Annotated in this window: 52 protein-coding genes and 1 tRNA gene (1 of these 53 running past the window's edge); 27 read left to right on the top strand and 26 right to left on the bottom strand. The window is 55.3% G+C overall.

The features are described 5' to 3' along the window. The 5 genes from IJT02_05145 to IJT02_05125 form a co-directional block, all read left to right on the top strand. Window positions 1-1,015, top strand: the 3' portion of a protein-coding gene (locus tag IJT02_05145; GenBank protein MBQ7544313.1) for an exonuclease SbcCD subunit D C-terminal domain-containing protein. 206 nt of this gene lie to the left of the window's left edge; the window shows 1,015 of its 1,221 coding nt (coding positions 207-1,221); its start codon lies beyond the left edge, outside the window; the stop codon is at window positions 1,013-1,015. Then, window positions 1,012-3,423, top strand: a complete 2,412-nt coding sequence (locus IJT02_05140) for an AAA family ATPase (GenBank protein ID MBQ7544312.1) — start codon at window positions 1,012-1,014, stop codon at window positions 3,421-3,423. Before IJT02_05145 ends, IJT02_05140 begins: the two co-directional genes overlap by 4 nt. Continuing rightward, window positions 3,420-4,265 (top strand): SDR family oxidoreductase, encoded by an 846-nt coding sequence (locus tag IJT02_05135; GenBank protein ID MBQ7544311.1) that lies wholly within the window; start codon window positions 3,420-3,422, stop codon window positions 4,263-4,265. The genes IJT02_05140 and IJT02_05135 overlap by 4 nt, the downstream gene beginning before the upstream one ends. Window positions 4,266-4,366: 101 nt before the next feature. Next, window positions 4,367-5,293 carry a DUF362 domain-containing protein gene (locus IJT02_05130; protein ID MBQ7544310.1) on the top strand — a complete coding sequence of 309 codons (927 nt, stop codon included), beginning with the start codon at window positions 4,367-4,369 and terminating at the stop codon, window positions 5,291-5,293. After that, on the top strand, window positions 5,286-6,203 hold the full coding sequence (locus IJT02_05125; protein ID MBQ7544309.1) for a permease: 918 nt from the start codon (window positions 5,286-5,288) through the stop codon (window positions 6,201-6,203). The genes IJT02_05130 and IJT02_05125 overlap by 8 nt, the downstream gene beginning before the upstream one ends. A gap of 20 nt (window positions 6,204-6,223) precedes the next feature. Here IJT02_05125 and IJT02_05120 read toward each other — a convergent pair whose 3' ends face one another. The 17 genes from IJT02_05120 to IJT02_05040 form a co-directional block, all read right to left on the bottom strand. Beyond that, window positions 6,224-7,711, bottom strand: coding sequence for an ATP-binding protein (locus tag IJT02_05120; GenBank protein ID MBQ7544308.1), 1,488 nt, complete (start codon window positions 7,709-7,711; stop codon window positions 6,224-6,226). Then, on the bottom strand, window positions 7,708-12,759 hold the full coding sequence (locus IJT02_05115; protein ID MBQ7544307.1) for an AAA family ATPase: 5,052 nt from the start codon (window positions 12,757-12,759) through the stop codon (window positions 7,708-7,710). The genes IJT02_05120 and IJT02_05115 overlap by 4 nt, the downstream gene beginning before the upstream one ends. Before the next feature lie 15 nt (window positions 12,760-12,774). Then, window positions 12,775-16,344, bottom strand: a complete 3,570-nt coding sequence (locus IJT02_05110) for a phosphoribosylformylglycinamidine synthase (GenBank protein ID MBQ7544306.1) — start codon at window positions 16,342-16,344, stop codon at window positions 12,775-12,777. A gap of 43 nt (window positions 16,345-16,387) precedes the next feature. Continuing rightward, entirely contained in the window at window positions 16,388-17,158 is a 771-nt protein-coding gene (locus IJT02_05105) for a tryptophan synthase subunit alpha (protein MBQ7544305.1), read from the bottom strand. Next, window positions 17,151-18,341 (bottom strand): tryptophan synthase subunit beta, encoded by a 1,191-nt coding sequence (gene trpB / locus IJT02_05100; GenBank protein MBQ7544304.1) that lies wholly within the window; start codon window positions 18,339-18,341, stop codon window positions 17,151-17,153. Before trpB ends, IJT02_05105 begins: the two co-directional genes overlap by 8 nt. Further along, on the bottom strand, window positions 18,338-18,919 hold the full coding sequence (locus IJT02_05095) for a phosphoribosylanthranilate isomerase (GenBank protein MBQ7544303.1): 582 nt from the start codon (window positions 18,917-18,919) through the stop codon (window positions 18,338-18,340). The genes trpB and IJT02_05095 overlap by 4 nt, the downstream gene beginning before the upstream one ends. Continuing rightward, window positions 18,916-19,698 carry an indole-3-glycerol phosphate synthase TrpC gene (trpC, locus tag IJT02_05090; GenBank protein ID MBQ7544302.1) on the bottom strand — a complete coding sequence of 261 codons (783 nt, stop codon included), beginning with the start codon at window positions 19,696-19,698 and terminating at the stop codon, window positions 18,916-18,918. Before trpC ends, IJT02_05095 begins: the two co-directional genes overlap by 4 nt. Beyond that, the gene (gene trpD / locus IJT02_05085) at window positions 19,695-20,714 is read right to left on the bottom strand and encodes an anthranilate phosphoribosyltransferase (GenBank protein ID MBQ7544301.1); all 1,020 of its coding nucleotides are present in this window, start codon (window positions 20,712-20,714) and stop codon (window positions 19,695-19,697) included. The genes trpC and trpD overlap by 4 nt, the downstream gene beginning before the upstream one ends. A 70-nt stretch (window positions 20,715-20,784) precedes the next feature. Then, window positions 20,785-22,041, bottom strand: a complete 1,257-nt coding sequence (purD, locus tag IJT02_05080) for a phosphoribosylamine--glycine ligase (protein ID MBQ7544300.1) — start codon at window positions 22,039-22,041, stop codon at window positions 20,785-20,787. 15 nt (window positions 22,042-22,056) lie between these two features. After that, the gene (locus tag IJT02_05075) at window positions 22,057-22,692 is read right to left on the bottom strand and encodes an SEL1-like repeat protein (protein ID MBQ7544299.1); all 636 of its coding nucleotides are present in this window, start codon (window positions 22,690-22,692) and stop codon (window positions 22,057-22,059) included. Window positions 22,693-22,707: 15 nt separating this feature from the next. Further along, complete coding sequence (locus IJT02_05070; GenBank protein MBQ7544298.1) at window positions 22,708-23,556, bottom strand: alpha-1,2-fucosyltransferase; 849 nt, start codon at window positions 23,554-23,556, stop codon at window positions 22,708-22,710. Beyond that, window positions 23,553-24,677: a phosphoribosylaminoimidazolecarboxamide formyltransferase gene (locus IJT02_05065; GenBank protein ID MBQ7544297.1), complete on the bottom strand. Its 1,125-nt coding sequence runs from the start codon at window positions 24,675-24,677 to the stop codon at window positions 23,553-23,555. Before IJT02_05065 ends, IJT02_05070 begins: the two co-directional genes overlap by 4 nt. Window positions 24,678-24,679: 2 nt before the next feature. Further along, the gene (gene purN, locus IJT02_05060; protein ID MBQ7544296.1) at window positions 24,680-25,888 is read right to left on the bottom strand and encodes a phosphoribosylglycinamide formyltransferase; all 1,209 of its coding nucleotides are present in this window, start codon (window positions 25,886-25,888) and stop codon (window positions 24,680-24,682) included. Then, window positions 25,882-26,868, bottom strand: a complete 987-nt coding sequence (locus IJT02_05055) for a phosphoribosylformylglycinamidine cyclo-ligase (GenBank protein ID MBQ7544295.1) — start codon at window positions 26,866-26,868, stop codon at window positions 25,882-25,884. Before IJT02_05055 ends, purN begins: the two co-directional genes overlap by 7 nt. Beyond that, the gene (gene purE, locus IJT02_05050) at window positions 26,840-27,331 is read right to left on the bottom strand and encodes a 5-(carboxyamino)imidazole ribonucleotide mutase (protein MBQ7544294.1); all 492 of its coding nucleotides are present in this window, start codon (window positions 27,329-27,331) and stop codon (window positions 26,840-26,842) included. The genes IJT02_05055 and purE overlap by 29 nt, the downstream gene beginning before the upstream one ends. 2 nt (window positions 27,332-27,333) lie before the next feature. Next, a complete protein-coding gene (csrA, locus tag IJT02_05045; GenBank protein ID MBQ7544293.1) occupies window positions 27,334-27,612 on the bottom strand; it encodes a carbon storage regulator CsrA in 279 nt (92 codons plus the stop codon). Further along, entirely contained in the window at window positions 27,612-28,091 is a 480-nt protein-coding gene (locus IJT02_05040; GenBank protein MBQ7544292.1) for a flagellar assembly protein FliW, read from the bottom strand. The genes csrA and IJT02_05040 overlap by 1 nt, the downstream gene beginning before the upstream one ends. A gap of 128 nt (window positions 28,092-28,219) precedes the next feature. Between IJT02_05040 and IJT02_05035 the strand changes: the two genes are divergently transcribed. The 5 genes from IJT02_05035 to IJT02_05015 are packed head-to-tail and all read left to right on the top strand — an operon-like array spanning window position 28,220 to window position 33,865. Next, a complete protein-coding gene (locus IJT02_05035; protein MBQ7544291.1) occupies window positions 28,220-29,611 on the top strand; it encodes a hypothetical protein in 1,392 nt (463 codons plus the stop codon). A 6-nt stretch (window positions 29,612-29,617) separates the two neighbouring features. Then, the gene (locus tag IJT02_05030; GenBank protein ID MBQ7544290.1) at window positions 29,618-30,274 is read left to right on the top strand and encodes a lactate utilization protein; all 657 of its coding nucleotides are present in this window, start codon (window positions 29,618-29,620) and stop codon (window positions 30,272-30,274) included. Between the two features lie 23 nt (window positions 30,275-30,297). After that, on the top strand, window positions 30,298-31,287 hold the full coding sequence (locus IJT02_05025; GenBank protein MBQ7544289.1) for an asparaginase: 990 nt from the start codon (window positions 30,298-30,300) through the stop codon (window positions 31,285-31,287). After that, window positions 31,287-32,606, top strand: a complete 1,320-nt coding sequence (der, locus tag IJT02_05020) for a ribosome biogenesis GTPase Der (GenBank protein ID MBQ7544288.1) — start codon at window positions 31,287-31,289, stop codon at window positions 32,604-32,606. Before IJT02_05025 ends, der begins: the two co-directional genes overlap by 1 nt. Beyond that, the gene (locus tag IJT02_05015; protein MBQ7544287.1) at window positions 32,606-33,865 is read left to right on the top strand and encodes a nodulation protein NfeD; all 1,260 of its coding nucleotides are present in this window, start codon (window positions 32,606-32,608) and stop codon (window positions 33,863-33,865) included. Before der ends, IJT02_05015 begins: the two co-directional genes overlap by 1 nt. Before the next feature lie 177 nt (window positions 33,866-34,042). Here IJT02_05015 and IJT02_05010 read toward each other — a convergent pair whose 3' ends face one another. Further along, the gene (locus IJT02_05010; GenBank protein ID MBQ7544286.1) at window positions 34,043-35,113 is read right to left on the bottom strand and encodes a DUF362 domain-containing protein; all 1,071 of its coding nucleotides are present in this window, start codon (window positions 35,111-35,113) and stop codon (window positions 34,043-34,045) included. Window positions 35,114-35,177: 64 nt separating this feature from the next. Between IJT02_05010 and hflK the strand changes: the two genes are divergently transcribed. Genes hflK through IJT02_04995 form a run of 3 tightly spaced genes read left to right on the top strand, consistent with a single transcriptional unit; the run spans window position 35,178 to window position 37,774 of the window. Next, the gene (hflK, locus tag IJT02_05005; protein ID MBQ7544285.1) at window positions 35,178-36,077 is read left to right on the top strand and encodes an FtsH protease activity modulator HflK; all 900 of its coding nucleotides are present in this window, start codon (window positions 35,178-35,180) and stop codon (window positions 36,075-36,077) included. 12 nt (window positions 36,078-36,089) lie between these two features. Further along, window positions 36,090-36,965 (top strand): protease modulator HflC, encoded by an 876-nt coding sequence (locus IJT02_05000; GenBank protein MBQ7544284.1) that lies wholly within the window; start codon window positions 36,090-36,092, stop codon window positions 36,963-36,965. Between the two features lie 14 nt (window positions 36,966-36,979). After that, window positions 36,980-37,774, top strand: a complete 795-nt coding sequence (locus tag IJT02_04995; GenBank protein ID MBQ7544283.1) for a transporter substrate-binding domain-containing protein — start codon at window positions 36,980-36,982, stop codon at window positions 37,772-37,774. 56 nt (window positions 37,775-37,830) lie between these two features. Here IJT02_04995 and IJT02_04990 read toward each other — a convergent pair. From IJT02_04990 to IJT02_04965, 6 genes are all read right to left on the bottom strand, one after another. Next, window positions 37,831-37,909 (bottom strand) — tRNA-Pro (locus IJT02_04990). Further along, on the bottom strand, window positions 37,900-39,192 hold the full coding sequence (locus tag IJT02_04985; protein MBQ7544282.1) for a dicarboxylate/amino acid:cation symporter: 1,293 nt from the start codon (window positions 39,190-39,192) through the stop codon (window positions 37,900-37,902). Before IJT02_04985 ends, IJT02_04990 begins: the two co-directional genes overlap by 10 nt. A gap of 1 nt (window position 39,193) precedes the next feature. After that, window positions 39,194-40,432: a dicarboxylate/amino acid:cation symporter gene (locus tag IJT02_04980; protein ID MBQ7544281.1), complete on the bottom strand. Its 1,239-nt coding sequence runs from the start codon at window positions 40,430-40,432 to the stop codon at window positions 39,194-39,196. Window positions 40,433-40,472: 40 nt separating this feature from the next. After that, entirely contained in the window at window positions 40,473-41,972 is a 1,500-nt protein-coding gene (locus tag IJT02_04975) for a tripartite tricarboxylate transporter permease (protein ID MBQ7544280.1), read from the bottom strand. Next, on the bottom strand, window positions 41,969-42,421 hold the full coding sequence (locus tag IJT02_04970) for a tripartite tricarboxylate transporter TctB family protein (GenBank protein MBQ7544279.1): 453 nt from the start codon (window positions 42,419-42,421) through the stop codon (window positions 41,969-41,971). The genes IJT02_04975 and IJT02_04970 overlap by 4 nt, the downstream gene beginning before the upstream one ends. Before the next feature lie 4 nt (window positions 42,422-42,425). Next, on the bottom strand, window positions 42,426-43,364 hold the full coding sequence (locus IJT02_04965) for a tripartite tricarboxylate transporter substrate binding protein (GenBank protein ID MBQ7544278.1): 939 nt from the start codon (window positions 43,362-43,364) through the stop codon (window positions 42,426-42,428). Window positions 43,365-43,429: 65 nt separating this feature from the next. Here IJT02_04965 and IJT02_04960 point away from each other — a divergent pair, with 65 nt between their 5' ends. Beyond that, a complete protein-coding gene (locus tag IJT02_04960) occupies window positions 43,430-44,473 on the top strand; it encodes a threonine synthase (GenBank protein ID MBQ7544277.1) in 1,044 nt (347 codons plus the stop codon). Continuing rightward, window positions 44,464-45,381: a homoserine kinase gene (locus IJT02_04955; protein MBQ7544276.1), complete on the top strand. Its 918-nt coding sequence runs from the start codon at window positions 44,464-44,466 to the stop codon at window positions 45,379-45,381. Before IJT02_04960 ends, IJT02_04955 begins: the two co-directional genes overlap by 10 nt. 34 nt (window positions 45,382-45,415) lie before the next feature. Here the strand turns inward: IJT02_04955 and IJT02_04950 are convergent, their stop codons facing one another. After that, the gene (locus IJT02_04950) at window positions 45,416-45,949 is read right to left on the bottom strand and encodes a hypothetical protein (GenBank protein ID MBQ7544275.1); all 534 of its coding nucleotides are present in this window, start codon (window positions 45,947-45,949) and stop codon (window positions 45,416-45,418) included. Window positions 45,950-45,953: 4 nt separating this feature from the next. After that, entirely contained in the window at window positions 45,954-46,304 is a 351-nt protein-coding gene (locus IJT02_04945; GenBank protein MBQ7544274.1) for a hypothetical protein, read from the bottom strand. 28 nt (window positions 46,305-46,332) lie between these two features. Between IJT02_04945 and IJT02_04940 the strand changes: the two genes are divergently transcribed. From IJT02_04940 to IJT02_04885, 12 genes are all read left to right on the top strand, one after another. Beyond that, a complete protein-coding gene (locus tag IJT02_04940; GenBank protein ID MBQ7544273.1) occupies window positions 46,333-46,833 on the top strand; it encodes a bifunctional precorrin-2 dehydrogenase/sirohydrochlorin ferrochelatase in 501 nt (166 codons plus the stop codon). 183 nt (window positions 46,834-47,016) lie between these two features. Continuing rightward, complete coding sequence (locus IJT02_04935; GenBank protein ID MBQ7544272.1) at window positions 47,017-48,591, top strand: peptidoglycan DD-metalloendopeptidase family protein; 1,575 nt, start codon at window positions 47,017-47,019, stop codon at window positions 48,589-48,591. A gap of 1 nt (window position 48,592) precedes the next feature. After that, complete coding sequence (locus tag IJT02_04930; GenBank protein MBQ7544271.1) at window positions 48,593-50,209, top strand: CTP synthase; 1,617 nt, start codon at window positions 48,593-48,595, stop codon at window positions 50,207-50,209. An 8-nt stretch (window positions 50,210-50,217) separates the two neighbouring features. Continuing rightward, window positions 50,218-51,390 (top strand): hypothetical protein, encoded by a 1,173-nt coding sequence (locus tag IJT02_04925; protein ID MBQ7544270.1) that lies wholly within the window; start codon window positions 50,218-50,220, stop codon window positions 51,388-51,390. Next, complete coding sequence (locus IJT02_04920) at window positions 51,380-52,483, top strand: hypothetical protein (protein MBQ7544269.1); 1,104 nt, start codon at window positions 51,380-51,382, stop codon at window positions 52,481-52,483. The genes IJT02_04925 and IJT02_04920 overlap by 11 nt, the downstream gene beginning before the upstream one ends. Before the next feature lie 23 nt (window positions 52,484-52,506). Then, window positions 52,507-52,767 carry a hypothetical protein gene (locus tag IJT02_04915; GenBank protein ID MBQ7544268.1) on the top strand — a complete coding sequence of 87 codons (261 nt, stop codon included), beginning with the start codon at window positions 52,507-52,509 and terminating at the stop codon, window positions 52,765-52,767. A gap of 9 nt (window positions 52,768-52,776) precedes the next feature. Continuing rightward, window positions 52,777-53,031, top strand: a complete 255-nt coding sequence (locus IJT02_04910; GenBank protein MBQ7544267.1) for a type II toxin-antitoxin system RelE/ParE family toxin — start codon at window positions 52,777-52,779, stop codon at window positions 53,029-53,031. 9 nt (window positions 53,032-53,040) lie between these two features. Continuing rightward, a complete protein-coding gene (locus IJT02_04905; GenBank protein ID MBQ7544266.1) occupies window positions 53,041-53,598 on the top strand; it encodes a hypothetical protein in 558 nt (185 codons plus the stop codon). Continuing rightward, window positions 53,574-55,298 carry a hypothetical protein gene (locus IJT02_04900; protein ID MBQ7544265.1) on the top strand — a complete coding sequence of 575 codons (1,725 nt, stop codon included), beginning with the start codon at window positions 53,574-53,576 and terminating at the stop codon, window positions 55,296-55,298. The genes IJT02_04905 and IJT02_04900 overlap by 25 nt, the downstream gene beginning before the upstream one ends. A gap of 5 nt (window positions 55,299-55,303) precedes the next feature. Further along, window positions 55,304-56,125 carry an aminotransferase class IV family protein gene (locus IJT02_04895; protein MBQ7544264.1) on the top strand — a complete coding sequence of 274 codons (822 nt, stop codon included), beginning with the start codon at window positions 55,304-55,306 and terminating at the stop codon, window positions 56,123-56,125. Window positions 56,126-56,211: 86 nt separating this feature from the next. Next, window positions 56,212-57,147, top strand: coding sequence for a bifunctional enoyl-CoA hydratase/phosphate acetyltransferase (locus tag IJT02_04890; protein MBQ7544263.1), 936 nt, complete (start codon window positions 56,212-56,214; stop codon window positions 57,145-57,147). A 71-nt stretch (window positions 57,148-57,218) separates the two neighbouring features. Next, a partial coding sequence (locus IJT02_04885; protein MBQ7544262.1) for an ankyrin repeat domain-containing protein occupies window positions 57,219-57,671 on the top strand: 453 nt, incomplete at its 3' end.

Raw genomic sequence — 57,671 nt, 5'->3', positions numbered from 1 at the left:
CACGGCCGCAAAATCCTCCTGCCGGCACATCGTGATAATTTCCGGCAACCATGACTCACCTGCATTTCTCGACGCTCCAGCAAAGATACTTGCACTGAATGACATTCACGTGATAGGACAGGCCAGAGAGAACCCGGCCGACGAAGTAATCACCCTATGCGGCAGCGACAGACAGCCTGAACTTGTTGTGTGTGCTGTGCCGTATCTGAGAGACCGTGATGTCAGAACAGCGCGGAGCACAGAAAACTTCAGCGAGATAGAGCGCGCACTCAGAGCCGGTATAATGTCGCATTACGCGGAGGTCTTCGGGGCGGCGAAAGATTACGGAGTGCCGGTTGTGGCGATGGGACATATGTTTCTGGAAAAGGGAGTAACCATGCAGGACGGCGGAGAACGTTCGCTGTATGTCGGTACGGCAGTTAAGCTCGGCACTGACATTTTCCCTGAATGGGTGAGCTATACCGCGCTGGGACACCTTCACTCTCCGCAGGCTGTGGGGAGGAAGAACATACGCTACAGCGGATCGCCGATCCCTATGACGTTCGGCGAGGCAGAGGGTGCTAAGTCGGTGAGCATTGTTGAGCTCGAGGGGGAAAACCTCGCGGAGGTGAGGGAAATTCCCGTCCCTGTGTTCCAGATGCTCAAGCATGTAGAGGGGAAGACGATGCACGAGCTCGCGGCCAAGATTGACGCTTTGGGCAGCATGAATAAATCTGTGTGGCTTGATGTGAGTTACACAGGCACGGAAGCAGCCTCAAACCTTCAGGAGCGCGTTATGGACTGTGCCGGACGTTATACGTTGCTTGAAGTTCTCGGTGTTCACGACGAGGCAAAGCTGCCGGAACACACAGGAGGCGGTGAGTTCAGCGGCAGGAGGCTTGATGACATTGAGCCGGAAAAAATGTTCGAGCTCCTGATGGACAGCAAGGTAATTGCGCCGGACGAGAGAGAGGAGTTCAGGATAATGTACAGGGAGATACTGCTCATGGCCGAAGCGGAGGTGTCAAGCAAGTGAAGATACTATCCATAGCCCTTAAGAACCTCAACTCTCTGCGCGGGGAATGGCGCATAGACCTGCGGGATAAGGCTTACTGCATGAACGGACTGTTTGCTGTTACCGGCCGGACCGGCGCGGGCAAGACAACTATCTTTGATGCGGTATGCCTCGCGTTGTACGGCAAAACTCCCAGACTGGGCAGCATCAGCGCAAGCACCAACGAAATAATGTCCAGAGGGACAGGCGACTGTTTTGCTCATGTAACGTTCAGTGCGGCCGAAGGAGTCTTTACGTGCAAGTGGGGACAGCACAGAAGCGGCTTCAAGAGCAGCGGCAATCTCCAGACTCCCGAACATACGCTCGAGCACTACGAACCCGGCAAGGCGGAAGGAATCCCCATCACGTCGGGTCATGATGACACAGTCAAGAAAGTTGCGGAGATTACGGGAATGGACTTCATGAGGTTCACGAGGGCGATGATGCTCGAACAGGGGAACTTTGACGTGTTCCTTACGTCGGACAAGAACGGACGCGCAAAAGTTCTCGAGCTGATAACCGGCACGGAAATCTACAGCACAATATCTCGTCTGGTCTATGACCGCAGCAAGGACGAAGCTCAGGCACTCAGGGACAAGAACACCGAGCTTGAGGCAGTGAGGTCAACTTTCGGGGAGAAGCCGGAGGAAATTCTTGTCCCGGAGCTTGAGGCGAAATCAGCATTGCTTGAACGCATAAAAGCTGAGCACAGGAAGACAGAGTCAGAGAGAGACCTTCTGCGGGAGATAGGACGCATGACTACAGACCTTGAGAGATGCCGCGCTGAGTGCGGAAGGCTTCAGGACAGCGTTTCGCAGAATGAAGAGACACTCTCGCGCCTGATGGACTCTGTGCCTGCTGTTGAGGAGGAACTGTCGCGCCTAAAGGGAGGTATCACCGACAGTGCTGATGTTGTGCTCGCAGGGATTCGTGATGCAGTGAGCAGGTACGAGCAGGCAGAACGCGACAAGCTCATCAGCGAAGAAACAGTGAAGCGTGCCGATGATGCCTTACAGAAGGCGCGAGCAGCAACAGCGCATAAAGTAGCAGAGGGCAAGAGGGCACGGGCAATCTTTGACGAGGCAGAACGCCGCCTCAAAGAAGCCTATGACGCAATAGAAGGCATGAGGGCACGAACCAGAGCGGCCGTTCTCGCGGAGACGCAGGCCTTGCTGAAGGACGGCGAACCTTGCCCCGTGTGCGGGTCTGTGGTACATCCCGGCCTCATTCACGGAACAGAAGCCCGCGCAGAAGCTGAGGCACTCTTCAGGCAGACGCAGAAGCTCGAAGAGGACTACAAGAGGCTGGAAGCAGAACGCAGGACAGCAGCAGACGTTCTTGAAGCAGCAAAGAACAGCTGGACAACAGCGTACGGCATAGAGCAGGCGGCAGCACAAGCCCTGACATCATGCAGCGAAGACCTTGCGGCCAAGACGAAGACAGTTTCTGATTCACGGGAAGCCGTCTGCGAAGCAATCCGTCCGCTAGGGATAAGGGGCGCGTCCAGCACAAGAGAGATTATCGGACGGGCGCAAGAGTGGGCAGCCAGTGTTCTCAGGCTCGAGGATCAGCTTCAAGCCTCACGCAGCAGCATAAGCACTCTTCAGGCACTGACAGCCTCAACGAAAGCCAGCCTCGACGGCAAGAACGCAGAGGCAGCGAGAATCACGGCGGAACTTGAGAGCCTCAAAGCCTCTCTGCCGTTGACGGGCACGATTGACGAGACGGAGGCGTTGTTCAGGAAGCAGGAGGAGGAAATCATCACTCTCAGCGGGGAGATTTCGGCACTGTCGCAGAAGCTGGACACTCTGAGAAGACAGAAGGCCAGAGCTGAGGAGCTTTCACGCGAGTGCGAGGCGCAGAAGGTCCGTTCGGAACGCTGGGCGGCATTGAGCGGGCACATAGGCTCTGCCAACGGAGACAAGTTCCGCATCTATGCACAGAAGATAACTCTTGACCTCGTCATCAACAACGCCAATGAATACCTGCGCAGGATGAACGGCCGCTATTCACTGAGGCCAACGCCTGACAACGATAAACTTGAACTTAGCGTGATAGACCGCGAGCAGGCAGGTGAGATTCGCCCGACAGAGAATCTTTCCGGCGGTGAACGCTTCATCGTGAGCCTCGCGCTTGCGCTGGGACTGTCGCAGATTTCCGGGAGCAAGGCACGGGTGGATTCGCTGTTCTTGGACGAGGGGTTCGGTTCTCTGGACGAAGACACACTGAACACAGCACTTGACGCGCTGGCTGAGGTTCGGCGCGAAGGACGGATGATAGGGATAATCTCGCACGTTGCGGCATTGCGGGAGAGGATAGCCGCACAGATAAACGTTATCCCGAAGAACGAAGGAGTAAGTATTCTGGAAGGGCCGGGTGTATCAAGATGAGCATAACAAGAATGATTAAGAGGGCAATCACTCTCTTTAAGGAGGAGAAGCTGATACCGATAGTGAAACCCGTTAGCAGGAGTTCTCTGCTCGAGGGCAGGACGGCTCTCATTACGGGCGGGAGCGGAGGAATCGGGATGGCGATAGCTGAAGCGTTCATGAACAGCGGCGCAGGCGTGATTATTGCCGGTACGAACGAGGAGAAGCTGTCGAAGTGCCTGCGTAAATTACGTAATGGGGGGGGGGGCTCTTGTAAGTCGATTGTGATTAACATGCTGGATGTAAAGTCGATGCAGGCCAAGTTCGCTGAAGCAGTGAGCCTAGCCGAAGGGAACAGGATCGACATTCTCGTCAACTCTGCTGGAGTGTACAACCCCTCGCTGAATGACTTTCTTGAACTCACGGAAGAAGGCTACGACAGCACCATGAACATCAACCTTAAGGGAGTATATTTCATGTGCCAGGCCGCCGCGAAGTATATGATAGAGAACGGCATACGCGGGCACATCCTGAACATATCATCGCAGGCGGAGCTCGAACCCGCCTTCTCTCCGTACAGGCTGTCGAAGTGGGGGGTACGGGCAATAACCTCCGGGCTAGCGAAAGTTCTCCTCCCTCATGGAATAATCGTCAACGCGATAGCTCCCGGGCCTTGTGCGACAGACATGCAGAACTGGCAGGAAGGTGAGAGCATCTATTCTTGGGACAACCCGGCGAAGAGACTTGTGATGCCGGAAGAGGTGGCTGAATACGCGCTGCTTATGGCGAGCGACATGGGCAATATGGTTGTGGGGAGCACGCTTTACATTTCCGGCGGCAGGGGAGTTATTGAGGTGCGGTAGCCAAAGCCGACAAGGAAGATTCAGTGCGATTTACCTATTGAGCTAAAGCACAGTTCATGAGTTATTTTCCGGCCATCCATTTCACGGAAGGAGAAATTCTCATGAAGAAATTTTCGTTAGCGTTCTTGCTGGTGCTCGCACTGGCGGGCTCATCCTTCGCCGCTCCTGCAGTGTACTTCACTAAGGACATCTCGCCCGCCGGACTGATGGCGATCTACGAGCATCTAGGCCGCACACCCGAAGGCAAAGTCGCCGTCAAGCTCAGCACCGGAGAGGCCGGAAATACTCACTACCTCTCACCGGCACTCATCGGCGAGCTCGTCAAGCGCGTCAACGGCACAATCGTCGAGTGCAACACCGCCTACGGTGGCTCAAGGTCAGCTACAGCCCTTCACCGCCAGGTCATCGAGGATCACGGCTTCAACGCGATCGCAAACGTCGACATCATGGACGAAGAAGGTGAAGTGTCCCTGCCGGTAACAGGCGGAAAGCACCTGAAAGAAGACGTTGTAGGCTCGCACTTCAAGAACTATGACTTTGTGCTGGTTCTGACGCACTTCAAGGGGCACGCAATGGGCGGCTTCGGCGGCGCGCTGAAGAACATCTCCATCGGTATTGCTTCACCGCGCGGCAAAGTCATCATTCACACGGCGGGCACTAAGGACAGCGGCTCTATATGGTACGACAAGCAGGATGACTTCCTCGAGTCAATGGCCGAAGCGGCAAAGGCAGTGTCCGACTCTCTCGGCGGCGGAAAGCGCATCATGTACATCAGCGTCATGAATCACCTGTCCGTTGACTGCGACTGCGACGGAAACCCCTCAGCCCCAGACATGCACGACATCGGAATACTCGGCTCGCTTGACCCGGTCGCTCTTGATCAGGCATGTGTAGATTTGGTGTACAAAGCCCCCGACGGCTCATCCCTCATCAAGCGCATGGAATCACGTCATGGCATTCACACAGTCGAGCACGCCGCAGAAATCGGGCTCGGAAGCAGAGAGTATGACTTTGTGAGCGTTGACTAGCATTCTTCGCAGAGAGTTTATTTATCTCTGGTACTACTTCACCGTTCAGCTTGAGCAGATTTACGCTTACTGGCTGGCGGGAATGGCTATAGGCTCGTTCATCTCAGTCTTCGGCAAGGAGAAGATTCACTCACTCTTCGCGTCGATGAACGGGAAGAAGCTGAGCCTGTTCGGGATTGTTCCGGCGTGCGTGCTGGGGATTGCGTCGCCGCTGTGCATGTACGGAACGATTCCGATAGCCGCATCTTTCAGGGAAAAGGGAATGCGTGAGGACTGGTTAGCGTCGTTCATGATGGCATCAGTCCTCCTCAATCCCCAGCTCATCATCTACAGCACTGCACTTGGCCGGACTGCGTTGATTGTGCGCGTTGCGTCGTGCTTCGTCTGCGGAATAGCGGCCGGTCTTGCCGTTCACCTCTACAACAGAATCACGCACAGAGACTTCTTCACGTTCTCCGGCTTCTGGGAGACGCATAACCGCGACACAGACCCCAACATCTTCATCCGCTACATCAAGAACTTCGGGCGGAATGTCCGTGCTACTGGAGGCTATTTCCTGCTCGGAATAGTGCTGACTGCGCTGTTCATGCGTTATGTTCCGGCAGAGAGCTTTGCCCGTCTGTTCGGACGGAGAAACGGCTTCGGGGTCTTGATGGCGGCGACAATCGGCGTGCCCCTGTACGCTTGCGGAGGCGGGACAATACCCCTGCTGATTCAGTGGCTGGCTGACGGCATGAGCATGGCAAGCGCGTCTGCGTTCATGATTACCGGCCCGGCAACGAAGATAACGAACTTAGGCGCGCTGAAGATCGTTCTTGCTGGCTGGAAGTTTGCAGGGTATCTGGCGTTCGTGATTGCGTACTCGCTGCTGAACGGCCTCGCCGTAGAGATTATGCTCCCGGTCTCCTGAAAAGCCGGGAGCTGTCCTGCTTACAGGCACTCCATGATCTCAATGCATATCGCGTTGACCCTCGCGATGTCCTCGTCCGTCAGGTAGTCCGGGTGAGCGTGGGCTACAGGATTACGCGCGCGGGCAAGCTCAAGGAAGCGGGGTCTCCAGTATCCCTCGTAATCTTTGCCCTTGAAGTACTCCGAGAAAATTCCCGGCCAGTACTGGCTGATAATATTCGCAAGCCCCTCGATCGGCAGCACATCCAGAAGGTCAGACTCCACGCCGTACTTCTTCCTGTTGTTGTCCCGGTCGCTGATGTACTGATCTATTTTTGTGGCGGGAATAAGTTTCTTCGCTATCAGGACATCGTCGAGGTTGTGCCTGTCCACGCCGAAATGTTCAGTCAGCTTCTCGCGGACAAGCCTCACTAGGGCAGCCTGTGCTTCGGAGAGCTGAGGCCATATCGGGACATTCAGCTTCTGACACCTGAGGTAATTCAGGAACTCGGGAGAAATTATCGTCCAGAAGCCTTTTGCTTCGTGGAAAATATACCCCATATACTCCGACAGCGTCTGTATCTCCGCAGGAGTTATCTTGTAGCGAGGTCCGACCGCCGCCTGAATCACCAGAGCCGCGCTTTTGTCATCGCACAGGCACTTGAACACTCTGCTGAAGATTCTCAGTATCCCGTCCCTCTCCTGCTCAATCACTTTCTCGACATCCGGCACAGTTCCTTGTTCTCTCATGTCCACGATTCTGTCGCCTATGAGGCTCAGGAGCGCAGGAAAACGCCCCGCTGTCTGGTAGATTCTCTGTCTCGCCTCGACAGTCAGAGGCACGACGTATTCCTCAAGGAGAGTATAGTAATCCTCCATTTCTGCGTCAGAGAACTCGTGCACTCCTATTTCATCGAAGATTGCCCAGAGCGTGGAATTGCCGTAAGCGTTCGTCTCTATACGTTTGATCTGCAGGCGCGAGGTTATCAGGAAGCGTATGCTGAACCTTTCTCCGCTACCGGCCTCCCTGAAGAACTCGTAGTAATGCCTGGCACCGCCGAAGAGCTTTACGGCCGCGTCAAACTCGTCAACAAATATTATTGTCCTCACGCCGAGCTTCTTCAGGCACTTCAGGAACGTTTCAGTGTGTGCCTTGACCTCGCCGTAGGGCAGTGAAGATGCCGACGCAAAGATATCACGCTCCCTGTCGAGAATATGGTGGATGATGCCGCTTTCAGAAGCCATGTCATAAAGCTCGAGCACGCATCCCTTCCAGTACTCCTCGAACGACTCATAAAGCCCAAGGCTGGTCTTGAGAAGCAGTGTGTGCCTGCCGTCAAAGTCCTTCCTCTTCGCGATTCTGTTCAGTGCCTCGCAGGCCGATGATGTTTTTCCCGAGCCCGGCAAACCAACAAGCGATACATTCTTTCCGTCGTCGTACAGATACTTTGCGATCCTGTCGATAAGCTCCGTGCGTCCTATTATCTGCGAGCCGGAAGCCAGCGTCCCAGTTGCGAAAACTCTGCTCAAAGCGATACGCCTCCCTGATAATAATGCTTCAGCCATTCCTCCAAAAGTCCAACGTAAATGCGGTATCTGCCGTCCTTGAAGCACAGAACCTCCCTGTCCACGAGAGCCTGCAGCATCTCGTCGGTCTTCTTCGCGTCCCAGTCCTCCAGCAGGCCGGAGAAGTCCGACACCGATGCCTCATGATCCCCTCCCGCCGACGACGCAACAGCCGCAAGAAGCCTCAAGTTCTCCCTGTCGTGGGCTTCGAGGTGGTCAAGGTCGTTCCCGCCCAGCGAGTCATTGTACATGGGCTGGAAGTGCTGGCGCGATATTCTGCCCGTCCTGAAAGCCTCGTCAGCTACCTTGTCGACAATCTGGGGGCTCACTGAGGAGAGTAGGTTCGCGTTGAGGTAATCTACCATGCAGGAACACAGTATCATGAGCAGGTACGCGCTTCCGTACGTCAGCCGGAAAAGTCTCTCGACTGCTTCGTCGTCAATCTTTACGCCAGCATGTACCTTCTCGAGCGGCTTGCGGATCAGACGCTCCGAATGTTCCGGCTTGAGGTAGCGCACAGGGTAGAGTTCTGTCGCCGCAAGAGCATTGGCGCAAGGGCTCATCTGCTTTAGCTGTGTCATGCTGTCTTGGCCGACTATCACGAGTATCACTTTGTACACTTCGCACATTGCCTTCCAGAAATCCAGCGAAGCGGCATCTACCTTGCCTTCCTTGATGTAGCTGTAATAGTACGTGAACTCGTCAAGGAATATCACGATACTGCAGCCCGGCCTCTCTTCCTCCAAGAAGCTGGTAAACTCCTTCATGAAGGCGTTGAAGACATCAGAGTAATTCTCGTCGTACAGGATGTTGTCAGGGAAAGTTATTCCGCGCCTGCAGGCAGCATCGTACAGCTCATCGTCGTAGTCGAGATCGTCCTGTATCCCGCGCACTATCTGGTGCATCATGCCCCTGTTGAAGCCGCCTTCCCAGCCGTATGACCCGACACTGCCCAGATCCACAGAGAGCGTACGGCCAGCAAACTCCTCCTCTATGCGCCTGCGTATCTGATAAAGCAGCGTAGTTTTGCCGCTGCGCTTCTGCCCGTAAAGAGCTATTGACCTGCCGCGCGTCAGCTTGCCGTCGGAGCACAGCCTGTTCATTATGCCGGCAATGTCATCATCACGCCCGAACACCATGTCAGGGTCATCAACCCCGTGCCCGTTGCTGTAATGCGAGAACGGGTTGGGTATCTCCGTGAAGTTCTCCCTGTAATTCAGCGTCAAAGGCGGCAGGGAAGGCCTGTATTCGCCCTGAGCCGCCTGCACGGGGAGACCGTCCTCCGATGAAGGCATCATGCTGTAGTACTGGTACAAAATCCTGAGCTGAAACTCTATGCTCGTGTCCTCGTAGTTCTCGGGGAGCTCGATGCTCAGTATACACTCGGATCTTGCCCCGCCGGAAATAACGGAATCGATGTCAGTTTTGCGGCACACTACCCCAACAGGAAGGCCGGTAACTTCCGCGCGGACATTCATTGCCTTCTGTCGGGCAAGGCTGTTCTTGACCTCAATGACTGCCGTAACTCTACGATCCTGCCTTATGCACTCGGCGACAAGGCACGACAGCTCCGGCGGAATTGCGTACTGCTGCGACTTCTCGGAGACTGCACGGCGCAGAATGTTATTCAGGACGGGCAAGAAGCACTCGTAGCTGCATCTCGTGGGCTGCTGTACTATCTGGCTTATGCTGCTTCCCGCCGCATTTATGACCTGATCCAGCACGTAGATACGGCTGTCGAAATCATCGAGCTCAACATACCTCTTGAGCTGGGCAAGTATGTTCCGCAGGGCGGAAGCGTAGGCCTTGTCCTTGCCGTAAATGTACCTGTGCCCGTCGATACAGCTTTCCGTCTTGCTGATGGATGAGGACTGCATTATGTCGCCCGTACCAGCTGAGGCAATAGCTTTGGCGAAGTTCTGCTGCCTGTCCTTGAAGAGAGCAAGTTCGCTGGTGAAACGTTCAAGGACTTCCTCGTAAGTAGAGTTAGCGTCGAGACCCAGCTTCCTCAAGAGTTCGCCGGAATATTCAGGGTAAGGGTGGTACAGCAGGATGCTCAGCACCTGGTCAGTGATGGAGCTTCCCCCTGAAGCCGCTACGGAAAGCAGCCCTCCGAAAAATTCATCGAAGTCAACGCTGTCCTTAAGGCTGCTTCTCGAGAGCGCGCGCAGATCCTCAGCTGTCCACTTGTCCCTTTTGCGATCCCAGACGAGCCCGCTGTCGAAGTACGAGCATATGAATATCCGCATCCAGTCTTCAGCTTTCTCGCTGCCGGGACGCTTGAGCATAAGAAGACAGTAATACCGTGCACTGTCGTAATGTTTCTGTTCGAGCTGATGATAGAGCATGTGCTCAAGACCCTTGTAGGCGTTGGCGGTAATAATCTCCTCGCTGAGTTCGGGATAACTGCTCGTCTCTCTAGAATCTGCGCAGGCAAGAAACTTGTACACATACCGCGCAATGGCAAAACATCTCTCGGCTTTGGCTGGGTTTGCGTCGTCAGGTTTGCTCCCTGCGACAAGCGAACGGTACTCCGTCCTGACATCGATCAAGTTTCCGCGCGAATCGTAGTGCCCTTTCTTGTAGCCCGCCTCAGTAACAAACTCTGTGTGAAGTTTCTCGTCAATCGAGATGTAGCGTATCTTGTCCTGAAGGAACGCTGGAAGGAGCGTGAAACTATTGACGGCGGCTTCCTCGTCCGGCTTCTGCGTACCAAGAATGGCCATGAGGTCGGTGTCAGCCCTGAAGGTCGGTATCCGCCGGAGTTCGCGGGCAAGGGAAGCAGCTTCTTCGTTCCGGCCAAGTGCACGGAGCGAGAGTGCCTTGATCTTCTTCAAGCTGGCCTGCAGATTCTGGTAGCCGCTGTTCGGTGTGAGGCTCAAGCCTTCGTCGCATGCAGCAAGTGCCGCCTGAAAATCGCTGTTCCTGTATTGCAGGCGGGCTTTCTTGATGATGAAGGCAAGTTTTGTGTCCAGCTTGTCATCACCGTAAGCAGCAGCAGATTCGTCATATAGCCGCAGAAGTTCCCCGTAGCCTTCGCCGCTCGCTTCGTAGTACTGAATCCAGAAACTGCGCCTCCGTTCGTCGGGAAAAATATCGCCGTACCTCTCGAGGAAGTCCCGTGCCTTGCCGAACAAACTTCGTTCCCTGTAGAGCCCGAGCAGTTCTCCGGCGGCAAGTTCCCGGCTGTCTCCCCTGCTGACTGCCTTGATGTAGAGCTGTTCGGCTTCATCGAAATTCTTGCGGTCAGCTGCTTCCTTCGCGGCAAGGTAGTAATCCTCAGGCGGCGGCGGCGGCGGAACAAACACAGGTCCTGCGGCGGGCGGGGATTTCTTTGCGGTTTCAGGGTCGTAGGGGTCAAGTGCTATGTGTCTGACGTGTACGACTCTGTCTATCCTCATGCCTTCCTTTGCTGACCTGTCGGCGGCATCGTGAGGTGAATCTTCCACGAGCTTGCGTGCTTTATCCAAGACACCGGCGCGCTCCCAATTGCTCAGCTTCTCGTCGGGGAAACCAGCGGCGGCAGAAACGATGTCCTCAGCCTGAACCTGCCCGTTCTTGACGAATGTCCTGACAAACTTCACGGGATGCCCGCCCACTTTTGGGTCATAGACCAGAAAAACATACAGGAGAGGATCAGCGACACCAGAAACCTCGAAGCCGTACTTGCTGCCGTCCGACGAAGAAATTATCCTGCCGGCCATCTTCACTTTGTCGAAAGACTCTATCTTTCCGTCCTCCTCCATGCCGTCGGGAACAGGCTTAGCTTCAGGGAGCGGGCATGAGGCCTTCACGTCATAGGCGGAGATTCTGCCGTCATCCTTTATGCCGAGACGGAACGTTACCTTGAGGCCTGCGACTTCCTGAGTGTTCAGAAGGAGGATTCTGCGAAGCTCAGTGTCGCTCGTCTGGTAGAGGTGAAAGAAGATGTCGTCCCTGTTCAGTGTCTCGGAAAACTCGATGCACCTGCCTGCCGCAGGGCTGTGAATGTGCCCGTAAATACTGTCCCGGTTAAACCAGACTATTTCGCCCTCAAACACTGTGTCTTGGCCGACGGCCTCTTCCTTTGCGTCAAGTTTCTCCTCTGCGCCGGAATGTGCGCTGACATGCGGTTCTGCGGGGGTTGGCTCTGTTTTGCGGACAGCTTCCGGCAGAGCATCGAGCCAGGTTTTAAGGGAGGTGATATTTCTTTCGGACAACAGCTCCTTCTTGTCCTGCCAGCCGGAAAAATTCAGCACTTTCCACGAAATTGCCGCAATGTGAGTGAAACACTCCCTGCGGTAGTCCGCGTCTATCTCTGCGTGAGCGTTCGCTATCACACTCTCGAAGAGGCTCTGCAACACCGGCACTAGATGTTTAGCGTCAAGCCCGGCAACAAACGCAAAGATTCGCGGTGTCATCGACTGATAGGCGGCCTCACGCACCGCATTTTCCGCGACTTTCAGGGAAGGATAGACAGCCATTGCCGTGCCGAAATCCATCACCTCCATGCAGACATCCGCGCTCTCTTCCTTCTTGCCTGCAAGGTACAGCATGAACGCCCAGAACTTTCCGGCGAAAGCATCTGCCCTGTCTTCCTCCCACAAAAGCTGTGCATCACGGATTATCTCTGCCATGCGCTTTGAGTTAGGAGCGTCTTCGTGGTTTCTCACGGCGGACTTGTACTTGTTCATGAGCTTATCCGTCTCGGACTGCGCACCGAATGTCTTGGGCCGGGCTTTTTTGAAGTAAGCGTCTGAGAATACTTCTTCTTCAGGAAGAGCCTTCATCCTGCCGAAACATTCTTCCAGTTCGCCGAGAAACACAGCCGAAGTCTCTTCTGGGACAGAAGGCGCGGCATCACCATCAACGAGCTTTACTCTTGCTACCATCTCGAAGATTACTGCCTCGCCGCCAACTATGATTGAGTCGCCCTTGCCGAGCTCAAGAACTCCCTGTATCTTCTCGTAATCAGGTTTGAGGTAGACTACTACGCTTCTTCCTGCATACATCTCGATAACTTGTCGTTCCATACAACAACACCTCCTTTACTGCTTCATGAAGTATCTGCACGCTCCCTCGAAGAATCTCAGGTCATACTTGCCCGGAACATTCTTGTACAGCCCAGAGCCGACACGTTCTGCGTGCCCCATCCTCCCGAGTATACGCCCGTCCGGCGAAGTCAGGCACTCAACAGCGTAACTCGACCCCGACGGGTTGTCGCACGTCCTCATTGACGGCCTGCCCTCAAGGTCAACGTACTGCCCGGCAATCTGCCCGTTCCTCATGAGTTCCGTGAAAAGCTCCTCACTGCACACAAAGCGTCCCTCGCCGTGAGAGATGGGCATTGAGTACACCTCGCCGACGCTGTACCTGCTCATCCACACGGAACTGTTCGAGACAACGCGTGAACGTATTATGCGGGACTGATGCCGTCCGATTGCGTTGAAGGTGAGGGTTGAGGGGAGTTCTTCGGGTTCGCAGATTCGTCCGTAAGGCAGGAGGCCGGTCTTGACGAGTGCCTGAAATCCGTTGCAGATTCCGCAGACCAACCCGCCCCTGTCGTTGAGGAGGGCTTCAAGGCTCTCGCGCACAACCGGGCTGCGAAGGAATATCGCGATGAACTTGCCGCTTCCGTCGGGTTCGTCGCCGCTCGAGAAACCGCCGGGCAGAACTAAGGCTTGTGCGTTGTTCAGGGCTGTAGCGAAACGTGATGCTGATTCCTTCATCAGCTCGGGAGTGAGGGACTTCACCACGAAAATTTCTGCACGTCCTCCGCACCGTTCGATTGCGCGGGCTGTCTCGTACTCGCAGTTAGTCCCGTTGAACACGGGCACGAGGAACACCGGCGACGGCACAGGAGGAAGCTGATACGTTGCGCGTTCACCGGCGGGCTTAACCTCAACGGCAGGAATATTCGCGTGAACTTCAGCTTCAACCGGGAAGATTCCCGAGAACGGAGCATCGTAGATTTTTTCACACTCCGAGAGGTTGAAGCTCCCGCCCTCAGCCACAACCCGGCCAAGTTCAGGGAGTCCTTCAGCGTCAGAGAGCTCGAGGATGAATCTTCCCCTGCGTTCGTCGTCAGGGACATCACCCGTGAACTCGAAGCCCAGACCGTTGCCGATGCACATCCTGAACACCTGAGCCTTGACCCCGCCTGCTGTGGGCGTGGCACACGCAAGCACCTTCCCTTCAGCGTTCAGCCTCTCAACTGTCGCAAATATCTTCATGAGTGAAGCAGGTAAGGGAAGGCCTCTGCTGTCGTATTCCGGCGAAAGCAGCACAACGCGCGAGCCTGACTGCTTGAACTCGGGAGATAGTATGCTGTGCTCCTTACACACCGACACCGCGAAAGATACCAGTGTCGGAGGAACATCGAGGTTCTTGCCCTCGTTCGTCATGAATGAACCGCTCATTGAGTCTTTTCCGCCGACCGCCGCAACTCCGAAGTCCAACTGTGCCTTCAGTGCTCCGAGCAGTGCCGCGAACGGAAGCCCCCACCTCTGCGGGTCATTCTCCGGCTTGCCGAAATACTCCTGAAGCGTCAGCCAGCACTGAGAGAGATTGCCGCCCCCTGCGATGATCTTGCACAGTGATTCTGTTACGGCGAGATACGCTCCGTCGAACGGCGAGGCCTCCGAGATGTACGGGTCGAACCCCCACGACATCAGCGAGCATGTGTCAGTCTCACCATTCATCAGCGGAATCTTGGCCGCCATGACCTGAGCGGGAGTCTTCTGGTACTTTCCGCCGAAAGGCATCAAGACCGTGTGAGCTCCGACGGTGGAGTCGAAACGTTCCGCGAGGCCGCGATGCGAGCACACGTTAAGAGAGGACAGGGAGAAGGGGTTAGCAGTTAAGGGGGATGGAGCAGGAACGGTTACTGATGTGCTTCTTGGTGCTCCGTTGCTGCTGATGAACTCGCGCGAGATGTTCACGATCTCTTTTCCGCGCCAGGTCATTCGCATTCTCCCTGAGTCGTTCACGCGGGCAATAACCGTCGCCTGTACGTCCTCACTGCCTGCGAGCTCCTTGATGCGTCCGGCATCCCCAGCCTCAACCACAACTGCCATCCGTTCCTGAGACTCGCTCACCGCAATTTCCGTCCCGTCAAGCCCCGCGTACTTCAGCGGCACAGCGTCAAGGTCAATATCCAGCCCGTCAGCAAGTTCACCGACTGCAACGCTAACCCCTCCTGCTCCGAAGTCGTTGCACTTCTTGATGAGCCGCGAAAATTCGGGGTTACGGAACAGCCTCTGCAGTTTGCGTTCTTCGGGAGCGTTGCCTTTCTGGACTTCTGCGCCGCAAGTGTCGAGAGATTTCGATGTGTGCGAGACGCTCGAGCCCGTTGCCCCTCCTATGCCGTCCCTGCCCGTCCGTCCTCCGAGCAAAAGCACAACGTCTCCGGCCTTCGGAGTTTCGCGCCGGACGTTTGCTTCTGGGACTGCCGCAATGACCGCGCCTATCTCCATTCTCTTGGCCGTGTAACCGGGATGATATATTTCATCAACAAGCCCCGTAGGAAGCCCTATCTGGTTGCCGTAAGAGCTGTAGCCCGCCGCCGCCTTCGTGATGATTGTTCGCTGTGGAAGTTTTCCGGGAATTGCGGGCTGTGAAGGGTCAGAAGCTCCAGTGATACGCATTGCCTGATAGACGTACGCTCGCCCCGACAGCGGATCTCTTATCGCTCCGCCGATGCACGTTGCCGCCCCTCCGAAAGGCTCAATCTCCGTCGGGTGGTTGTGAGTCTCGTTCTTGAACAGCAATAACCATTTCTCGCCGTTAACGTCAATCCGTACCGTGCAGGCGTTGTTCTCTTCAGAGATTACGAGGTCTGCGGGGGCGAGGTATCTTGCGCCTATAGTGGCAATGTCCATTAACGTTATGGGCTTGCCGGAACGGCTGAGCTCCTCACGGATTGAGAGGTACTGCTCAAAGGCTGTCTTCACGCGCTCATCATCAATCTTCGCGCCGTCAATGTGCGTCGAAAACGTCGTGTGCCTGCAATGGTCAGACCAGTATGTATCGAGCACCTTGATTTCCGTCCGCGTAGGCTGCCTGCCTAGTGCTGCAAAGTATCTCTTGATGCACTCCAGGTCTTCCTGGCTCATCGCTAAATTTTTCAGCGACGAATAATCCTCGACGGTCTTCACGTCATCAGGCCGCGAATATTCCATCTCAAGCGAATCGTACTCCTCAAGCTGTGCCTCTCTGGCTTCGACGGGATTGATGAAGAATTTGCGCAGTGCCTCAGTGTCGAGAGATTTTCCCCAGCACAGGTAGACTTTCGCCGTGCGTATGACCGGCCGGAAACCCAGAAGGAGCATAGCGCATTGTTCTGCGGCATCGGCGCGCTGGTCGTACTGTCCGGGCAGATATTCCACCGCGAGAACGTAGTCCGCACCGTCCGGCAATGTTTCGGCGAGGATGTCAGTGAATGGTTCGGCGAAAACTGAATACCTGCACTCGCTGAGCTGTCCGTCTGTGAGGCCTTCAACGTCGTAGCGGCTGTAGATTCTTATGTCCTCAAGGCCGGATGCCCGGAGCTCCTGAAGAAGTGATTGTGATTCGGGGTTGTGTGTGTCTTTGCGTGTTGTGTAAAGTCTGTGAACCAAGTTATTAACCTCCGCAACTATGATTTACGGAGGCTATTATAATTCACCGTATGGCTTCCTTCATTGAATGCACGTATTCTCCGACAAAGGACGGAGCATCTTTCCCGTACTTGGCCAAGAGCTTGATGATTGCAGAGCCGACTATCACGCCGTCAGCAATCTCTGACATTCTGCGTGCCTGTTCTGGTGTTGAGATGCCGAAGCCGATTGCGCACGGAACGTCTGAGTTCCTCCTAACTGCTCCGACTATCGATGCGAGGTCAGTAGTTATCTCGGTGCGCGTTCCCGTAACCCCAAGACTTGAGACAACGTACAGGAATCCTTCAGCCTCGCGCGCAATCATGGCTATTCTGTCCTCTGACGTAGGAGCAACCATCGAGATCAGCGCGACGTTGTGCGAACGGCAGACGGGAGCAAACTCCTCCTTCTCCTCGAACGGAACATCAGGCAGTATCAGCCCGTTAATTCCTACTTCCTCGCACCGGCCAAGAAATTTATCTGTGCCGTACGAGAACACAACGTTTGCATAAGTCATGAACACCAGCGGCACATCAACATCTTTGCGCAGTTCCTTGACCATCGCAAAAACTTTGTCCGTAGTTATTCCGCCCTTCAGCGCACGGAGGTTCGCACCCTGAATCACCGGGCCTTCTGCCGTCGGGTCAGAGAATGGTATACCTAGCTCCACGATGTCCGCGCCCCTTTTCACTGCCTCACGCACAACAGCAAGCGTTGTTTCCGTGTCGGGGTCTCCGCAGGTGATGAACGGGATAAACGCTTTTCCGTGTGTGAATGCTTCACGAATGCTAGTCATTGATGTTCTGCCCCCTGTATCGTGCGATTGCCGCGCAGTCCTTGTCGCCCCTGCCCGAGATAGTTATTACTATGATGCTGTCCCGGCTCATTGACGGGGCAATCTTCATTGCGTGTGATACCGCGTGAGCCGACTCAATCGCGGGAATTATTCCTTCTGTGCGCGAAAGGTACTCGAACGCGTTTACTGCCTCTTCATCCGTAACAGGCACGTACTCAGCGCGTCCCGTGTCGTGAAGGTGGGCGTGTTCTGGCCCTATGCCGGGATAGTCCAGCCCCGCAGAGATTGAGTACACCGGCGCAATCTGCCCGTTCTCGTCCTGACAGAAATAGCTCTTCATGCCGTGAAAGATTCCGAGCCGTCCACTCGCAATTGTTGCCGCAGTCTCGAAGGTGTCAACTCCTCTTCCTGCCGCCTCACAGCCGATTAGCCGAACAGATTTATCACCTATGAAGTGCCAGAAGCTTCCCATAGCGTTAGAGCCTCCGCCTACGCAGGCGATTACCGCATCAGGCAACTTCCCTTCACGTGCAAGAATCTGTGCGCGTATCTCGCGGGAGATTACGGCCTGAAAATCTCTTACGATCGTCGGGAAAGGATGTGGGCCCATAACCGAGCCCAAGCAGTAATGAGTGTCGTCAATCCTCGATGTCCACTCCCTGAACGCTTCGGAGACTGCATCCTTGAGAGTACCTGTTCCCGTCTTAACTGGGACAACCTCAGCACCAAGAAGGCGCATCTTGTAGACGTTGAGTGCCTGCCGTTCTGTGTCCTCAATTCCCATGAACACAACGCACTGCATACCCATCAGCGCGGCGGCTGTTGCTGTAGCGACTCCGTGCTGGCCAGCTCCCGTCTCGGCAATAAGTCTAGTCTTGCCCATCTTCTTGGCCAAGAGTGCCTGACCCAAAACGTTATTGATTTTGTGCGCGCCTGTGTGGTTGAGGTCTTCGCGCTTAAGGTAGATTTTCGCTCCGCCCAAGTCCTCAGTCATGCGTTTTGCGTAATACAGCCTCGAAGGCCGTCCTGCGTAGTCGCTGAAAAGATCTGCAAGCTCGCGCGTAAATTCCTCGTCGTTCTTGAAGCGGTTGTAGGCGCGTTCAAGTTCTATCACGGCATTCATTAATGTTTCCGGGATGTACTGCCCCCCGTGAATGCCGAAACGTCCCGCATTGTTCGTCATTGTCCGTCCTCCTGTCTCACTGCTCCGACAAATGCACTCATCTTTGCGCTGTCCTTCACGCCGTCCGTCTCGATGCCCGAGCTAACATCAACCGCGAAAGGGTGAAGCGTACGTATTGCTGTCCTGACGTTCTCGGGGTTGAGGCCTCCGGCGAGAAAGTACGGGCGCGTTATGTTCACCGCAGACCAGTCGAAGGCTCTGCCTGTTCCTTTGCCGGTGTCTATCATAACGTAATCCGCCGCTGTGTCCCGTACCTCGCTGAACTTGAAGGCCTTGATGATTGGAAGAGGTGTTAGAGCTCGAAGACGCGCAATGTATTCGTCGGTCTCTTGGCCGTGAAGCTGTACGATGTCGATTATGCCCGAGAGGCTGGCGATGTATTCCGGCTCTGCGTCAACGAACACACCGACAGCCTTAATCCCTCCGGCAAGAATCCTCCTCAAGGCTTCCGCTCGTGAAGGCGAAACGTAACGCCTGCTGTTCTCCCAGAAGACGAAGCCTATATAGTCGGGCATAAGCTCATTTGCCGCGTGTACGTCCTCTTCGCGCGTGAGACCGCACAGCTTTATACGCGTCATAATGTCCCTCTGAGCTCCGCAAGTTTCGCGCGCTTGTCTGGTGCACGCATCAACGCTTCTCCGATAAGCACAGCGTCAGCTCCAGCCCCGCGTACACGTGCAATGTCCTCTGCGTCCTTTACGCCGCTTTCCGACACAAAGACTACATCACGGGGAATCAGCCTCCTCAACCTTGAAGCGTTGCCTGTGTCTACGGTGAAATCCTTAAGGTTTCGGTTGTTCACACCGATAATGCGCGCTCCTGCGTTCAGGGCTGAATGTACCTCGCTTTCATCGTGTGCCTCAACGAGTGCGGACATCTGCAGCGCGTCGCAGATTGTGATGTAACGTTTCAATGTCTCATCATCGAGCAGAGAGACAATCAGCAGGACAGCAGAAGCCCCGAGAGTCTTTGCCTCGTAAATCATGTACTCGTCAACCGTGAAATCTTTGCGCAGGCACGGAATCTTCACAGCCTCCGCTATCTCCTGAAGGTACTCGTTCCGGCCAAGAAAGTAATCCGGCTCAGTCAGAACGGAGATTGCATCAGCCCCTGCGTCCTCGTATTCGCGGGCAATCTGAAGATAGGGGAAATCTTCCGCGATGAGTCCTTTTGACGGTGAAGCCTTCTTGCACTCGCAGATGAACGACAGCCCTTCTCTCCGTAACGCATCCTCGAACGTGAAACCATCTTTCGGGAGTGCCTCCGCATGTTCACGCAGAACCTCAAGGGGTAATTTCTGCTTAGAGAGCCTCACGCGTTCACGGGCGTGTTCGGCGAGCGTGTCGAGGATACTCATGCCTTGTTGCTCTCGTCGATGAACACCCTCAAAGTTTCAGATGCCTTTCCGCTGTCGATGAGTTCACGTGCAAGAATTATACCTGCCTTCATGCTCGCGGCCTTCCCGGCAATGTACAGAGATGCTCCGGCGTTCATCAGTACTGCGTCGCGCTTCGCACCCTTCGCACCTTTGAGGATTGCGCGCACGGTTTCTGCGTTCTCTGCGGGAGTCCCGCCGGTAAGCTCGGACTTGTCGCAGGTCTTGAGGCCGAAATCTTCAGGCCTGATTACGTACGACTTGAACCAGCCGTCGCGAATCTCACAGATTGTTGTGGGTGAACTCGCGGAGATTTCATCGAGCTTGTCCTGTCCGTAAACTACCATTCCGCGCTTTACACCGAGCGAGACGAGAACTTGAGCCAGCGGGTTCACGAGGTATTCATCATAGACACCGAGAAGCTGCATTGACGGAGAAGCGGGGTTAGTGAGCGGGCCGAGAATGTTGAAGACTGTACGGAAGCCGAGTTCTTTGCGGATTGCTCCGACATACTTCATTGATGCGTGGTACTTCTGCGCAAAGAAGAAGCATATTCCCGCAGTCTTGAGGAGTTCGACGGCTTTTGCGGGTGGCTGGTCGAGGTTCACGCCCAACGCCTCGAGACAGTCAGCAGTTCCGCACAGAGAGGATGCCGCGCGGTTGCCGTGCTTGGCCACCTTAACACCACCCGATGCCGCTACGAGTGCCGATGTCGTCGAGATGTTGAAGCTGTGTGCGTTGTCCCCGCCTGTCCCTACAATCTCGAACACCTCAAAGCCCGGCTCTACTTTCTGTGCGTGTTCGCGCATTGCGGCGGCACAGCCCGCTATCTCGTCGGTGGTCTCTGCACGCGCGCTCTTGGTGGACATTGCCGCGAGAAAGGCCGCGTTCTGAGTCGGTGAAGTCTGGCCGGACATTATCTCGTTCATCACTGTATATGCTTCATCGTAAGTCAGGTCGCCTTTGTTGACGAGCTTGACTATTGCTTCCTTAATCATGAGAACATCTCCCTTCACACCGATAATAGCAAGTGTTTGGGGAGATTTAGCAATCACTTTTGAGAGATTGTCAGCAAGCTCCTATGTCTGTCCTGTAACGTGCTCCCTCGAAGTTTATGCACTTCACAGCGTCATAAGCACGTTCGCGGGCTTCCTGCGCGTTCGTTCCGACTGCGGTAACCGCGAGAACCCGTCCCCCTGACGTGAAGAACTTTCCGCCTTCCTTCTTTGTGCCCGCGTGAAAGACCTCAACGCCCGGAACTTCCTCAGCCTCGCCAAAATTTATCTCGTGGCCGGTAAGATACTTGCCCGGATACCCCCCTGATGCGAGAACCACACAGCACGATGCTCCGTCAATGAACTTCACGGGAATTTCGCTCAGCCTCTCTTCACGTACAGCCAGCATGATGCTGAAGAGGTCGGTTGCGAGGAGGGGCAGGACTGCTTCAGCCTCAGGGTCGCCAAAGCGGCAGTTGTACTCGATGACTTTCGGGCCGTCCTTAGTGAGCATAAGCCCGAAGTACAGACAGCCCTTGAAGGTTCGGCCTTCTGCGTTCATGGCGTTGATTGTGGGGAGAAAGATTGTCTTCATGCACTCGTCAGCGATTTCTGGAGTGTAGTAGAAGTTCGGGGCAACTACTCCCATTCCGCCGGTGTTGGGGCCTTTGTTGCCGTCGTAAGCGCGTTTGTGATCCATTGACGAGAGCATGGGGATTATAGTTTTGCCGTCGGTGAAGGCCAGCACGGTAACTTCCGGGCCTCTGAGGCACTCCTCAATGAGGATGCGTTCTCCGCTCGCGCCGAAAGCCTTATCCCTCATGCACGAGATTACGGCTTCACGAGCCTGCTTGAAGTTCTCCGCGACCGTAACACCCTTTCCCTTCGCGAGTCCGTCTGCCTTAATCACGATGGGGTAATCATGAAGCGCGCAGTACGACAGAGCATCATCTATCTCCGTGAAAATCTTGTAGGGAGCTGTGGGGATGCCGTACTTCGTCATGAGTTTTTTGGCGAAAATCTTGCTGCTCTCGATTATGGCGGCCTTCTGGGTCGGACCGAAACACCTCACGCCGATTTCTTCGAGCCTGTCGACACAGCCCATAGCTAACGGGTCATCAGGGGCAACGACCGCAAAATCTATTGCGTGTTCACGGGCGAAGGTGATTATTCCGGCGATGTCCTCTGCTCCGATGTTCACGCATTCAGCGAGCTCGGAGATGCCGCCGTTGCCGGGAAGGGCGTAGAGTTTTGTGATGTGGGGGTTGCTGGCGATACTGCGGGCGATGGCGTGTTCGCGTCCGCCTCCGCCGATTATCATTACGTTCATACAATCAACTCCTAGTTATTGATGTTTCTGTATCTCTGAAAATTTACGTTCTGCTTCACGCTGAGCAGTCTCAAGCTGACGCGCAGAAAGCCTCTCAGCTATTCTCAACATGTAATCTTTATGCAGTGCTGTAATGTTGAACCCGCACATCCTTGCAACTTCGAACCAGTAATAGGCTGTCAAGGGGTTATCTTTAACCTTATTGTAGAGGACTGCTAAATGATACTGCGCATTCGGGTTGCCCTGCTCGGCCGCGAGAGTGTACCAGTAAATTGCCTTGTCATAATCTTTCTCGAGGCCGTTGCCGCTCTCGTAGTATGTGCCCATGACGTTCTGGGCTTTGGGGTTTCCCTGTGAAGCTTGCTGGTAATTCTTGAGGTGAGCTTTACCCAAAGTTGATAGTTCTGCTGATGTCAGCTTGCAAGTTCTCAGCTCGGGTTTCGCAAATGTGTATTCTGTTTCGGGTTTATCTTGGCTTTGGGAGATCACTAAAAGATCGAGGGGTATCTTCTCTTCCGTTATGAGTTTGCGGAAATATGCGTTGAATGCCTCAGAGATTATTTCTGAGACATCAAGTCCTAAAACTTTGCACGCAAAATCGATTCTGGTTTTGAGTGCAGGATTAGCCTCAAAAGTTACTGTGCTGTTCATAATTTATTTCTCCTTTCAAGCGTCAATTATTGTCCATTCAGACAGACAGATATTCGTCTCTGTTATTGGCCTGTCGTCAACCCATCTTGACGGCGCACACACTATCCCTGCGCTGCCGGAGAGATAGCTTCCCCACCAGCTCAGCGACGAGTTCGCAATCACGAAATGCCTGCAGGAATACATCAGCCGGAGCTCCTCGTAATCAGGATTATTCAGGTCAACATACTTCACGCTGAAGCCCGGAAACTCCCAGTTCTCCTTCAGCCAGCAAATATCTTCGTGGGTGTTCGAGAACATGTAGAACACTGGAGACTTCACGCGCTCAGCGATGTACTTCATTGCAGTCGCATAATATTCGTACCCGCACACAGAGCCGAACTTCAAGCCCAGATAATCCCCGCGCCGCACATGTACGCACACGCTCTCACACCCTGCAAGCTCACGAATCATCTCCGCGTTCTCACTAGAAGGAGGCGTTGAGACCTTCATCTCCTGCCTGATTGTCTCCTCGTAACCCGCAAAGTTCCCCGCGCTCTGGAAGTACCCTTGAAGCGTCAGATTATCCCTGCCGAAACAGTCTGACCTCACCGCGTCAAACCTCTTGTCGTAAATACAGCCGTTCTTCAGCCCCAGCTTCCGCGAGACGTACATCAATGCGTGTGCTGCTCTCTCTTCGCGTTTCGTCATCGTGAAATCTTCGGGCAGAGAAAGATGATGAAGCGAGTAACTCCGCCCGAAACCGTCATTGCGCAGAAACCTCCGCGAAATCTTCAAGCCTGTGTTCGCACGAAGAGCCAGAGACCGCGCAAACGCGTACTGGAACATCTGGTTTCCCAGACCTCCGGCAAGCAGCAGCCTTATCAATGATGGAACAGACGATGACCCGTCATTACCATTGCGATGCCGAGTTCATCACACGCCTTTATCACAAGGTCATCACGGATTGAGCCGCCGGGCTGGGCAATGTAATTCACGCCGCTCTTGGCCGCACGTTCTATGTTGTCAGGGAACGGGAAGAATGCATCACTCCCCAGCGATACACCGTGAACCTTCGCGAGGAACTCTGCCCTGTCGCCGTCGGGAAGGGTGCGCGTGAGTTCGTCAATTGCGTTGTCGCGCTCAGGCCGTCCCATCGTTGCGGGGAACTCGTGAGGAAGAATCGCAGGGTGAGCACGGAGAAGCCTTCTCTCCGCCTTCTCACATGCCAATCTTACACAAGCTATCCTCGACTGCTGGCCCGCACCGACTCCAAGCGTCTGCCCGCCGAAAGTTACGCACACGGAGTTAGACTGCGTATATTTCAGCGTAACCAGAGCGAGCAGCAAATCACGCCGTGCCTCTTCGGGAATGTCCTTGCGTGAAGTTACTGGGCTGCTGAAAGCATCAGGCTCAATCACCGGCGCAGTGCTTCTCGTCTGCTCAAACGTTATCCCGAACACGTCGCGTGTCTCTTCTGCGGGAGGCTCGTAGTCCGCATCAATCTTCACGACCGCGTAGCCCCCTTTACGCTTGCCCCTCAGAATCTCCAACGCTTCAGGGCTGTATGACGGTGCTATTATTCCGTCGGAGACCTCGTGCTGAATGTATAGGGCTGTAACTTCGTCGCACTCATCACTAAGGGCTATCCAGTCCCCGAAGGATGAAAGCCTGTCAGTTCCTCTCGCACGGACATATGCACACGCAATCGGCGAGTCGTTCACGGGCAGAGAGTCATCAACGAAGAACATCCTGCGCTCCTCGTCAGTCAGCTTCAGGCCGAGTGCTGCCCCTGCCGGTGAAACATGCTTGAACGATGCCGCGCCCGGAAGCCCCGTAACTCTCTTCAGCTCCCTCACCAGCTGCCACGAGTTCAGCGCGTCAAGAAAGTTTATGTAGCCCGGCCTGCCGTTCAGTATCTCTAGCGGCAAAGGTGAATCATCCCTCATGAATATTCTTGCGGCCTTCTGGTCGGGATTGCACCCGTATTTCAGTCTGCATTCCTGCATCTCTATTCCCCCTTGTTGAACACTCTGCGGAAATCTCCGCTCCTTACGTACAGCGATACCTTGTTGTCCGAATCAAGCTCATTCCACAGCGACACAGCAAAACTCTCCATGTCGTCAGGAATCTCTACCTCTCTCGGTTCACCCGTGAATGACGGCAGGACAGCATCACGCGCTACGTCATGATCATACGTGTGAATCAGATGCCCCTTGCCCGGCGTGAACGCGTACTCGAAGAAGTAACGTCCCGAACGTTTCAGGATGCTCTGCCTGTAACCTTCCGGCGTGATTATCGCGCTGATACGAGGGGTGTAGTGCGGTGCGTCGGGCTCGTATTCCCGCGTACGTAATGCCCCCTCGAACGTACCGCCGTTCTGTAGCGCGTCGCGTATCGTGTCGGTCTGGTCTCCGTTCGTAACTATTATCGTGTCGCCGAGAGTGCGAACCGGCGCATAGAGGATTAATGACGTGTCCGAGACATCACCTGTCATTCTGATTAACAGGTCATCACCTGAAGGCACGAACACTCTGGCTCTGCTCCCTGCGCTCCTGCCCATGATGAAATATGCGAGCATAGGTTTTCCCGACGGAGTACAGCCCGTGATTATCCCTCTTCCAGGATAACGCATAGAGCTGGCAAACACTTTGCGTGAGAGTTTGCGGCTGACTGCTTCGACGGCTCGCGGAAGTATCACCCATTCAGCATTCTCCATCACACGGCGTTGAAGCGTCTCCGGCGTATCACCCTCCAACACATCTACCGCCTTCTGTGCGACGATCTCTCCGCCGTCGGGAATCTCGTTCACCATGTGCACAGTAGCACCCGTAACCTTAACGCCGGACTTCAGCACAGCTTCATGAACCTTGAGCCCGTAAAAACCTTTGCCGCAGAACGACGGGATAAGCGACGGGTGAACGTTCATTATCGGGATTGCACATTCACGCAGAAACTCAGGAGAGAGAATCTTCATGTACCCCGCCAGCACTCCCAGTTCTGCCCCGCAATCCTTGAGAGCCCTCAACGTCTCTGCCTCGCTGCTGCAGACTGCGCAGGGTATGCCCGCCTTCTTTGCGCGTTCCAACGCGTATGCATCACTCCTCGAGGAGATTACCTGCACTATGCGTCCGCTGGTTAATGTCCCGTTGTTCTGTGCGTCAATAAGTGCCTGAAGGTTCGTTCCGCCACCAGACACTAACACTGCTATCTTCAGCATAACTTTATCCCTTCTCCTCTAGCTGTCTCGCCGATGACATACGCGCCATCTATCGCTCTTGTTATCTCGTCGGGCTTGGCCGTAACGATAACCATTCCAACGCCCATGTTGAAGACGTGATACATCTCGTCAAGAGCAATCTTCCCCTCGTGCATAATCACGTCAAAGATGGGCGGTGTCTTCACCGTCGCACGATCTATCTTCGCGCAAAGTCCTTCCGGCAGGCAGCGCGGAATATTCTCGTAGAAGCCTCCGCCGGTAATGTGCGCAATTGACTTCACGAACGGCAGAACAGGCAGGACATCCTTAACGTAGATTCTTGTAGGTGTGAGAAGTTCCTCTCCGAGCGTCCGGCCAAGTTCAGGGATGTACTGATTCACGTCAGCAAAAATCTTCCGCACGAGCGAGAAACCGTTTGAGTGCACTCCCGACGACGGCAGAGCGACAAGCGAATCGCCCTCTTTGACGTTCGACGGGTCAAGCATCTCGTCCTTCTTCACGCTCCCGACACAGAAACCCGCAATGTCGTACTCGTCCTCAGGGTAGAAGCCTGGCATCTCTGCGGTCTCTCCTCCGATAAGCGCACAGCCCGCCCTCACGCATCCTTCTGCGACTCCCTCAACGATTGAGGCTACACGTTCGGGAATGTTCTTGCCGACGGCAACATAATCTAGGAAGAACAGAGGCCGCGCACCGACGCACAGAACATCGTTTGCGCACATAGCTACGCAGTCGATGCCTACGGTGTTATGTGTGTTCAGGGAGAACGCAATCTTGAGCTTCGTGCCCACGCCGTCAGTCCCGCTAACGAGTATTGTGCCGTCCGGGAGCTCGAACATTCCGCCGAAACCCCCGAGACCTCCGAGCACTCCGGGAATGCGCGTGCGTTCAACGTGAGCCTTCATGAGCTTCACTGCGTCGTAGCCCGCCTGAACGTCAACTCCGGCGGACTTATAGAGTGTACTTGTGGTTGATGTCATCGTTCTTCCTCTCTACGCTTGAAGCCATTGCGTCAGCTTCCGCGTCAAGTTTCGCTGAGAGTTCAGCATCACTGAGAGCGAGCATTCTTGCTGCCAGCCACGCGGCATTTGCCCCGCCGTTCACCGCAACAGTCGCCACAGGTACGCCCGAAGGCATCTGCGCAGTCGAGAGCAGAGCGTCAATCCCGCCGAGTCCTCCCGAAGCTGCCGGGACTCCGATTACGGGAAGACGCGTGTACGAGGCGATTACTCCGGCCAAGTGCGCCGCCATCCCTGCAACCGCGATGATTACACCGTAACCGTCGGCTTTGGCGTTCTTCGCGAAGGTTCGTGCGGCTTCCGGCGTTCTGTGCGCGCTGATAACGTGAACGGTGAAAGGCAGATTGAGCTTCCTCAGCACCTCCACAGCCTTTTCTGCTATTGGAAGGTCTGAGTCCGAGCCGAGTATTATTGCTGTCTTCATGCTCACTTCTTGTTCACCTTCACTGTGGGTATCTTCGAGAGCTTCGAGAACGTCGACAAGGGAAGATTCTGCGCAGAACCTATCTCCGAGACGTTCGGGGCAGAAGCGGCCGTGCGGTTCTCCTTGACGATAACGTCCCAGAGTTCTTTGCGCCATATCTGCGTGGACTGCGGAGCTGTTATCCCGAGACGCACAATGTCTCCGCGCACGTCTATCACCATCACTTCGATGTCAGTTCCGATCTGTATGCTTTCGTTGACGCGTCTGCTCAGCACAAGCATTATTCTGCGCCTCCCTTCGCACGAGCCTTCATCTTCTCGCGGACATCGTCGGGAAAAATCAGGTGCTTTATCGGGTACTCCTCATTGAGCGCAATCACCTGCACTGCCTTGTGTGTCCTAAGGTTAATCAGAATCGGAGCACGGAGGTTGGCGGTCATGTTCCAGGGCGCACCTTCGGGGACGGTCAAGACGATGAGGAACGCGAGCTCGGAGAAGTTCTCTGTGCCGATGAGCTTCAGTTCGTCGTCGGGAATCTTGGCGTTGTAGTCAGGGCGTACTGCGTCGGGAGAAGTTACGGGGAGGGCTAGGTTTCCGTCCTCGATGTTCTGCAGCCAGCGTATCGCGCTGTCTTCACTGCCTGCGAGTATCCATTTATGACTGTCCTCGAAAGCAGGAATGCCGCGAGGGAAGAACAGCAGGTCGTCATCATCGTAAGAGACGGTGCCGAACCGCAAGGTATTAACGGTCATGACAGACATTGATTTATCACATATCCTTTGGAGATTTTTGCACATTATAGCAGTAAGGGAGATGAAACCGGCAACGTTGCTAACTTTTCGAATACTTGTTAAACTGACCTGTTATTTCTCACAAGGCGGAAAAGATTTTGACTCAGGATTTATTCGACTGGCTTAACTCAGAACATACTGACGAGGCAGGACATGGGGGCTTGCTTCTTGCTCCTGTTTTGCCTGCACAGCCTCAGCTTCCGATGCCTGAGCCGGAAACTCCCCCCGAACCTCAGGAAGAACCCGAAGCACCGCCACCTGTCCCAGAGCCCGAAGCCCCTCAGGAGCGGATCACTGCCCTCAATGATGCGTGGCAGACTGTCAGCGAGCCGGAAGAAGAGACTGAAGATGAAGTACTCTTTGACTCTTGGCTGACTCCTCAGGAAGAACCCGGCAGCGCAGAACCCCTCCCAGAACCCGAAGCTCTTCCTCAAGAGCCCGAAGAAGTCCCGGAGAGCGAGCCTGTTCCCGCCGAGCAGGAAGAGCAGGAATCCGACAGCTGGCAGGGAGGTTCTGAGCCGCTTGATGCCGAGCAGCATTCGTCGATTCTGAATCAGGCATGGCACGAAGCCTCGAGCCTCAACATCGACCTCAACGAGCCGCCGCAGGAGATGTGGACGGACATAAGCTCCGATGAGGACGACGAGGACAAAGGCTACATCGAGAACCCGAGCCTTCAGGGCGACGCGTATATTCCCGTCCCGAAACACGGCGCGAACTTCACGCAAAGACTTCAGGCGACGCTTCAGAGCCGAAAGGAGAGAGCCGCACTAGCCCGCGAGCAGGACGCGGAGAACACTCCGGCTCACCCGTACCTGCAGAAAGCGTTGATTTTCTGCGGAGTGCTGCTTATGACGCTGGGGTTCGCGTTTTTCGGCCTGTGGTTCATCAAGCGAGAGACACCCGAAGGCCTGAACGCCCGGGCAGCTGCTCTCTACTCTGAGGGCAAGTACAACGAAGCCGCCCAGCTCTACCAGAGAGGCGCGAGACGTTACCCGCACATCCTGACGTTCTTGACGGGGCTGGCGAGGAGCGCGGAGAAGGCCGGAATGACACAGACAGCCATAGCCGCGTGGAACGAGTACACTGCCTCGCTCCCCGAAGGAGACACTGAGCACAGAGACGAGGCGCGTGCGGAGGTAGACAGGCTTATTCCCGGAAACACACCTCACGATGACGAGCCACAGCCTCCACAGCCTGAAGAAACTCAGAGGGTAACGCTTCCTGCGGTGAGGCCGATGACGTTCGATGAGGCGATGTCCGAAGCCAACCACGCCTTCAACATCGGAATGTACAGCCGTGCTCTCGTTAACTTCCACAAGGCACACGCGATACGAGAGAATGACATTCGGCCGTACATCGGGCTTGCGGCAAGTTACCGCGCAAAGGGAATGTTCTTCGACGCAAAGAGGATGCTTGACGAGGCTCGCAAAAAGTTCGGGAGAGTTCCCGCTATTGAAGTGGAAATGACATTCTTGAAGGGAGAGTAAAACATTATGGCGAATGAAAACGTAGTCAAGGCAAATGAGATTGTCGGCGGAGCAGTGGTCAAGGCACTCGAACGCAGAGGCTTCGAGGCAGAGTATGTTCCTACGGCTGAGGACGCACTGAAGAGAGTCCTTGAGCTTGTGCCTGAGGGTGCGAGCGTAGGGATTCCCGGCACGGTTACGGTGAGGGCGATCGGTGCACTCGACGCACTGAAGGCGCGCGGCAACACCATACACCAGCACTGGGGGCCGATGAGCGCAGAGGAACGCAGGGCAGCAAGAGACCGCGAGAACAGTTCAGACGTGTTCCTGACTAGCGCAAACGCACTCACGCGGGACGGCATCATCATCAACATTGACGGCACGGGCAACAGAGTCGCAGGCATGGCGTGGGGCGGAGAGAACAACGGCTTCGTTCTGTTCGTTATCGGCATGAACAAGCTGGCTTTCTCGCTTGAGGACGGACTAGCGCGCGCACGTTCCGCCACAATCCCCAACGCTATCCGCCAGAACGAACCCACAGCCTGCACTAAGGCCGGGAAATGCGTAATGTGCTCACAGGCCGGGAACGAGTACGGAATGTGCAGGGCAATTCTCATCCTTGAACAGGCAGTGAAAGGCAGAAGGTATCACGTCATATTAGTTGGCGAGGATTTAGGTTACTAGACTAGAGAGGTGTATCAGAGTTTATGGAGAACAGAGATAAGATAGTTGTGCTCTTGGCCGGAGGAAGAATCGTACAGAGGCACGAGGAGCACGAGAACCCGGAACTTTCCGACGAAGAACTGTTCGCGCTGCTTCCTGAGGACGTGAAGAGCCACGTAGTCTTCCAGAAATGGAGCACTCAGCCCCCCTCGAACTACACGCTGAGGATGTGTGCAGACATTATCAGCATGGCGAGCGGCTTCATACACGACGAAGGAGCAAGAGGAGTCGTAATCACCTGCGCGATTCAGGCACTTGCAGAGCTGTCGTACTTTGCTGACCTTGTGTGGGAGCTCAACCCTCCCGTAATCTTCACCGGCTCAATCTTCAACGCCGGAAGCCAGAACAGCGAGACAGCGACCCGCCTGACGCAGTCAGTACGTGCGGCACTTTCCGGAGCGTGCACGGGCAAGGGAGCACTCATCTGCATTCAGGACGCAATCTACGCACCTGCGGATGTCCTGAGAATCTCGAATTTCAACAGGGCAGGGCTTCTTGCGTTCCCGGAGTCTCCGTTGGGAGTCTTCTCACAGCCGAGCGGCGACTATATATCTCTGCGTTTCCCCAGACACAGAAAGGTGCAGAAGCTCTCCGCTCCTGTTGCACGGAACATCCCGATACTCAGTGCGGCACTCGGGGACGGTGATGTAGTCCTCCGTGCTCTGATGGACAAACGCTTTGAGGAACTCGATGGCCTCATAGTGTCGGGTCTCGGCGACGGAGATGTCCCGAGCACGTGGGTTCCGTTGCTGCGAAAGCTCGTGAGAGCCGGGATTCCTGTGGTGCTGTCGTCGCGTTACCCTGACGGCTTCGTGCAGGCGACGGAAACCTACGAGGGCAGTGCGTCCCAGCTTCTGGAGATGGGGTTAATAGGCGCGGGGCTTCTCTCACCTTATCAGGCGCGTATACGTCTGGCAGTCGGTATTGCTTCAGGCCTGAAGGGCGAAGAGCTCTCCGCCTACATGAACAGTTAATGAGCACGATAATAGCTATAGTCGGCCGTCCTAACGTCGGCAAGTCCTCGCTCTTCAACCGTCTGACCGGGACACGTAATGCGATCGTCGACGACATGCCCGGAGTTACGCGGGACAGGCTTTACGGCGAGGCGGAGCACAGGGGCAGGAAGTTCTACGTCATCGACACGGGCGGAATCTTCGGGACAGATACGGCGTTCAGTTCGGGGATACGCGCGCATGTTCAGGCGGCGGTGGAGGAGTGCGACGCGGTAATCTTTCTCGTTGACGGACGCGAAGGCCTGACGAGCTCGGACGAGGAGATAGCTTCATTCCTGCGCAAGGGGAACAAGCCTGTAGTTGTTGCCGTGAACAAGCTCGATGACCCCAAGCATGACATCATGATGAACGACGCGTACTCTCTGGGCTTCGAGAACGTTTTTTCGGTGAGCGCACTGCACAAGAGGGGGCTTGATGACCTCCTCGACGCACTAACGGAGCTTTTGCCGCCCGACATTGAGGGTGAAAGTTCCGAATCCGCTGACGAAATCAGACTGGTGATTGCTGGCAAGCCCAATGTGGGCAAGTCCTCACTCCTGAACAGGATAACGGGGGCTGAACGTTCGCTGGTGAGCCCTGTTGCCGGAACGACGCGCGACCCTGTTGACACGGCAATAACTGTGGACGGCCAGGCTTTCAGGATAATCGACACTGCGGGGCTTAGGCGGCGGGCCAAGTTCGACGGCGACCTCGAGTATTACTCGTTCGTTCGGACATTGGGGGCAGTGGACAGGTCGGACGTTGCGCTTCTGCTGATGGACGCGCGCGAACCCTGCACTGACCAAGACAAACGCACGGCCTCGCTAATCGTCGAGAAGGGCAAGGGCATCGTGATTGTACTGAACAAGTGGGACTTGATGAGCGGCGAGGACACTGCAGGGAAGCTCATGAAGAAGATCCGCGACGAGATGCCGTTCTTGAGCTATGCGCCGGTGATATTTGCCTCTGCGATGAACAGACGCGGGGTAGGCAAGATACTCGATACAGTTCGGACAGTTTACGCGAACCGTCAGAAGCGAATCCCGACGAACCAGCTCAACCGGCTGATGAGGGATGTTCTGGCGTTTGACCGTCTGCCCAGCGACAGGAAGGGACGCGCGCTGAAAGTGTATTACTGTTCGCAGGCAGAGAGTGAGCCGCCGACGTTCATCTTCTTTGTGAACAGCCCGGAACTCGTGAACACGGGCTTTGAGAATCACGTCAAGAACAAGCTGAGGGAGCTGGAAGATTTCACCGGGACACCTATTCGGACATTCTGGCGCGGAAAGGAGAAGGAATAATGAGAAAGATACTTGCAGTTATTATGCTGTTATTGCTGTGCGGCTGTGCACACGCCCGAAGCACCGTAACCCTCGCACCCCTGCGCGGGACAGTCGGCGTACAGATGGAGGAGTACGTCAAAGACGTGATAGCTGACGCAGAAGCATCGTCTTCCTCGCTGATAGTTTTCGAGCTCGACACACCCGGCGGACTCGTCGAGGCAATGCGCGGAATCGTTCAGGCGATTCTTGCTTCACGAGTCCCCGTAGCGGTCTGGGTTCCACCGGGCGGACGTGCGGCCAGCGCAGGAGCGTTCATCGTTCAGGCGGCGCACATCGCGGCAATGTCCCCCGGCACGAACATCGGCGCGGCTCACCCCGTTACGGCGGGCGGAAAGGACATTGACGGCGACACGATGACCAGCAAGGTCATGAACGACCTCAAAGCACAGATGCGCAGTGTCGTACAGCTTCGCGGGCGCAATCAGGAAATCACGGAAAGGATGATTGAGGAGAGCATCTCCCTCACCGCAACCGAAGCCCTTAGAGCCAAAGCAATAGACCTCATCGCCGGAGACGTGAACAGCCTCATCAAGGCAGTGCGCGGAAGACGCGGCATATCGATTGATGATGACGTTGTTGTTGCGCGGGTCAGTATGTCGTTCAGCGAGAGGGTTATACAGTTCGTGTCCAGCCCTGAAATCGCGTACATGCTTCTTTCCGGCGGAATCATGGCTATCTTCTTCGAGGTCATAACTCCCGGCGGATTCATTCTCGGCACAACAGGAGGAGTTATGCTTCTGCTCGGAGCAATCGGCCTGAAGATGCTTCCCTTCAACTGGGCGGGAATTGTCCTCATTCTCGCAGGAATAATCCTCATGGCTATAGATCTCTACGCAGGAACAGGCGGACTTCTCTCACTGCTGGGGCTTCCTGTGTTCTGTCTCGGCGGAGTGTTCCTGTTCAGAGCACCGGGCGGAGAACTGCTGCAGATCTCGATGACGTTCATTGTGGGCATAGCTGTAGCTCTGGGGATATGTTTCGGGTTAGCGGCGTATCTTGTCGTCAAGGGACTGCGCAGGAGAGTAACAACCGGCAAGCCCGGAATGATAGGCGAACGCGCGGAAATCCTCACAAACATAAGCTCGGACGCTGCAGGACAGGTGAAGTGTCGCGGCGAGATATGGAGTGCACGGACAGAGGAAGGCCGACTTCTTCAAGGCACGTACGGAGTCGTGAAATCTCTCGACGGAATGACGCTCATAGTTTCGCGGGAGTGAGAGAGAATAATAATTGCCCGGTATCTTTGCGTCGGACACCGGGCGATAAGGGGGAAGGATACTGGTTTCGATGACACAGGACAACTCTTCTGCATCCCCAGCATGGATGGGGTCAAGCCTGCATCAAAAATAGTATTTGAGTATTTTAGCGCAGCTTCAGTGAAAAACCAAATTTGTTTACGCACCAAACTTGTCAGCAATGTCTTTCGCGCTCGGAGGACAGCCCTTTACGCACACACCAGCTCCAGCACAGCAATTCCCGACACCGAGCGAACCTTCCGGCAGCTTCTTGCCCTTCCAGCCCTGCCCGATGCAGATGCTTCTGCTCATGCCCGCTGAGTTGACGTGCAGTGCCCTCACCAGAGCAGCATAGCACGCAGAGCACGCCGAGTCCTCATGAACGTTCTTCGTGAGGCTCGCAACTCTCCTTGACGGTTTCGGGTAGCTCCCTGCGTTTACGGGGGCGTTGAGCGTGATGATGTCGCCCTCACTTATGGCTGTGCTGCCCGCCCCCCACTTCTCCGCAATCAGTATGTAGGGCACTCTGTCGAGCTCCAGCCCCATAAGTCCTGCCCCGTATGCGTCAATCTGTACTAGGTCAGTGCCGAGATACATCCTGTTTGTGTGCACGGGGTCTCCGCCCTCCTCAAAGTTCAGGTCTCCGCAGATGCTGTCCACGATGATTAGCCCCGTCTTCAGTGCCGCACCAAGAGCAGCTATCGGCCGTGTGAGCCCTATTGCGTGAAAGCGTCTCTTCTCCTTGTCGGGAAGGCAGCCCTTGAGGTTCTTGAGGGCGCAGGTCATTACTGTCTGGCAGTGTCCCTTGAGCACGGGAAGATTCACCAGAAGCCCGGCATCGAGTGCACGGACGCACACATCAATGTTCCCGATTTCTGTAGAGACTGCACGCGTCTTGTCGTGCTTAAGGTCGTAGAACGGAACGTCGTACTTCCTGCAGACTTCGTCATAACCTGCAGCCTTCATCGCGCGCTGTGTGTTGTCTCCTACCCAGCTCCCTTCGATGATGCTGATGTCCCGGACTCCGTGCTCGCGGAAATACTCGATGCACCCCGACAGAACTCCCGCGTGTGTGGTTGCCCCGTTGTCAGGGTCTCCAGCAACGACAAGATTCGGTTTCAGCGCAACGCTCCCGCCGGAAGGTACGAGCTTCACTGCGTCGGAGGCCTCGAGGAGTTGCAGGGTCATTGTGTGAGAGTTCGTGCCGTAAATGTTATAGATATGGCTCATAAAAACTTGCTCCCCTCATGATATATTTCTTTGTGCACAAAATTTTAGTACAGGAGGGTTATTTATGAGGCAGGAGAAATTTCTTGTACCGATTGTTGTAGTTATAGCCGCAATCGCACTGACAGCCTTTGACGGCTTCTACACTGTCGGCGAGCAGGAACAGGCAGTAATCACAATGTTCGGGAACATCGTACGCACCGACACGGCGGGACTCTACTTCAAGCTGCCGTTCATCCAGAGGGTTCACATCGTGGACATGACGACTCACGGAACGGGAATAGGCTACAGCACCGACAGCAAAGGACGGAGCACCCAGCGCGAGGATGAAAGCATCATGATAACGTCAGATTTCAACTTCGTGAACATAGACTTCTACCTTGAGTACAAAGTCTCTGACCCTGTCGCGTACCTCTACAACTCCGACACGCCGGAGAACATCCTCCGCAACATGCTTCTTGCGTGCATTCGGAGCACCGTAGCAGATTACCCGGTCGATGAGGTCATAACTACGGCCAAGAGCGAGATTCAGACTTCCGTGCGCGAGAAGCTCACCGAAATGCTCAGTGCGAGCGGTATCGGCCTTCAGTGCGTGAACCTGACCGTACAGGATGCCGAGCCTCCGACAGACAAAATCATTCAGGCGTTCAAGGAAGTTGAGACGGCACGTCAGGCGCGCGAGACAATGATTAACTCGGCCAAGAAATACCAGTCCGAACAGCTGCCGGCCGCAGAGGCAAAAGCTGACCAGGTCATACAGAAGGCCGAAGCCGTTAAGACTGCCCGCATCGCAGAAGCTAAGGGACAGACGGCGCGCTTCACGAACATGTACGAGGAATACAAGGCTTATCCGTTAATCACGAAGCAGAGGCTGTTCTACGAGGCTTTAGAGGCGGTTCTGCCGGAAGCCAAAGTGATAATCACCGACGGGGAATCACAGAAGCTGCTTCCTGTCGACAAGTTTTAGGGAGGTACGGACATGAGAGGATTAATCGTGAAAATAGGGCTTGCTGTTGTTGCGGCAGTTGTTGCGCTGGCTGTGATGTTCTGCTGTTACATTGTCGGGCCGAACGAGTACGCGGCACTGTTCAAGTTCGGCAAGATAGTATCTGTGAGCGGGACTCCGGGAATAAAGTTCATGATTCCTGGCGTGAACACAGTGCGGAAAATCTCGAAGAAGCTCCACCTGTACGACATACCCAGAAGCGGAGTGATTACTAAGGACAAGAAGTCCATGATTGCAGATAACTATGTTACGTGGCGGGTAACAGACCCCGTGAAGTACATACAGACCCTCAACGCCATAGAAGCCCGTGCGCGCGAACGCATTGAAGCTGCGGTGTACAACGCAATCAAGAACGTAATTTCGTCGATGACTCAGGATGAAGTTATAGAGGCTCGGGGCGGAAAGCTCTCGACGAAGATTGCGGAGGACTCGAACTCCGATATAGGCATGTACGGCATCGCAATCGTTCAGACGGAGATTAAGGCACTTGACCTGCCCAACGACAACAAAGCGGCAGTGTACGAGCGCATGATTTCCGAGCGTCAGAACATCGCAGCATCGTTCACGGCGGAAGGGAGCTCTGAGGCGCAGAAGATACGCAACCGCACGGACAGGGAAGCGGCGGTAAAGCTCGCTGAGGCGGAACAGAGCGCAGATGTTATCATCGCTGAAGGAGAAGCCGAGTACATGAGGATTCTGCAGACGGCGTACAACACTCCAGAGAAGGCGGAGTTCTACAACTTCCTGCGTTCGCTCGATGCCCTGAAGAAGTCATTAACCGGCAAGGGCGAGAAGATTATAATACTGGACAAGAACTCGGAAATCGGCCGTATAATTTACGGACAATAAAGGAGGAGTTATTCATGAAGAAAGTTTTTGCGGTTATTGTCATGCTGGGCGTGCTTGCGTCCGGCGCGTCGGCGGAAGTCGTCGGAACTCTCTACAGCAGCGTGGGCGGCGGTCCTGAGATAATGCCGCTGTCCGCGTACGTTCTTGATGCAGGGCTCTCTGCGTCAGAACGTTCTGTGAAGTATTACGGCTCTCTTGCACAGATGCAGTTAGCCTTGAGCAGGGGAGAAATCGCGGCAATGTCTGCTCCTGAGTTCGTCGGCGAGTACATGCTAAGGAACAATCCGGCTCTGACTTTGCGGGGGTTCTTGCTGTTGAAGATGCCTGTTGCTCTTGCGTTCGGCTTTCTCGAGGAGAAATCGGAGCTGTGCGCACGTTTCAGCAAGGCAGTGCAGGACATGGAGGCAGAAGGGAAGATAGGGATACTTGCGCGCGACTACATTTCCGGCCCGGCCGCCCAGAACCCTCCTGCGGTGAAGTTCGAGGAGTTCGGCGACGCAGAGACCATAACCGTAGCTCTTACGGGCGACATGCCTCCGCTGGACTACGTCGGTGCAGACGGAGAACCTGCTGGCTTCAACACAGCAATTCTCGCGGAGATCGGCCGCCGTCTTCACGCGAACATCAAGACCATAACGGTCGAGACGGGCTCGCGTGCTCCTGCGCTGAAGTCCGGCCGTGCTGATGTCGTGTTCTGGTTTCAGGTCTTTGAGGGCTATGACGTACAGCCTGACGTTCCCGAAGGCGTAATCACGTCAACGCCGTACTTCGGGTGGAATAAAGTAATGCTTATCGGTGCAAAGCAATAGCACACAGAAAAAGCCGGAAGGATGTTATTCCCTCCGGCTCTGTTATTCTCTGTAATTGGTCGGGGCGAGAGGATTCGAACCTCCGGCCTCATGGACCCGAACCATGCGCGCTAAGCCAGACTGCGCTACGCCCCGTAGTTCACAGCGGGCATTCTACCACTCTGTTTATCTTGCGTCAAATCCTCTCCCTCGCTGGAAGCCACTACAGCACACACAGCCGCATCACCCATAACGTTCAAGAACGTCCTCGCGGAACTCAGCACTACATCAATTCCTGCGACGAGCCCGACTCCCTCGACAGGAAGCCCCGAACTGGTCAGCACCATTGCGAGCATCACGAGTCCTGCTCCGGGAACACCGGCCGCACCGATTGATGCGAGAGTCGCGGCGACAATAATGCTCACGTAGAGGCTGAACGTCATCGGGATGTTGAACGCCCTAGCGACGAACAGCGCGCAGACTACCTGATAGATTGCCGTACCGTCCATGTTGATGGTTGCACCCAGAGGAAGCACGAACGAACTTATCTCCTTCGACACGCCCAGATTGTGGCGGACATTCTCCATTGTTACGGGCAGGGTTACGGCACTTGAACGCGTTACGAACGCCGTTATTGCCGCTTCGCGCACTCCCTTGAAGAACCACGAAGGAGACTTCCTGCAGAACCCTGCAATCATCAGCGAGTACACAGCAAGGGCATGAACCGCACAGCCGACGTACACTGCGGCAATTATCTTAGCGAAGGGTTTTACCAGAGACAGCCCGAAATCCGCAGCAGTCGTCGCCATCAGCGCAAAGACTCCGTACGGCGCAAACCACATCACTATGCTGGTGAGTGCCTCCATCAGCTCCGACATTCTCCCGAAGAAGACAGCTATTCTTTTGCCGGTCTCTCCTGCGAACAGGCAAGCTATCCCGCAGAAAAGTGCGAACACTATTATCTGCAGCATGTCAGCATTCACCATCGCGGCTATCGGGTTCACAGGGAATATGTCTAGTATTACGTCCCTTATCGGCTTCGGTGAGGCGGAATAGCTGTGCAGTCCCGGAGGAATATCTATGCTCGAGCCGGGCTTGAAGAGGTTTGCGCACACAATACCGACGAATACAGCAATGAACGTCGTAACCAGAAACAGCGCGACAGTCTTTGCACCGATTCGGCCGAGCTTCTTTGTGTCGCCGATGATGGCTATGCTGGCGATAAGGGACGAGAACACCAGAGGGACAATAACCATAGTCAGCAGACGCAGGAAAATCTGCCCGCTCAGGTCGAGGAAGGGCATGATGTGATTGCTGAGCAGCGGAGTATCATGAAGAAGCGGCGCAGCCAGAAAGCCGAAGAGTATTCCCAGAAAGAAACCAACAGCTATCTTTATGAGCATGGAAGTTCCGGCGGTTCTGTAGGTTATCGTCTCCATGTCAGTCTTTGAGGGTTTCTCCTTCGGTTACGGCGACGGTCGCACAGACTGCGGTATCACCCACGACGTTAAGGCACGTACGCGCGGCATCGAGCACAACGTCAATTCCGGCCAAGAGAGCGATTCCTTCGACGGGAAGCCCGACGCTAGTAAGAACCATCGTGAGCATGATTAACCCCGCGCCCGGAACTCCTGCCGTACCGACGGAAGCCAGCGTAGCAGTTACCACTATGTTTATCTGCATCGCAAGCGTCATCGGAACGTTGAAGGCCTGAGCCACGAACAGCGCGCACACGCCCTGATAGAGTGCCGTACCATCCATGTTAATAGTTGCTCCGAGAGGCAGGACGAACGAGCTGATACCCTCAGACACGCCGAGATTGTTGCGGACGTTAGAGAGAGTTACGGGCAGAGTTCCCGAGCTCGAGCGCGTAACGAAGGCAGTAATTGCCGCCTCGCGTATTCCCCTGAAGTACCAGAGCGGCGACCTGTGGCAGCCCAGAATGATCAGCAGCGAGTAGACTACGACAGCATGAACGATGCACCCGATGTACACGGCGGAGATTACCTTCACGAACGGAGCGAGCAGAGCCATTCCGAATCTTGCGGCAGTCGTGGCGATGAGGGCAAAAACGCCGTAAGGTGCAGTGCTCATGACCATATGAGTAACCGAGTACATTACCTCCGCAAAGTTCTCGAAGAACGCCGCAACTTTGAGCCCTTTCTCACCAGCGAGGACGCACGCAACTCCGACGAACAGCGCGAACACGATAATCTGCAGCATGTTGGCATTGACCATCGAGGCTACGGGGTTGCTCGGGAAGATGTCGAGTATTACATCATAGACGGGCTTTGCTTCCCTGACGCTCTGAGTGAGGTTCGCGGGAATGTTCATGCCTGTACCGGGCTGGATGAGGTTTCCGATTAACAGTCCGAGAACGATGGCGACCGCTGTAGTGATGAGGTAGAGGATTATCGTCTTGATGCCGATGCGCCCGAGCTTGCGGGCATCACCGACACTTGCGGCACCAGCTACAAGCGACGAGAAGACCAGCGGCACAATGAGCATGGTCAGGAGGCGCAGGAAGATTCTCCCGATGAGGTCAAGGAACGGCATAACGGTGTCCTTGAGGACAGGGGAAGTTGGGAGCATTGGTGCGGCGATGAAGCCGAAGATTATTCCCAGAAAGAAGCCGATTGCGATTTTGAGGAGAAGGGGCATCCTGCCGGTTCTGTACATAATGTGAGTCATAACGATTTTCACTCCTTTAGGTTATTGTTCATTCGTCCTCTTTGGGTGCCATCCTGTCCATGAGGATAGGCGACAGGATTCCCAGCACGCACAACGCAATCAGTACCCAGCACACCGGCGTGGAGAAGAGTATTCGCGGATCTCCGCCCGAAAGCAGAAGTGAACGCCGTAACCCTTTTTCGCCTATAGGTCCGAGTATAAGCGCGAGGACTATAGCCGCGTTATTGAGGCCGAATTTCCGTGCGAGCCAGCCTATAATGCCAAAGATGAGCATTATCACCACGTCAACATAATTCTGATGAATCGCAAATGACCCCACGACACACAAGATTGTTACTGACGGGATGAGTATTGCGTCAGAGAGACGTGCAATGTGCGCGAAGCCCCTGCATCCGAGAAGGCCGATACCCAGCATGAAGAACTGAATCAGCACGAACCCAGCAAAGAACGTGTAAGTCATCTTGGCCGTCTCGCCGACAAAGAGATTCGGTCCGGGAGTCAGTCCCTGAATTATCAGGCCTCCCATGAGGACAGCAGTAACGCTCTCGCCGGGAATGCCCAGCGTCAGCATCGGGATGAGCGAGCCGCCCGTTACTGCGTTGTTCGCAGCCTCAGAACCCGCTACTCCCTCATAGCTTCCGTGCCCGAACAGCTCCTTGTGCTTCGAGAACTGACGCGCTGTGTTGTAGCCCATGAAGCACGCGATTGACGCTCCTGCTCCGGGCAGAATGCCCACGAGGTTGCCGATTATCCACGAACGCCCGATAGTCGGAGCAATCTCCTTCAGCTCGTCCTTCGTGAGTATCATCCTGTCGTTGAACTTCGCGGCACGGGCTCTCTGCCGAATCTTGGCCTCAGCTAGCGTAAGTGCTTGGCTCATCGAGAACAGACCGATTAACGCGCACGTAACGTTTATCCCCTCGTACAGCGAAGCCTGCCCGAACATGAAGCGTTTGACTCCCTGCATGGGGTCCATTCCGATTGTGGAGAGCAGAAGGCCGAGCGCACCGCTCATCAGTCCCTTGACCATAGACTTTGACGACACTCCGGCAATAATCGTGAGGCCGAAAATCGACAGCCAGAAGTATTCCGGCGAACCGAAAGCCATCGCTAACTTTCCGAGCAGAGGCGCGAAGAAGTACAGCGATATGCACGACAGCAACCCTCCGAAGAACGACGCGATACATGCCGTGCCGAGTGCTTTCCCGGCCTGCCCCTTCAGGGTCATCTGGTAGCCCTCAATCGCTGTTGCGGCACTTGCGGGAGTTCCGGGCGTGTGAATCAGAATCGCCGAGATTGAGCCGCCGAAAATTGCCCCGCAGTATATCGCGCCGAGCATAATCATTCCCGTTGATGCTTCCATCGAGAACGTCATGGGCAGAAGCAGCGCGACACCCATAGCCGCCGACAGTCCGGGCAGACAGCCGATAATGATGCCGATGGTTACGCCTGCGGTCATTGCGAGGAGGTTGACGGGGTAGAGTGCATTGATGAAGCCGAGCCCCATCAGGGATAATGTCTCAGTCATTCCCACACCTCCCAGAGCGTGCCTTCAGGAAGCCGGACCTCGAGGAACAGCGTGAACGCGCAGTAGACCAGCACGAAGATAGCGATTTCTGCGAGGACTATCTGCCACAGCTTTACGCGCAGGAACAGGAGTTGAACTGTCATCATAAGTATACTTGCCGGGAAAAAGCCGATGTATGGCATGATAAGCAGATAAATAATGATTACAGCCAACAGCACAAAAAACTGCGACGGGAGAAAATCCTTGAAGTCCTCGAGCCCGCTGGTTACACCTTCACGGATTGCGCCGCGAATCATGTTGACGACGTGAAGGGTAGTCAGCCCTGCGAGGAGGGCAATAACGCACGAGGGGTAAATCTGTGCGGCCTTCGGGAGCTGAAGCGTCATGTACAGGAAGAACGCGCACACCCCGTACATGGCGAGACAGACTCCGATGTCGGTTTTTTTCATGACGTTACTCCCAGAGCTTCGCCACTTCGTCGGTGCAGAACTCGTACTGCTGCTGAATCATCTTGCCGGTGTCCTCAGCATTCATGTACAGCGTCGTAACTCCTGCCTTCTCCGCCGCCGCGATGTACTCGGGGTCTTCCATCGCCTTCTTGAACGCTTCCTCGTAGAACGCAATCACGTCCGCCGGTGTACCCTTCGGTGCCACGATAGCCCTCGCGCTTCCGTACCACTTGCCGTAGTACCCGAGCTCCCCTAGCGTCGGAACATCCTGGAACGACGGCATTCTGTTTTCCGCGAACACTCCGAGAACCTTCACCTCGCTCATCATTGCGGCGATGTCTGCTTCTTTCGCGACGGAGAAGTCCACCTCGCCCTGACGCAACGCTAAAAGCTGGTCAGCCGTTCCGCCGTAAGGTATCGCCATGTACTGGAAGCCCGCAGACTTGGCCAAGAGTTCAGCTCCGATGTGGTTGCTGGCCTTCATGCCGTTGGTCGAGGCCTTGAGCTTGCCGGGATTCTCCTTCGCGAACGCAACGAGCTCGCCGAGTGTGTTGAAGGGCGAGTTCTTGGCGACCATTACAAGGGAAGTCTCGTTGACGTGGTTGCAGATGGGCACGAAGTCGTCAATCTTGTAGTCTCCGAGCTGTTCGACGATGTTTGAGCACAGTGTAGGAAGGTTGACGAAGCCGATCGTGTGTCCGTCGGGACGTGCCATTGAGAGGGAAGTCCAGCCGATTGAGCCTGAGCCGCCCTCGAGGTTCTGGATGACGAGGGTGCGGCCTACGGTGTTTGTCGCGAACTTCGAGAGGACGCGTGCGGTGTTGTCCGTGCCGCTTCCGGCCTTGTAGGCGACGATAACGGTAACGTTCTTCTTGGGAGCCCACGCATAGGCACACGACACAGCAAGGGCGACAACCAGCAGTGCGAGAATAAATCTCTTCATGAGTAAATCACCTCGTAATAAAATATTGGATGACGAAATTATATCAACAGGAGGTACAAACATTAATGGGAGTACTTAAGCATTACAGGGAGCTTCTCCCCATCACCGACAAGACACCGGACGTAAACCTTGAAGAAGGAATGACACCTCTGATTCCTCTTCCGCGCGTAAGCAAACGTCTCGGGATTAACCTTTACGGCAAGTTCGAGGGCTGCAACCCGTCGGGCTCGTTCAAGGATCGCGGAATGGTCCTCGCAGTCGCCAAAGCCCTCGAGGACGGCAAGCGTGCGGTAATCTGTGCGTCAACCGGCAACACTTCAGCCAGCGCAGCAGCCTACGCGGCAAGTCAGGGCATCCCGTGCTTCGTGCTTCTCCCTGCGGGGAAGGTAGCTCTCGGCAAGCTCGCTCAAGCATTAATGTACGGCGCGAAAGTTATCGCGGTGAAGGGCAACTTTGACCGTGCACTGGAACTTGCCCGCGAAGGAGCAGAGAAGACCGGCTGTGCAATGGTCAACAGCGTCAACCCTTACCGTCTAATAGGCCAGAGATCAGGCGCGTGGGAGATCTGCGACGTTCTCGGCAAAGCTCCCGACTGGCACGCAATCCCCGTCGGAAACGCAGGCAACATCTCAGCGTATTGGGCGGGCTATAACGAGTACAAGAAGCTCGGCAAAATCTCTTCCCTTCCGCGAATGATGGGCTTTCAGGCCGATGGTGCAGCTCCACTCGTGTACAACAAGCCCTGTCCCAACCCCGAGACCGTCGCGACAGCAATCCGCATCGGCAACCCCGTAAGTGCCCACCTTGCACGCGCGGCAGTCAGCGAGTCGGGCGGAGAGTTCAACGCCGTAACAGACGAGCAAATTCTCGAGGCACAGAGGGTCTTGGCCGCAGAAGGCGGAGTTTTCGCCGAACCCGCATCATGTGCACCGCTCGCAGGCTTGATGAAGCTGAAGGCTGAGGGCAGACTTCCCGAAGGCATCACCGTAACAATGATTCTCACGGGCAACGGCCTTAAAGACCCTGACACAGCCATGAGCCAGGTCGGCCGTCCCATAGAGATTAACGATACCCTTGACGACTTAATGAGGGTGCTCGAATGCCGCTAATCTCCCTGAAAGTTCCCGCAACAACCGCGAATCTGGGCTCGGGCTTCGACACTCTTGGAATGGCTCTCAGCCTCTACAACATCTTCACGGTCAGCGAGCTTCTTCCTCAAGGCGAATACACCTGCGAGATTTCCGGCGAAGGAGTTGACGAGCTCAAGGACGCAAAGAAGAACATGATCGTAACAAGCTACCTCAAGGCTTGTGATGAATGGGGAATTGAGCCGCAGGGTTTCGCGTTCGAGTGCTGTAACGCCGTTCCTCTCAATCGCGGGCTCGGGAGTTCGTCGACTGCTGTTGTCGCGGGGGTAATTATCGCTGACTTTCTCGGCGGCAAGAAGCACGAGGAGGCAGAACTTCTCCGCGTCATGACCAAGATTGAGGGACACCCTGACAACGTCGTGCCCTGCTGTATCGGCGGAATGACCGTGTCCTGCTGGGACGGAGAGTCTTTGCGTTACGTGAGGCTTCCGGCGTTGCCCGATGATTTGAACGTTATTGCGGCTGTGCCTGACTTCGAGGTTCACACGGAGGACGCGAGAAGGATTCTTCCTGAGAGCGTGCCTTTCCGTGATGCGGTGTTCAACGTGAGCCATGCAAGTATCTTGTGTGCGGCGTGGGCAATGGGACGGTGGGACTTGCTGCGCGTCGGAATGGAGGACAGGCTTCATCAGCCTCACAGGGCGAAGCTCTTTCCCGGCAGTACGGGCGAAAAGTTCTTCAGCGAGATAACCAACCACCCCGACTGCGTGGCTAATGCTCTGTCTGGTTCAGGGCCGACGATGATCGCGATAGTTCACGGGCCTGCGGGAAAACTCTCTGAGGCGATGTGCAGAATTTTCACCGACGGAGGAGCCGCATCGCACTTCTTTGTGCTGAACTGCTCGCCCTCAGGAACTGTAGTACTATGAGCAATACCCCCCAAGAATCTTTTGGGGGGTTGTCCTAGTCATCCCACTTGTCATACTTGCAGATGAGCTGTAGGAATCGGCTGTTCAGCGACGTGCCCGCAAAACGCTTCGACAGTTCGGGGTTGTACGTGAGGGTTATTGTCGTGTAGCGGTCGGGTGTCCAGACGTTGCGGAGCATAATCTTTCCGCCGACTCTGGTGTTGGCGGTCGGGGTCTCCTTGCCTGAGCCGTAGTAAGCGTTGTAGGCTTTCTGCACGGCCTCGTAGAACCTGCGGTCAGCCTCTGCGTCTCCCATGCTCATGATGTAGACGGCTTTAGACTTCAGAATCTTCTTTTTGTGGAAGCCGAAGATGAACATTGCCGGGTAACCCTCGAACATTCCGTCCATCGTTAGGGATTCTTTGCGGGGAGTGAGGACGGCTGCTCCGCTGTCCTCCATGCGCTTCTGGACGCGGGCGAAGGTCAAGCCGAAGGTCAGGGACATGAAGGCATCCGCGCTGTTGGAGGCAGCAAGAGCTTCGCTGACAGTGCAGACAACGAGCAGCAGTGCACACAGCATCTTCTTCATGTTCTCAGAACTCCCACTCAAGGTACTTCGCCGCCTGCGCCTCATTCCCGCTCCCATGACTGAAGAACGCCCGGTATCTCCGCGATCCCCTGCGGCGTATACCCGCCTTCCTCAGCTCCGCACGCGCTATCACCCTGTAGTTCTTGTCCAGAAACAGCATGCTTCCCCCAAAATTCACGTTGTGGGGATTCTTGTTCCTTATCGTTACGCTCAACGTGTCGAAACTGTAGGCTATGCTCCCGAACGACAATCCCTTTCTGCCACGAACTGCCCCGTCCCGGATAACCGCCTCAGCTCCTCCGGCCAAGACCAGCACAACAACCATCATCGCCGCTAACCTGCAAAGTCTCTTCATCTCATGCACCACCTGTTAAAATATTCGCATGGACAACACACTCACAGATAATATAGCACGTCATCCCTACTTCCCGATGATGATTGACCTGCAGGGAAAACATGTCTTCATCGCCGGAGGAGGACGCGTTGCCTCGCGCCGTGCTGACACCCTCCTTCGCTGCGGAGCACTAATCACCGCCGTAAGCCCGGTGTTCTCGCCCGCCTTTCCGGAAGCCGCCCGCAGAATCACACGTCCCTTCCTGCCCGAAGACCTCACCGCAGATTTCGTCCTCGCCGTCGCCGCCACAAACAGCCGCGAAACCAACGCCCTCATCTGCTCCGTTGCACACGCGCTCGCAATCCCCGTCAACGTCTGCGACAACAAGACTGAATGCGACTTCTTCTTCCCATCCCTCATCAGCCACGATTACGCCGCTGTTTCAGTCTGCACCGCAGGAATTTCCGCATCTCTCACTAGAAGGCTCTCCGACAAACTGCGCAAGGTCTGGGATTCATGGGTCAGGGAGGCGAAAAGCCCTGTGCTATAATTACCCGCAATCATAAGTCTACAATATGCACACTGGGTGTAAGTATTTTGCTGTATCTGCTTATATGCTATAATGCTTACCATCCAGTTGATAATTACAATTTCATAGGGGAACAAAAATTTCACATGTCGTAAATTATGCGTGTCTTGATAATTGCGCGGCACTGTCGGGAGGAATATTGGTTTGAGATCAGATCGTGGGAGACAGCGGGACTCTTACCCCAACAGCGGGGGAAACAACCGCAAAAAGAACAGCACAGGCGTTTCACTGGGATTCTGCTGGGGGTTCGGCTTTGTAGTCTGCATGACGTTCGGGCTTGCATCGTTCCTGATGTTCTCTGCCGGACACTTCGACATCTCTCCTGGCAGCGGCGTTAATGCGGCTTGGGGCGACAGCGAAGAAGATTTTTCCGCGACAAGAAGCCTCGTTCATGTAGAAGTTACCGAGCTTGAGGATATTCAGGATGTGCCGGAGATTGCGGCGATGTATGCTGAAGCCAGAAGCAACATGATGGAGGAGTTCGGCCCGCTCCCTAAGTATCTGTCGGACTACGAGAGCATAACCTTGAGCGTCCACGAGCCGGGTACTGACGTGCCGGTGAACGATGACGAAGAAGAGGAAGAGATCATCGAGGTCAAGACCGCGCAAGCCCCCGCAGAACCTAAGCTCGCGGAAGAAGGCCCCGCGTGGTCGGAGCACGTCGTCAAGAGCGGCGAGACGCTCTCCGACATAGCGCACGAACACGGCGGCATCACAGCACAAGACGTTCTGAGGGCTAACGGCCTCAAAGACGCAAACAGGCTTTCCGAGAACCAGCTCCTATTAATCCCCAGAGACGCAAGCAAGGTTGAGGACACCCTCGACGAAGTCCGCACGCGCCAGATGAGGGTAGCCGCCACTAAGGAGAAACTCGAGCCCATCAAGACGAAGAACTACATCGTAACGCAGGGAGACTCCCTGTGGTCAATCGCTAACTCACAGAACATAGAGCTTGATACCCTCGTCGGAAGCAACACCTTCAAGACCTCCGCACGTCTGAGGCCAGGAGCAATGCTGAGGATTCCGAACCAGGAAGGAATCTTCTACGTCCTCAAGAAGGGTGAGACCATCGAGGCAGTCAGCAAGCGTTACGGAGTGAGCATGAGCAAGATTCGTCTGGTCAACGCAGACAAGAATGTCGCTTCGCTGAAGACCGGCGATGAAGTGTTCCTGCCCGGAGCACGTCCTGAAGGCCTCGTCGAGAAGCACGAGCCCGCCAAAGTCGCCGACGCAAAGAAGCCCGCGCCCAAGCAGGCCAAGACAGCGCAGAAGACTCCAGCACAGAAAACAGAGAAGCCTTCCGGCGGAGAAGTCGCTGTGCGCAAGGCTAAGGGAGGGTTCAGGTGGCCGGTCATGGGCAGAATCAACAGCCCGTTCGGCTGGAGGCAGCACCCCATCACGAAGCGCAAGGACTTCCACACAGGCATAGACATCAAGGCGAACAGGAATGACCCCATCAAAGCGGCAGGAAGCGGCAAGGTAATATATTCCGGCTGGATGGGAGGCTACGGCAAGGTGTTAGTTATCGAGCACGCCAACGGCCAGTCAACACTGTACGCGCATTGCAGTACGTTATTAGCAGGAAAGGGAGCGAGTGTGTCATCAGGGCAATTGGTGGCGAGAATCGGAACTACAGGACGTTCAACCGGTCCGCACCTTCATTTCGAGGTTCGCAACGGCAACAGCCCTGTAAACCCCATCAAGTACCTGAGCAGATAGCATGTCAAAATATGTATTCGTAACCGGCGGAGTAGTTTCGTCATTGGGCAAAGGCATAACAGCAGGGTCTATAGGTACGCTCCTCAAGAAGCGCGGCCTTAAGGTCTCGAACCTCAAGATAGACCCGTACCTCAACGTTGACGCAGGGACAATGAATCCGTTTCAGCACGGAGAAGTGTTCGTAACGGACGACGGAGCGGAGACGGATCTGGATCTTGGCCACTACGAGAGGTTCACTGACGAGAGTCTTAGCGAACGGAGCTCAATAACGACGGGTAAAATATATTCGCACGTCATCAAGAAGGAACGCAGAGGGGATTATCTCGGCGGAACGGTTCAGGTAATCCCGCACATAACGAATGACATTCAGGAGAGAATCATCAAGGCCGGCGAGGGTCTTGATGTTCTTGTTGTGGAGATAGGCGGAACTGTCGGGGACATTGAGGGTCAGCCGTTCCTCGAGGCAATCCGTCAGATGGCGGTACGCGTCGGGCGTGATAACGTGGTGTACTGTCATGTTACGTTAATCCCGTACCTTGAGGCCGCGAAGGAGCTCAAGACCAAGCCCACACAGCACAGCGTTCAGGAACTCCGCAGGATAGGCATTCTGCCCAACATGCTTGTGTGCCGTACGAGCCGCCCTATGGACGACGGAATGAAGCACAAGATTGCGCTGTTCTGCGACGTTCCGCCTGAAGCAGTCATTGAGTTACGGGACGAACCGACGATCTACAGAGTTCCGCTCAGCCTTCACAGGGAAGGGCTGGACAACCTCATTCTGACGTATTTAGGGCTTCCGTGCGACACAGAACCTGACCTCAGCGACTGGGAGAAGGCCTCTGACAGGTTCATGAACTCACCCGAAACGGTGAACATCGCGCTTGTCGGGAAATACATTCAGCACAAGGACGCGTACCTGAGCGTAGTAGAAGCTCTCTATCACGCGGGGATTGCGCATTCGGTGCGGGTGAACATCGTTTCCGTTGAAGCAGAAGACCTCGAGAAGGGAGACCCGGCGGAGATTCTGAAGTTCGCTGACGGAGTGCTGATACCCGGCGGGTTCGGCGTTAGGGGAGTTGAGGGGATGATTCTTGCGGCCAAGTATGCGCGCGAGAACAACGTCCCGCTGTTCGGTATATGTCTGGGAATGCAGATGATGGTCGTCGAGTTCGCCCGCAACGTCTGCCGTCTCTCTGACGCTCACAGCAAGGAGATGAACCCCGCAACCATCAACCCCGTGATTCACCTCATGGAGGAGCAGGAGGGCATCAGCGACAAGGGCGGGACAATGCGGCTCGGAGCTTACCCGTGCGACCTCGTAGAGGGCACGAAGAGCGCGCAGGTGTACGGGACTCTTCACATCAGCGAACGCCACAGGCATCGTTACGAGTTCAACAACGCCTACAGGGAACGCCTCGAGAAGGCTGGTCTGAAGATAGCGGGCGTGTGCACAGAAAGAAATCTCGTCGAGATTGTGGAGCTGCCGGAGCACATCTGGTACGTCGGAGGACAGTTTCACGGCGAGTACAAGTCAAGGCCTGCACGGCCTCACCCGCTGTTTGACGGGTTCATAGAGGCGGCGGCAAGATACATGAGAGCGAAGACAAAGGAGGCTTAAGACAATTCATGAAGGCTGTGAAGATTTGCGTTGTTGCGGTTGTGCTGGCGTTGGTATCGTCAGCATGTTTTGCTTCGGAGGCTGTGCCTGACCCTGATTTGAACGGCGGTTCGTCGAATCAGATGATGGAACAGATAGAGAAGATAATTTACGGCTACGTTGCACAAGGAGGACTTATCGACAGGCTCGCGAAAGTTGAGGGAGACTTGTTCGGCAGAAGCCTTCCCGGCACGATAGCGGAACGTCATGCGGCAATCCTCAACTTCCTCGACATAGGCACAGAGGAACAGCCTTCGATGATGTTCAAGCTCGGAGTAGCAGAATGGGTTGTGGACAAGAAGATTCGCGCCTCAGAACCGGCAGTGCGGAGGCTTGATGACCTCGAGACCAACCTGACGGGTTCGTCGCGTTCAGGAAATCCCATTGTGATGAGGGTAGAGAGCCTTCTTGCGACGCTGGTGATGGATCCTGTAACCTCACAGCCCGTAATCCTGCCCAGCAACACAACGATGAAGTTCCGCTTCATGGACGAACTCAGCCCGGCAACGTCGAAGGCCGGAGACTTCGTGAGGCTCGAGCTTACTGATGATTTAATCGTCAATCAAAATCTTGTAGCACCTGCAGGGTCGTTATTGATGACGGAAGTCCGTGAGGTCAAACGTCCGAGAATGTTCGGGATACCCGGCGAAGTCAGGCTGTCGTTCAACGAACTCAAGCCGCTCGGTCCGCAGAGGCCGGCAGTAGTTGTGGGTGATGCCGCGCAGAAGGCGATCAAGGACGCACGCAAAGCAGGAGCGCGCGGCGAAGGTGCAATCGTCGGAGCAGGTGCAGTCAGTCTCGCGGGGGCAGTGCTTCTCGGGCCGGTCGGGCTGGTGAGCGGTGCGTTCATTCGCGGGAACTCGATAAAGATTCCTGTGGGCTCGGTAACGTTCGTGCAGACTTCGGGCGACATGGTCGTGTCGGGTTATCCCATACCGATAAGCCTACAGACGACAGCTCCGACGCTGACAGCTCCAGAGGTGCAGACCTCATCACAGCAACAGGATACCTACGACCCGAACAGGGACACGATAATCAAGGGCGATGTGTTCAACAGGGGGCAGTACGGAGCACCGACGAACTCCGGGACGGTGAGCACAGGCGGGGACTTCGAGCTTCCTCCTGAACAGAATGTCAACTAAGCTGAAAGTTTTACTGCTCGCCCTGATGATTGTCGGGGCGGGCTGTTTTTATGCGGACGCGTCTCCTTCCGGCGAGACGATACGGCTTCTCGAGCGCAATACTGCGGTGCACTGGGGGCAGGACTGCTTTGTGTGGGTGGTGCATTACCCTGAGGAGATTGCCGGTGTGTGGGCAGAAGCTGAGGCCGCCAGAACGGGAATGAGCGACGCAGAACGCGAGCGTTACCGCAGGAACTTCGTTTCGGAGCTTCAGCTGGACAAGTCAGAGACGTTCTTGGTGAGCGTGTACTCTTTCGGTGCGAGGCCGGTGAACTTGTCGCCCGTCAAGGATAATGTCTCTCTCTTGGCCGCAACCGGCGAACGCGTAAAGCCCTCACGTTACGACAACAGTCTGGATAATCCTTCCGGCGGGGTGGTTCAGGGGCTGGTGTTCTTCCCGAAGCAGGGTAGCAAGGACTACGTTATAGCACTGCGGGGCATGGACAGCGAGGAGCGGCTGTTTTCGTTCGCGCCTCCTGAAGCTCCAGCTCCGGCCAAGAAAGCGGATGATGTCGTCGTCGTTACCCTTCCGCCTAAGAAGCAGGTGAAGAAAGCTCCCGTCGTTCCGGCCAAGAAGAAGCCCGTAACTCCGCCGCCGCCTGTTGTTCCTCAGAAGCCGATACCGCAGATCTTCCAGGACGACAGCAAGGACATCGCGGAGTTCGTGAGGATGATTCACAGCAAGGACGCTCTGGCAGCGGTGCAGACACCTCCAGTTCCTCAGGCGAGGCCGGCAAACGTGGACAGTTCGTACGTAAGCAGGGAAAGCGTGCTGAGGAAGTTCCTGAGCCTGTGGGCAGACAACAGGGCGGACGAAATGTACGCGATGCTGTCCGACGCGTCGAAGCGGAACATTTCGCGCGAGAACTTTGCGAAGGAAGTCGCGAAGGATTCCGCGCTGAGGCAGGGGCTGAAGAGTGATTACCGGATTGACTGGATCGGCGAGGAGAGGGCGAAGGTCATCACGACGCGCAAGACGCTGGTGTTCAAGCAGGTGCTGACGCGGACGCTGGGGGTAACGCGCGAGGGGTCATCTTGGCGCGTAGTGTGGTAGAAATTTATGAGGAGGAATAAATCATGACTGTAGCAGCAGCAGAGAAGAAGGAAATTTGGACGGGGAATCTGGCACTAGATGCGGAACTGTCTTTGCTGGGTGATGAAGAACTTGCGAAGCTGGCGGACTATGCCAAGTATTTGCGCTGGTCTCTTGAAGAGGATGACGACGACTGGGCTGATGCTCCGCTGACTGAGGAGGAAGAAGCTCAGCTTGAGGAAGGGCGCAGAGAGTTCACGAACGGTGAATATCTTACGCTTGATGAGTTCATGAAAGGGCTGTAGGTTATAGCTATGTGGAAAGTGGCACTGAAGAAGTCCGTAAAGAATAGGCTGGAACGCATACCTAACCCAGACAAAGAGCGCATCAAGCAGGCGATTCGCGATTTAGCAGAGAAGCCCGAAACTCTTGACATAAAGCCTCTCAAGGGACGTGATGGGTACCGCCTCAGAGTCGGGGGCTGGCGTTTGATTATGGATGTATGCCGCGATGAAAGAATCTTTGCAGTGCACACGCTGGAATCGCGCGGAGACGTGTACAAGAAATAGCTTTCTCCCATGAAGCTCTCACGCCCAAGAATCATAATGTGCGCGCTCTTCTTCGGGCTCGTCGTGCTCGTCCGCTACGCAATGCGTGATATGCAGCTCGACGTTGACCTTCTCCGCGACAGCCTCCTCAACATGCCCGGCCTCGTCATGGAGAACATCCGAATGTCCCGTGAGATCTCCGGCGACATCTGGAGCGTCAAAGTCCCTTACCTCGACAGGGAAGGCGACACAGTTCACCTCCGCTCGCTCGACATCAGGCGGCACATCTCCGGCGACAAAGGCGAATGGTACTTCTTCGGGCGTGAAGGCATCTACTCACATGACCTCAAGGCCGCGAGCATCTCGAGCCTCTTGGGCACGCTGCAAAATAACAACCGAACCCTCAACCTAGAGAGCAGGCAATTAACGTGGCAGGAGTCCGAGAACTCACTCGTGTTTCCTGAAGGCCTCACGCTCTACGATGATGAATTTTTGCTGCGCACACCAATCGCAAGCATAGACAAAAGCGGCGTGATATTATTAGAGCAGGGAGGCGTAATTCAATGGGTAAGACCCTTAGAACGTTAATAGTATTACTACTGATTTTCTGCCTGCAGCCTGCGGGAGTCCATGCCGCTGACTTTGAGGACTATTACACAGACATACCTTCGGAAGAGCAAGCCTCTCCGCCCGAACAAGTTACCCTCAACGCCGACAGAGTTTCGTTCAACGACGAGACCGGCCAGGCCACAGCACAGGGCAACGCCGTTCTGACCTATCAGGACACGACGATAATGGCCGAGCGCATAGATTACGACGCTGACACGCAGAAAGTTCACGCGATGCCGATGCCAGGAAGCCAGATTGTCCTGACGAAAGGCTCGCGCAGTCTGCGGGGCGACCAGCTGGAGTATGACCTCAACAGCCGCGAAGGGATATTAACCGGCGCGATCACCCGCATTGCCGCCGGAGAGAACGGAGGAGTCCTCTACGTTTACGGCAGCGAAATAGACGTGATGCCGTGGGAACTCGCTCAGTCCCGCGGGCTCGTCAAGGGAGGACCTGAAGACTACCTCCTGCAGTGGCGCAATGTCGCACTCACTACCTGCGCACTCGAGCACCCTCACTACAGGCTCGAGTCCAAAGTAGTATCCTTCATTCCCGGCAGAAGCGTTACGGCCAAGAAACCGCGCGTCTATCTCGGCAATACTTACCTGTTCACGTCGCCTCTTGATTACGTCGTCCAGCTCAAGCGCAGAGCGTTGCAGTATTCCTTCATGCCCTACCTTCAGCACAGCGACAGCAAAGGCACGAGCGGCGGAATAACTACCACTCTCGGCTGGCAGACCGGCGCAGCATCAATAGGGATCTCTTACGCGGAGAAGGCTGCCTTCGAGTTCATGCTTGAGGTCGAGCAGGAGCTTAACGAGGACTTCTCGATCTTGGCCGGAGTAGAACATTCTTGGGACGAGGAGTGGGACGACAGAGTATGGAGGCCGTACGCTTCCCTGATATACTCGCACAAAGGCTGGAACGCCCGCATAAACTGGAGCCACAACGAATACATCTCTGACCAGAAGGACAGCCTCAACGAGTTCAAGGGCAGGCTTGACCGAAGGCCGGAACTCGTGGTGTGGGCACCGTGGTTCAAGAGCTCGGTGTACTCGTGGATGAGAATCTTCGCGTCCTACGGCAGCTTCAAGGAGACCGTTCGCGGAGAGCCCGACGGCGTGAACACAACACGTTACGGCTTGGGCTTCAGGAACTACGCGGAATACGGCCTTGACTGGGGAGAATTTTTCGTGAACTCTGAGGGCGTGGCGTGGTTTTATGACCGCAATGATTCTGACCACGAAATGCTGAGGAGTTTTACGGGATTGCGTTATAAAATAGGGGCATTCCAATTAGGAACAGGTTATGAACGTCAATACACTTGGGGAGAAAGTCCCATGCATTGGGATCAGTACCGCAAGAGAGAGCGTGTTCATCAGAAGGTGAGGTTTCCGCTTGGCCGTGAAGTCTTTGCGGCGTTCAGGGGAAGTTATGATTTGGATGAAAGCATGATTGACGAAGTTATCTACAGTCTTCAGTGGGAGACGGACTGCATGATATGGGACTTGCACTACAAGGACGACAGGACTTCCGGCGGAGATGACCACATCGGGCTTTCGCTGGGCATCAAGGCATTTCCCAACCGTCAGGCATCGTTCGGCCAGAGGCTGGAAGTTGATCCGTTCGACCGGCCAAGTGATGTCCCTGAAGACGAGAAAGAAGCGAGGTTATTCTAGAAGTGATGCTGTTATGTTACGTTGGCGGAAAGTTTGTGAAGCCTGAGGAAGCGTGCCTGCCTCTCTCAGACCTGATAATACAGCGCGGAGTAGGAGTCTTCGAGGCGTTTGCGTCGTTCGGGGGAAAATCCTTGATGCTGACTCCTCACATGGAGAGGTTCATAGCGAGCGCGAAGAGTTCCGGCATAGAGAACATCCCTGACGTTGAGTTCATGAAGAACATTGTCCGCGAAGGCATCGCCAAGTGCGGCAAGGACGTTAGGGTACGTACGTTCCTGACAGGCGGAGACGACTTCGACGTGGAGAAGGGCTGCTTCCCTGAGCCGAGATTCTTCGTTATCTTCGACGAGGTCGGGCTGCTCTCTGAGGAGGCAAGAAAGCGCGGAGTTATCCTCGAGCCTGTTTCGTTCGGCCGCGACAACCCGGAAGTCAAGAGCGTGAATTACCGTGCGACGTACAAGATGCCCAAAGAAGCCTACGACATACTTTACTGTCCCGGCGGAGAGATAACCGAATGCGGGCACAGCAACTTCTTCCTGATCTGCGGGGACAAGATAATCACCGCGCCGCTTAGCCGCGTCCTGAAGGGCACAACGAGGGCTGCCACGATTGAGCTCGCGAGGCAGGAAGGCTACGTAGTCGAGGAGAGATGCCCTCTGTGGTCGGAGCTGACCGGCGCGTCGGAGGCGTTCATCACGGGGAGCATGAAGCTGATTGTCGGTGTCGCGAAGATCGGAGGCATCACTATAGCTGACGGCAAGCCCGGCAAGGTTACGCAGAAGCTCTATGAGCTCTACAAGAAATATATGGAGAAGTGGTTAGAGTAAGCAGCATTCTGCTGGCATACAGAGTAACACCTTCAGGGTTGCAGCAATCCTGAAGCCGCAATATATTCACAGGAGGTAATATTTTCATGGAACAGATTCGTTCACTGTCGCAGTTAATCGAGGAAGCCACCAAGCTCTGTGCAGAGAAAGGCCGCAAGCGCATTTCCGTCGCTATGGCTGAGGACGCGGGGCTCATCTCCGCAATCGAGGAAGCCCGCAAGATGGGTCTCGTCGAGGCAACGCTCGTCGGCAACCCCGAGAAGGTCAAGGCCTGCATCGCCGAAGCAGGAGCCAGCGAGTCCAGCTACCACATCATCCCCGAGATGAACGAGGCAGCCTGCGGCATCGTCGCCGTAACCGAAGTGTCGTCCAAGCGCGCAGACATCTACATGAAGGGTCAGCTCCACACTGACAATTTCCTTCGCGGAATGCTCAACAAGGAAGTCGGCCTCCGCGTCGGCAAGAGAGCAATCTCACACTGCTACTTTCACTCAGTGCCGGGCTATGACCGCGTACTCTTCATCGCTGACGGCGCATTCAACATGTATCCTGACCTCAAGATGAAGGCTGACATCGTGCAGAACACCGTGAACTTCGCACGTTCGCTGGGCGTTGAGTGCCCTAAGGTTGCGTGCCTAGCCGCCGTTGAGATGGTCAATCCCGACATGCCCTGCACCCTCGACGCGACAGCACTCGTCCAGATGAACGCTCGCGGACAGATAAAGAACTGCGTCGTTGACGGGCCTCTCGCCCTCGACAACGCAATCGACGAGGAAGCCGCGCGCATCAAGCACATCAAGTCCCCCGTTGCAGGACACGCAGACGTTCTCTTTGTCCCGCAGATCGAGGTCGGCAACGCTCTGGCAAAGTCCATCAGCTTCTTCGCGAAGGGCAGCGAGACCGCAGGACTCATCATCGGCGCAGCAGCACCCGTAGTCCTCACCAGCCGTGCAGACTCACCGCGCGCAAAGCTCCTCTCAATCGCCGGTGCGGTAATGCTTGCACATCATCAGAGCAAGTAAGTTTCTCGGAACACAGAATTTCGGGCGGGGGAACGTTCTTCCTCCGCTTCTTTGTTAAGGAGTGATAATTCATGAAGAAGGCAGTTGTTGCGGTTGTTCTCCTGCTTGCGGCAGTGTCGTGCGCGTTTGCTGATGCTTCGTCAGACCTCCTCAGAGCCGCGCGCAATGAGAAGGTTCAAATCACGGCAAAGATGCTCAACAAGTTTCTCGAGAACGGTGCGGACATCAACGCTAAGGACAGCGAGGGGAAAACTCCGCTGATGCTCATCGCCGAATACGCGGACGCAAAGACTGTGCGCATGTTCATCGAGGCGGGAGCTGATGTAGACGCAACGGATGAAGACGAGGTTACCGCCCTGATGATTGCGGCGGAAGAGAACTTCGAGCACCCCGACGTGGTCAGCCTCATCATTGCCGCAGGAGCGGACGTTGACGCGCAGAACGAAGACGGGGTTACTGCCCTGATGAGGGCGGCGGAAGAGAGCAGCACGAATCGGGACGACGATGACGACGACGACGATGAT

This window comes from Synergistaceae bacterium (assembly GCA_017450125.1).
Lineage (GTDB): Bacteria > Synergistota > Synergistia > Synergistales > Aminobacteriaceae > JAFUXM01.
This window is presented reverse-complemented; position numbering and strand designations above follow the sequence as displayed.

Coding starts and splice junctions, on each gene's coding strand:
- IJT02_04975 (MBQ7544280.1), bottom strand. CDS start 41,972: ATGACTGAGACATTATCCCTGATGGGGCTCGGCTTCATCAATGCACTC.
- trpC (MBQ7544302.1), bottom strand. CDS start 19,698: ATGAGTATCCTCGACACGCTCGCCGAACACGCCCGTGAACGCGTGAGG.
- trpD (MBQ7544301.1), bottom strand. CDS start 20,714: ATGATTAAGGAAGCAATAGTCAAGCTCGTCAACAAAGGCGACCTGACT.
- IJT02_04985 (MBQ7544282.1), bottom strand. CDS start 39,192: ATGGAGACGATAACCTACAGAACCGCCGGAACTTCCATGCTCATAAAG.
- IJT02_04995 (MBQ7544283.1), top strand. CDS start 36,980: ATGAAGAAAGTTTTTGCGGTTATTGTCATGCTGGGCGTGCTTGCGTCC.
- IJT02_04895 (MBQ7544264.1), top strand. CDS start 55,304: ATGCTGTTATGTTACGTTGGCGGAAAGTTTGTGAAGCCTGAGGAAGCG.
- IJT02_04910 (MBQ7544267.1), top strand. CDS start 52,777: ATGTGGAAAGTGGCACTGAAGAAGTCCGTAAAGAATAGGCTGGAACGC.
- IJT02_05010 (MBQ7544286.1), bottom strand. CDS start 35,113: ATGAGCCATATCTATAACATTTACGGCACGAACTCTCACACAATGACC.
- IJT02_04965 (MBQ7544278.1), bottom strand. CDS start 43,364: ATGAAGAGATTTATTCTCGCACTGCTGGTTGTCGCCCTTGCTGTGTCG.
- IJT02_04900 (MBQ7544265.1), top strand. CDS start 53,574: ATGGGTAAGACCCTTAGAACGTTAATAGTATTACTACTGATTTTCTGC.
- IJT02_04915 (MBQ7544268.1), top strand. CDS start 52,507: ATGACTGTAGCAGCAGCAGAGAAGAAGGAAATTTGGACGGGGAATCTG.
- IJT02_04905 (MBQ7544266.1), top strand. CDS start 53,041: ATGAAGCTCTCACGCCCAAGAATCATAATGTGCGCGCTCTTCTTCGGG.
- purN (MBQ7544296.1), bottom strand. CDS start 25,888: ATGCTGAAGATAGCAGTGTTAGTGTCTGGTGGCGGAACGAACCTTCAG.
- IJT02_04950 (MBQ7544275.1), bottom strand. CDS start 45,949: ATGAAGAAGATGCTGTGTGCACTGCTGCTCGTTGTCTGCACTGTCAGC.
- IJT02_05055 (MBQ7544295.1), bottom strand. CDS start 26,868: ATGACATCAACCACAAGTACACTCTATAAGTCCGCCGGAGTTGACGTT.
- IJT02_04960 (MBQ7544277.1), top strand. CDS start 43,430: ATGGGAGTACTTAAGCATTACAGGGAGCTTCTCCCCATCACCGACAAG.
- IJT02_04890 (MBQ7544263.1), top strand. CDS start 56,212: ATGGAACAGATTCGTTCACTGTCGCAGTTAATCGAGGAAGCCACCAAG.
- trpB (MBQ7544304.1), bottom strand. CDS start 18,341: ATGACGAACAATGCGGGACGTTTCGGCATTCACGGGGGGCAGTACATC.
- IJT02_05095 (MBQ7544303.1), bottom strand. CDS start 18,919: ATGACGCGTATAAAGCTGTGCGGTCTCACGCGCGAAGAGGACGTACAC.
- IJT02_04955 (MBQ7544276.1), top strand. CDS start 44,464: ATGCCGCTAATCTCCCTGAAAGTTCCCGCAACAACCGCGAATCTGGGC.
- IJT02_05075 (MBQ7544299.1), bottom strand. CDS start 22,692: ATGAACAGCACAGTAACTTTTGAGGCTAATCCTGCACTCAAAACCAGA.
- IJT02_05115 (MBQ7544307.1), bottom strand. CDS start 12,759: ATGGAACGACAAGTTATCGAGATGTATGCAGGAAGAAGCGTAGTAGTC.
- IJT02_04925 (MBQ7544270.1), top strand. CDS start 50,218: ATGAAGGCTGTGAAGATTTGCGTTGTTGCGGTTGTGCTGGCGTTGGTA.
- IJT02_04940 (MBQ7544273.1), top strand. CDS start 46,333: ATGGACAACACACTCACAGATAATATAGCACGTCATCCCTACTTCCCG.
- hflK (MBQ7544285.1), top strand. CDS start 35,178: ATGAGGCAGGAGAAATTTCTTGTACCGATTGTTGTAGTTATAGCCGCA.
- IJT02_05015 (MBQ7544287.1), top strand. CDS start 32,606: ATGAGAAAGATACTTGCAGTTATTATGCTGTTATTGCTGTGCGGCTGT.
- IJT02_05000 (MBQ7544284.1), top strand. CDS start 36,090: ATGAGAGGATTAATCGTGAAAATAGGGCTTGCTGTTGTTGCGGCAGTT.
- IJT02_04945 (MBQ7544274.1), bottom strand. CDS start 46,304: ATGAAGAGACTTTGCAGGTTAGCGGCGATGATGGTTGTTGTGCTGGTC.
- IJT02_05130 (MBQ7544310.1), top strand. CDS start 4,367: ATGAAGAAATTTTCGTTAGCGTTCTTGCTGGTGCTCGCACTGGCGGGC.
- IJT02_05025 (MBQ7544289.1), top strand. CDS start 30,298: ATGGAGAACAGAGATAAGATAGTTGTGCTCTTGGCCGGAGGAAGAATC.
- IJT02_05105 (MBQ7544305.1), bottom strand. CDS start 17,158: ATGACTAGCATTCGTGAAGCATTCACACACGGAAAAGCGTTTATCCCG.
- IJT02_04930 (MBQ7544271.1), top strand. CDS start 48,593: ATGTCAAAATATGTATTCGTAACCGGCGGAGTAGTTTCGTCATTGGGC.
- purE (MBQ7544294.1), bottom strand. CDS start 27,331: ATGAAGACAGCAATAATACTCGGCTCGGACTCAGACCTTCCAATAGCA.
- IJT02_05030 (MBQ7544290.1), top strand. CDS start 29,618: ATGGCGAATGAAAACGTAGTCAAGGCAAATGAGATTGTCGGCGGAGCA.
- csrA (MBQ7544293.1), bottom strand. CDS start 27,612: ATGCTTGTGCTGAGCAGACGCGTCAACGAAAGCATACAGATCGGAACT.
- IJT02_04920 (MBQ7544269.1), top strand. CDS start 51,380: ATGTCAACTAAGCTGAAAGTTTTACTGCTCGCCCTGATGATTGTCGGG.
- IJT02_05040 (MBQ7544292.1), bottom strand. CDS start 28,091: ATGTCTGTCATGACCGTTAATACCTTGCGGTTCGGCACCGTCTCTTAC.
- IJT02_04970 (MBQ7544279.1), bottom strand. CDS start 42,421: ATGAAAAAAACCGACATCGGAGTCTGTCTCGCCATGTACGGGGTGTGC.
- IJT02_04980 (MBQ7544281.1), bottom strand. CDS start 40,432: ATGTACAGAACCGGCAGGATGCCCCTTCTCCTCAAAATCGCAATCGGC.
- purD (MBQ7544300.1), bottom strand. CDS start 22,041: ATGAACGTAATGATAATCGGCGGAGGCGGACGCGAACACGCCATCGCC.
- IJT02_05135 (MBQ7544311.1), top strand. CDS start 3,420: ATGAGCATAACAAGAATGATTAAGAGGGCAATCACTCTCTTTAAGGAG.
- der (MBQ7544288.1), top strand. CDS start 31,287: ATGAGCACGATAATAGCTATAGTCGGCCGTCCTAACGTCGGCAAGTCC.
- IJT02_05065 (MBQ7544297.1), bottom strand. CDS start 24,677: ATGCAGGAATGCAGACTGAAATACGGGTGCAATCCCGACCAGAAGGCC.